This is a genomic window from Methylobacillus flagellatus KT, from assembly GCF_000013705.1.
In the GTDB taxonomy this organism is placed as follows: domain Bacteria; phylum Pseudomonadota; class Gammaproteobacteria; order Burkholderiales; family Methylophilaceae; genus Methylobacillus; species Methylobacillus flagellatus.
Window position 1 is genome coordinate 1770674 of record NC_007947.1, and the last position, 57671, is coordinate 1828344.

A 57671-nucleotide genomic window follows, 5' to 3' on the forward strand; every position below is an offset into this window, starting at 1 on the left:
TCATGTGCAAGCAACGCCTGCAAGTGCACGCCGGCTTGGCGGCTGACATCTTCGGCCTGCACCAGACCATGCTTGCGCTGGATATGGCTGTCAGGAAAGCGGCTCAGCAGTGTGAGGTAAAGTACCGTCGTCGCCCAGGCAGGATTCTGCCATTTATCCATTGCCTGTATATACGCTGTCATGCCGACTCCAAATACATCCTCGAACCCATGGGCGTACTGCCAGGCAATACGGTCCCGCCCTGCAGAGGCCTGCATCGCTTCCAGCAAGGTAATTTTCGGTGCTGCGCGCACATCATGTTCTGCAGCCTCGCCCAGGCCGCCCGGAGAGGCCCGGACGATAGCCTTGAATGCGAGCTCGGCATCATGGACATCCAGCTGCGCCAACACCTGCAACAACCGTTGATGCAACGAACCCTTGGCATCAGATAGTGCTGCATGGACCAAGGGGGCACACAACAACACGATGCCAAGATTGGTGTTGCAGCTCACGACTTGCCAAGTCGCTTCCACCGAGGCAAGGATACGCCCGCCGACCGACAATCCCGGCTGCGCAATCACGCCAGCAACGGCATCGGCGCTACGAATGAATTCCTGCACCACCATGCCATGACCGTCGGCGAAGATATGAACATTACCAGGCTTGAGGCTGGTCAGCTCCGCCATGCACGCCGCACGGAACCTATCGGCGATCCGCCTGTTGCTCATGAAACAATCGTCAACGCAGGTTGTGTATGGATGCAGGAGAGGAAGTCATCAACCAGGAGTTGGCCGATATTCACACCAGTAGCGCCTTGCAAGCCTTTCCATGCCGGAATACTGTTCACCTCCAGCACATATAGCTTGCCGTCGCCATCGCGGATGATATCAACACCGCAATAGTCCACATTGACTGCTCGAGCGGCAGCTTCTGCCAGCAGGGCCAACTCGCCATCGGCCGCCACCGCCTCGCAACGGCCGCCCTGGGCCACGTTATTCACCCACTGGCTGCCATGACGAATCATGGCGGCCACCGCCTTCCCCCGGATGACGAACACCCGGTGGTCATGCCAGGCACCCTCGCCGCTATCCACATAGGCCTGCAAGTAATACAGGCCATCCACATATTGCGCCATGGGGATAGGAAAGGCAGTTTCATGCGTCAGCTTACGTATGCCCTGCCCTTGCGAGCCGAACAAAGGCTTGAGTACCAATTGACGGCCTGCCATGGTTTCCCTGAGGTAGATTTCCTGCGCTTGGTAACGCGACTCGCACACCCAGGTTTGCGGCGTCGGCACTTGGTTCAGGTGCAACAGGAAACTGGTCATGGCCTTGTCGACGGTGCGCTCGACCGCATGGCCGTCGTTATAGACCACCACGCCCAGTAACTTGAGTGCATGCAGGATGTCGAGCCGCGCGATCACGCGCTGCAATGTCCCACCTGGCACGCCACGCACGAACACGCCTTTTGGCAGGGCATCCTCAAACCCCGGGATCAGGACTGCCGGCTGATTAGCACCGAAGCCAAGATTGAACACACAATCCTTGAGAGAGACAAATACCGCCTCGTAACCACGCGCTGCAAACGCCTCCTTGAGGCGCTTGCCATGCCAGCCAGGATCATCGGTAAAAACCGGAATGCGGTGGTTCACTATGCGCTATAGCCGAACGACTGATCCAACAAGGTGGCATCCAACTTGCCTCCTATAAAGCTCTTGCCTGACTCCACTGCAGTCACGGTAACTGCAGCCGGGCTGAACAGCATGGGGTCTATCTTGTAGAAGTCCATGTTGACCGCCTTGAATACCTCGGCAAATGGACGGCCATAATCACGGGAAGCGCTGCTTGGCAATTCTTTCGCCAGCTTGGCTGCCGCTTCGTCGCTACCCTTGACGAAAATATGCGCATGACCGCCGAATAGGATGGCATCATTGGTACGCCCCATGCCGATGAGAAAATCCGGCGCAGGTGGAGGCAAAGGCGCGCTTGCGGCGCCATCGACCACATGCTCCAGCGGGAAATGCAGGGTATGGATCTTGTGCAAGGCCACTTCCAGTACGCGCGCCACGATCTGTACAGTACCGGCCAGACTACGAGTTGGAGTCAGGATGAAAGTCAGGTTTTCTGGGTTCACACCGGTATCGCGGGCAACCTTCTCAATCACCTCCTGCGGCGGCACCTTGTCGCTTTCGAGCACCAGCACTGCAGCATCAGCGCTATCCTTGTAACCAAGCTCTTTATAAAGCTCCTCGCGCCCGGCCAGTGCACGGCCAGGACCTGAGCCCAGGGAAAAGAACTTCTCATGGGAAAGACTCCAACCGGCATACTGGCTGCCCAAGCAGGAAAGCACCGGGTTATTGGAATGTACGGACAATGTCCATGGCCAATGCGGGAAAGTGCTGGAGGAATGCAGGTTGACATGGCCCAGGCCACCCATGCAGATTTCAGCAATCAGGCGCCCGGCCTCCAGACCGCCCTCGGCCTTGATGCCGGCGTCAATGATCGTGGCACCGCTGGGCAGCTTTTCCACCAGCAGGCGCAAGGCCTTGGCATTGTCGACCAAATGCTTGACCAATGGATTGGTGAGTTGATTGACACTAGGCCACAGGGTCACATCAAGTTTGCTTTCACTCATTTTTGTTCACTTTCGGGTTGAATGATGGATATATCGATAACTTAAAAATCAAACCTGCATGCTCAGCATGCACTAAATTTCAACAGCTGCAGGAGCCTGTCGCTGCAGCTCGGCAATGGCCTGCAACCGATGCTGCGCCAACGCCTCTGCCACACTAGCATCCGCAGCTTCGGCATATACGCTGCAGACAGGATCACCTGCTACAATCCGGCTTCCTGCGGCAGGCAGGTCGGAAGCCCATGCGGGCCAGTCAAGGTTGCAAGGCACAGTAAAATCCTCTCTGGCATAGCAAACTGCCTGCGCTTGCGACACAGGCTCCACATCAACATCATGCAGCCTGCCCTGGCAGGCATCTAGGTGAATTGCCAACAAGCCAGGGTGGGTGCGATACGCTGCGGCACTCGCCGTCAGTCGCGGATTGAGCTCAAGCACGAAAGTTCGCCCGTCTGGCGTCAGCACGGCATCCACGCTATTGAGGCCCCTGAGCTTCAATGTCTGGGTCAATGCCAATGCTGCCTTGCGCAATACTTCGCAGCAATCTGCAGGCAACCCTACGTTACTGACCAATCCGCCATAGCGAAACGGCATCTTGGCAGATGCCGCTACTTTCTGCATGTTGTAGCCAATCACCCTGACATTGGCACCGTCGGCCGCGAATAGCAAGGAAACCGGCACCCCCGCCAACTCTTGCTGGAAATACTCTCCAGGGCCGGCGCTCCTGTCCGCACGGCGAACATGCGTGCCCCCAGATCCACCCTCGCGCTTCAACAGCCACCCGCACTTGGTGCTGGGTGAGCGTTTAGACGTCGGCGGATGCGGGATATCCAGCTCGGCCAACAAGCTAAAAAAACCGGGCACACTCTTGGCCCGGGCAACGACATCGGCAGCATTTCCTATCAACGGCATACGGGCCGAGACCATCCCCAGCAGTGCAGGATCAGCCTCGAAGCCACTACCGTACAAAAACCCGGCGCACTCGTGTTCGCGGCAGATAGCGGACAAGGCCGCTTCAAAGGCACCGCGCTCGAAACCGCATTCCGCATACGGTAACCTGAGCGCTTGGCTTGCCAGCGTGCTGGTATCTTCATCAGCAAACGCATCTAACGCCAATACTTCATAGCCTGCCGCACAGGCCATCTCCACATAGGGCCTGGCACAAACCGCCGCAATGACAAGCTTGCGAGCCAAGCCAGCTTACTTGATGCTGTTGCGTGCTGTCTCGAATGCAGCAAGGAAATCAAGATAAACCTTTTTCTCTGTTGCTTCGAGCATCTGCTTGAGCAGGTTATGCTGGGTGGTGTACTTGACATTGCCGATCGCCAGAGCGCCAATACCGAATGCATTGGTGCCGGGAATGGCGACGCCGTCCGCAAACACGTCGACGCCTTCGGCACCTGTAGGCGGCACGGCATTAACATCGGCCACCACCTTCAGGGTTGGCGAACCTGCCATCTGCGCCAGGCTGATGACCTGAATCCCGGCAGCAGCGGCACACAACGCAATATCGGTACGCTGCAGGATTTGCTGCTTCAGCGCATCATTGCTGCCATCCGTGTAACCGATCTTGATACCGTATCGCTGGTTGTAGGACGCCGCCTTTTCCTCAACGTCAGCCACGGCACGGTGCGCTACCAGCTCGACTTCCGCACCATACTTGGCTGCAATCACGGCAGTACACCCACCTACCGGACCGGTTGCACCGAACACGCTCACCTTGCGACCGCTAAGATCCCCGCCGAAATTCTTGATCAAATGCTGTTCCACCTTGGCCATCATGGCAGCCGCCGTAGTGAAGGCGCCCGACGGGTCAGCGAATACCGAAACCTCGAAGGGAGGCACCATGGCTTTACGCGCCGTTTCCAGCATATCCATCGCAACATCAATATCACGACCACCGATGAAGATGCTTTCCCGCTTAACCCCGCTGGGGCTACGAGAAAAAATCGCGTCCTGCACCAGCCCGGTCACTTCCTTCAGTTCAACATTGGTATATGGGACAATCTTGTCGAAACCCGCATCAAATGCCATGTTGACATCAAATGGGCTGGCATTCTTGGCAGCCGTGATCAAATGCAATATCGATACTTTTTCCATTATTCCACCTAAATTTATAAAGAATTAATTCCTGTTGACCATGCCTAAATTGCCGCGACGATTGCGGGCAAGTCATTGACGACACCGCCTTCATTGCGTCCTTCACACACCATGAATTCAAGCGCCGGATAATGCGCAAACACTTCTTGCAGATGCGATGCTACTGCCCGGGCTTCACTCTCATCCGGAAAAACTGCAAAGCCGGTAGGTCCCCAGGAGCTTTGTCCGAAACAGGCAACCCCGGCAGCTTCCAACCATTCCAGCACTTCCGTCACCCGAGGGCTGGCATAGCGACCACCTTGGGCAGGGGCAAAATGATCGCCAGTATGCTCCTGCAGCGCACGAATTGCCGCCCCAAATGTAGTTAGGTCATGCTCGGCCAGGGCAGGCAAAGCCTGCATCAGCACATGCCGGCAAAGAGTAGCTGCAGTATGGGAAGGGAACTTGGGAAGGCTGCGGAATGCATCTATTTCTGCATCGCCGTGAACGCCTGTCTGGGTATGATCAAAAATCAGGATGATGCGCCAATTGCCTGGAAATTCAGCCCGCGCGATCACGGGAGGCACCACGGTGTGTTCACCACGCCCGCCATCAATCACCACGCCACCGGTAGCGAACGTCCCGATCCCAATACCCGAGCGGGCGCCCCGCTCCGTCAACAATGCAATATCACGTATTGTCAGGCCAAGATTGAAGAGCTGGTTCAGAGCAACACCGACTGCCAATGCCATTTGCGTGCCCGACCCCAAGCCAGCATGTTCAGGAATGGCCCTCACCAGCCGCATATCCATTCCGCCCTGCAAGCCAAGAGACTCACTCAGCCTGGTCGCCACACGCACGGCGCGGGCCGCTCCCGGACCTTCAGCAGAAAAAACCTGCGCGGGCCACGCATGCAACTCTGTCGCTGGTTGACTCAGGGAAACCCCGATACTGCCAAAACGACGGCCCAGATCCCCGTTCAGGTCAAAGAATCCCATATGCAACCGTGCCGTGGTAACAACACTGACGCCTTGCTTTTTGATGATGATTTCCTTCAGCTTGCGAAAACCGGCACTTTTGGTGCCTACAATCTGCTATTGTAGCCCAGCAGTCCTCGGTTTAAAAAGCCTGGATTAAGAATTTTACCATTGCACCCGGGCATATCGTATGGAACCTTACTTAATATTGAATCAATCTAGGCACATGCCTGTTTTCAGGCACAATCCAGGAGTATAATTCCTGCCAGCGAGCCTACAGGCTTGCACCGGCCAATCGGTTTCACCGGTTTGCAATATACCTGACCAAGGTATACACCTTAAGAAACTAACCAGTTTTCGGATGGAGAACATGACGCAATCGACCCAATTTCCGGCGGATTTGCTGGAAGCAGTGCCCTATCCTGCTGACGGGCTATTGAGCGACGACCTGACGCTCGCGCGGGATGCAAATGGTAACTTATCCTTGCAATCGCCGCAGTGCCCCCAAAGCAAGGCTTTCTTTGAACGACCTCGCAGCAATACCACTCCCGCCATCCATGGAAAGGCAGCCACCCTGGAGGATGCCATCGCGAAGGCGAGCAGCCTGCTCCAGTCCGCAAAACATCCCTTGATGGCCGGCCTGGCAACAGACGTCTACGGCATGCGCGCGGTCATGAATCTCGCCGAAACTTCCGGCGCCACGATCGATCACATGAACTCCAAAAGTTCGATGAAGAACATTCTGGTCATGCAGAATTCCGGCTGGTTCGTGACCACATTGAGCGAAGTGAAGAACCGCGTTGACCTGCTGGTCGTAATCGGTACCGATATCGTCAGCTACTTCCCGCGTTTTTTTGAGCGCGTGATCTGGAACAAGGAGGCGATGTTCACTGAGAACACCGCTGACCGCGAAATCGTCTACCTGGGCGGCCGCGATCTGAATACCGCGCCAGGCGTTTCGCCAAACGGCAAGCAACCGGACGTGCTGCCTTGCGATCTTGACCGTGTGCCTGAAGTGCTCGCCGCACTGCGCGCGATTGTAGCCGGCAAGTCGCTCAAGGCGGACAATGTCGCCGGTATTGCACGCGAATCGCTGGAAAAATTGGCTGAGCGCCTCAAGGCCGCCAAGTACAGCGTACTCGCCTGGACTGGCAGCGCGCTGGATTTTCCGCATGCCGAGCTTTCCATCCAGAACATCGTCGGTGTCGTGCAGGAACTGAACAAGACCACGCGCAGCGCCGGCCTGCCGCTGAGCGGCAACGACGGCGACGTTACTGCCTATAACGTCAGTACATGGATTAGCGGCTACCCGTTCCGCAACTCTTACCGCCGCGGCTATCCCGATTACGATCCTTATCACTACGACACTTCTCGCCTGCTGGCCGAAGGCGAAACCGATGTGCTGGTCTGGATCAGCAGCTTTAAACCGGAGCGTTTGCCACCCCATAGCAATGTCCCCACCATCGTCATCGGCCATCCTGCCATGCAATTTGAACATGCTCCTGATGTCTTCATTCCGATTGCGATTCCCGGCCTCGAAGCCAATGGGGCGCAATTCCGCAGCGACAGCTCGGTAACATTGCCATTGCGTAAACTGCGCGACACCAACCTGCCCACTCTCGCCGATGTGCTCTCTGCCATAGAGTCAGCACTCAAGGCCGATTAAGCAAGTCAAGGAACTAGAAACATGCTGATTAAACTGACAGGTGGCCGGGTCTATGATCCTGCGCACCAAATTGACGGCAAAGTCATGGACATCTACATCCGAGACGGCCGCATCATCGACCGTCCCGGCGATCACGACACCATCGACCAGGAATACGACCTACGCGGCAAGGTAGTCATGGCGGGCGCAATCGACATGCATACCCATATCGGCGGCGGTAAGGTCAATATTGCCCGCCTAATGCTGCCTGAGGATCACCGCGGCTCCGCCACCACACATACGGCAGCTTGCCGTGCCGGTTGTGGCCATGCGGCCCCCTCTACATTGAACACCGGCTATCGCTACGCAGAAATGGGTTACACCGCAGGCTTCGAGCCAGCGCTTTCCCCGGTCAATGCGCGCCAGTCTCACCTAGAAATGTGCGATATCCCCATTCTGGATAAGGGTGGCTACGCCATGCTGGGCAGCGACGACTATTTCCTGCGCATGCTGGCAGCAAAGAAGGATCAGAATGCGATTAACGACTACGTTGCCTGGATACTTCATGCCACACAGGCCATCGGCATCAAGGTGGTCAATCCCGGCGGCATCAACGCCTTCAAGTTCAACCAGCGTGCATTGAATCTGGATGAACAGAACGTGCATTACCAGGTAACACCACGCGAAGTGCTGCAGGCCCTGACGCGCGCCGTCTACGAACTGGGCATTGCCCACCCGCTGCATGTGCACGGCAACAACCTCGGCGTACCCGGCAACGTCGAAACCACGCTCAAGACCATGGGCGCCGTGGAAGGCTACCCAGTCCACCTTACTCATATCCAGTTCCACAGCTACGGCACCGAGGGCGACCGCAAGTTCTCCTCGGGCGCAGCAGCAGTTGCTGAGGCATTGAATAAGCACAAGAACGTCTCCGCCGACGTCGGGCAGATCCTGTTCGGCCAGACCGTCACCGCTTCCGGCGACACCATGCGCCAGTATGCCAACGCCGGTCACGCACACCCGAACAAGGCCGTACTCATGGATATCGAATGCGACTCCGGTTGCGGCGTCGTACCGTTCAAGTACAAGGACAAGAACTTCGTCAACGCATTGCAATGGGCGATCGGCCTGGAAATCTTCCTGCTGACGGAAGACCCATGGCGCATCTTCCTTACCACCGATCACCCGAACGGCGCACCTTTCACCAGCTATCCGCACCTGATCCGCCTGCTGATGGACAAGAGTTTCCGCAACGACATGTTCGCCAAGCTTAACCTGGATGCCCAGGCCATGAGCACGCTGACCTCGATCGATCGCGAATACAGCCTTTATGAAATCGCCATCATGACGCGCGCCGGCGCGGCCAAACTGGTCGGTCTGCACGACCGCGGCCATCTCGGCGCTGGCGGCGCCGCCGACATTACGGTCTACACCGACAATCCGGATCGCGAAGCCATGTTCTCCAAGCCTGACTATGTGTTCAAGGATGGCGAACTAGTGGTCAAGGATGGCCAGGTAGTTAAAGTCACCTGGGGCAGTACGCATACGGTCAAGCCGGATTTCGATCGCAGCATTGAAAAGGATCTCAAGCAATATTTCGACCGCTATCACACCATGAACATGGAAAATTACAAGGTCAACGCCGCCGAGCTTGAAGACGGCGGCCGCGGCAAGGTCATTGTTCAGGAAGCCAAGGGTCGCAGGGAGAAGACAGCATAATGATTATCAACGGCGTAACCATAGACGACACCTTTGCCGAAGCCTTCGGCATGCGCGGCACCCGTGTCATCATCACCGCGCAGAATCTGCGCTGGGCCTACAACGCAGCGCGCGCCATGACCGGCTTCGCTACCTCGGTGATTGCCTGCGGCGTGGAAGCGGGCATCGAGCGTGAGCTCACCCCGGAAGAAACACCGGATGGCCGCCCGGGTGTCTCCATCCTCATGTTTGCCATGAGCAGCGCGGTATTGATCAAGCAACTCGAAACCCGTATGGGCCAATGTGTGCTGACCTGTCCCACTGCGGCAGCATTCTCGGGCATTGACGAAGGCTATCCAGAGATCACCAGGATCAACCTCGGCAAGAACCTGCGCTTTTTTGGCGACGGCTTCCAGATTTCCAAGGTATTCAATGGCAAGCGCTACTGGCGCGTACCGGTCATGGACGGCGAGTTCCTCACTGAGGAAACCACAGGCATGATCCGCTCTGTCGGCGGCGGCAATTTCCTGATTCTGGCGGAATCCCAGCCGCAGGCGCTCGCCGCATGCGAAGCCGCAATCGATGCCATGAGCAAAATTCCCAATGTCATCATGCCGTTCCCAGGTGGCGTCGTGCGTTCCGGCTCCAAGGTCGGCTCCAAGTACAAGGCATTGATCGCGTCGACCAACGATGCCTTCTGCCCCACACTCAAGGGCATCACCAAGACCGAGCTTTCGCCCGAGATCGAATCGGTGATGGAAATCGTGATCGACGGCCTTACCGACCCCGACATTCGTGTTGCCATGCGCGCAGGCATCGCCGCCGCATGCGAGCTCGGCGCCAAGAATGGCATCAAGCGCATTTCCGCCGGCAACTACGGAGGCAAACTCGGACCCTATCACTTCAAACTAAGGGAGATCATGGCATGAGCGCTTTGACCTTCACTCTCAACACAACATTACAGCAACGGGTCGACCTGTCCCCGCTCATCCCTGACAACCTGGCAGGCAAGAGCCTGACAGACATCGGTGCCATCCTGCTGGATAGCGGCCGCGAGAAATTACGCGCGGACAGCTTGTTCGATATTTCGGGCGACGATGCCGCAGACATCGTTTTCAACAACGCCAATGGCAAGCTGGACTTCATCGGCAGCCAGATGAAATCAGGCCGCATCACTGTCAACGGTGGTGCCGGTTCCTATCTCGGCCTGCAGATGCGTAACGGCCACATTGTGCTCAACGGTGATGCCGACGCATTCCTTGCCAGTGGCCTGGCGGGTGGGCTGATCGAGGTCAAGGGCAATGTCGGCGACTTTCTCGCCGCAGCACTACCCGGCGACCGCAAGGGCATGAAGGGCGGCATGGTACTCATCAGCGGCAATGTCGGCGAGCGCGCAGGCGACCAGATGCGTCGCGGCATCATCCTCATCGAGGGCAATGCCGGCGCATATCTCGCCTCGCGTATGCTGGCTGGCACCATCGGCGTACTAGGCAGTGTCGGCGAATACGTAGGCTACGGCATGCGCCGCGGCACCCTGCTGCTGAAGCAGGAACCCAAGCTGCATGCCACCTTGCAGGACTGCGGCACCCACACCCTGCCCTACCTCAGCCTGATGTTCAAATCGTTCCGCGACCTGCCGAGCAAGTTTGCCACGCTCAACCAGAACCGCGTGCAACGCTATGCCGGCGACATCGCCAACGACGGCAAGGGCGAAATCCTGGTCTTCAACCAGTAACCAACTCAGCTACATCACCAAAGCCCGTGCCATCCACTGGCCGGGCTTTTTCATGCCAGAACATCAACAATTGTCAATCTGCTTTGTCATGAACCCAGTGGCATCTAAGCTGCTCAAATCATCGCTGCCCGGCCATCCAGCAGGGCAGCCATATGCTTGAAGACAACATATAAAAAAGGAACACCATGAAAACCAATATCACCATCACCACCTTGATCGCAACTCTGGCCATGAGCGGCTGTGCCAACATGTCAGGAACCCAGAAAGGCGCTGCCATCGGTGCGGGCGCGGGTGCTGTCGTCGGCGCCATTGCCGGCAAAGGTAAAGGTGCCGCCATCGGCGCTGCAGTAGGCGCAGGTGCAGGCGCCCTTGCCGGTAACGTCTGGTCCAAGCGCATGGAAGAGCAGAAACGCCAGATGGAAGAAGCCACCAAGGATACCGGTGTCGAAGTCAGCCAGACCGAAGACAACCAACTCAAGCTGAGCATTCCCAGCGACATCTCCTTCGCTTCCGGCAAGGCCGATATCGAACCCAACTTCCGGGTCGTGCTGGACAACTTCGCCACTACCCTGAAGAACAACCCCAACACCCTGGTCACCATCATCGGCCACACTGACAATACTGGCTCTGACGCCATCAACAATCCACTGTCCGTGAACCGCGCGGCTAACACCCGTGACTACCTCATCGCGCGCGGTATCGCCGCCAGCCGCTTCACCATCGACGGCCGCGGCTCCCGCGAACCGCTGGTCAGCAACGACACGCCAGCCAACCGTGCCAAGAACCGCCGCGTGGAGATTTTTGTCGCGGAGCCTGCGCCCGCACAGTAAGCTTGCCTCGCCTGACTTTATTGGCATACATCCGATGAAAGCCCCGTATATTCAACCTAATATGCGGGGTTATTTCATGGATAAAGCCCTTTTTTGTTGGGACTGACCTGCACAACATGCTTTCAAAGCATGCCCCGCCAATGACTGTAATAACCAAGGCCAGAAGTGAGAATGGGTTCAAGAACGAAGTTCTTAGCTTAATTCCAGAGTCAAAAAATGTAATTCGCGTTAGAACTATTCCAGAAGAATTAGATGATGGATATGTATTAAAGCCAATGGGGCTTGAGAGCCTGCCTGATAGAGCTAACCCCTGAGGTTATCTCAGAGAGAAAGCGGAGGGCTTTAGCTGCAGCGCAGAAGACCAATCCTAGCCTAGACGAAAGGACAAGCACATAAAATTGTAGTTGGAGCAGCAATTGCCACTGCCGCAGCTGGTGCAAACCCTATCTCATTCTGCGTCGCTGAAATAGTGGCTTCAATTCAGATTGGAATGATGACTGGCATCACTTCCGTCTTTGGGCTTGATCTATTAAAAGCAAATTGAGCTTTTTGATTACATCTGCTATTTGCGCAGGAGGGTCTACATTCATCGGTAGAACCATAGTCATTAACGTATGAACGTTCCTCCCTGGCGTCGGAACTATTGCCGGTGGCGTTATTTCTGCCGCAACCTCAAGAGCGGTAACAGTTGGCCTTGGGGAGACATACATAGCTGTCCTCGCAGAAATTTTCTCTGACAATACAAGTTGACGTAGCGCACAGTATCAACAAACCTGCCCCAGGTGGCAGGTTGACATTCTAGACACCACAACTACCCGTATTTCTGCTGCAACCCCGGAATCTCGCTCGCTGGCACCGTGGCAATCACGGTAACAAACTCCCCAAATGCCTTGTCGAGGATTTCGCCATTCATTTTGGCGATTTCCCGCATGAACATATCCAGTTGCTTGTAATCAAGCTCGATGCGGATCTTCTGCATTTCGACAAAAGGTCCGGTTTCCGCAGCATCAAGCGCCATTTTCGCCGTGCCGCCATAAGCGCGGACAAGGCCGCCGGTGCCGAGGTTGATGCCGCCGTAATAACGAATCACGCCGACGCAGACATTGATAAGGTCTCGGCCTTCGAGGAATTGCAGCACCGGCTTGCCCGCCGTACCAGATGGTTCGCCCGCATCGCTGAAGCGCTGCACAATGCCTTGGGGGGTCTTGAGGCGGAATGCATAGGCGAGATGATGCGCGCTCTGGTGAGCTGCTGCCAGGCGACGCAATGCCATGCTGACGGCACGCTCATCCGCACAATATTCCGCGATTGCAACAAAACGGGATTTGTTGATGGTCTGTTCTGCCTGACCTGGCTGTACGATAATCTGCAAACTATCCGACCTTTACCACTGAGCACTTGATTTCACGGGCTACTTGCGGCGCTTACCCCCGAGAATGGAGCCCAGCACTCCGCGCAATACCTGCCGCCCCAATTCAGAGCCAATTGCACGCGCAGCGCTTTTGGCAGCAGTTTCCAGTACACCTTGACGGCTGGTCGACTTCTTGCCCTTGCCTTGCGCTCCTGCACCGCCGCCGAACAAGTCCCCCCAATCAAAACTGTTGTCGTCGGCTTCATCTTGCTCGACAGGCACTTCTGTTGCCCGGCCCTTGAGGATTTCATAGGCCGATTCCCGGTCTATGCTGTTTTCATAATGTCCATAGATGACGGAATTTTTGATCAGCTGCTCGCGCTCGGCAGCGCTGACCGGACCGATACGACTCCCAGGTGGACAGATGGATGCGCGTTCCACGGGTGCTGGGCGGCCCTGCTCATCGAGGAATGACACCAAGGCCTCCCCTACGGCAAGTTCCGTGATGACCTCACCGACATTGACTGCAGGGTTAGCACGGAAAGTTTCGGCCGCCGCCTTGACTGCTTTCTGATCTCGTGGCGTAAATGCACGCAGTGCGTGCTGCACGCGGTTGCCCAATTGGCCGAGCACGACATCGGGAATATCGAGCGGGTTCTGGCTAACGAAATATACGCCCACACCTTTGGAGCGAATCAATCTCACGACCTGCTCGATCTTGTCGAGCAGGGACTTCGGCGCGTCATTGAACAGCAGGTGCGCCTCATCAAAGAAGAATGCCAGCTTTGGCTTGTCCAGATCCCCGACTTCCGGCAGTTTCTCGAACAGTTCGGACAACAGCCACAGCAGCAAGGTCGCATAGACTCTCGGGGAGTGATAAAGAGTATCGGCTGCCAGCACATTCACCACACCCCAGCCCTTTTGATCGGTCTGCATCATATCGTCCAGATTCAAGGCCGGCTCACCGAAAAGCTGGTCGGCCCCCTCATGCTCGAGCTGCAGCAAGGCGCGCTGGATCGCTCCTACGCTGGCGCTGGAGATGTTGCCATACTGAGCGCTATATTGAGTGGAATTTTCGGCAGCGTGCTGAATCATCGCACGCAGATCCTTGAGATCAAGCAGCAGCCAACCATGGTCATCGGCAATCTTGAACACGGCGGTCAATACGCCAGATTGCACATCATTGAGGTTGAGCATGCGCCCGAGCAACAATGGCCCCATCTCGGCGATAGTTGTCCTGATCGGGTGGCCCTGCTTGCCAAAGACATCCCAGAAGGTGACGGGACAAGCAGCAAAACTAAAATCGGTCAGGCCCAGCTGGGCAACGCGCGCATCGATCCTGGCATTGCCGCCGCCAACCTGACTGATGCCGGCCAGGTCGCCTTTGACATCGGCCATGAATACTGGCACACCCATACGCGAAAAGCTTTCAGCAATGCTCTGCAGCGTGACTGTCTTTCCTGTTCCCGTGGCGCCAGCGACCAATCCATGACGATTGGCCATTTTGGGGAGTAGATAAAGGAAATCCGCGCTTTTGGCTAAAGGAGTCGGTGTCATACAACCTCGAAAATTGCGCTATTGAACCAGAGGCTCAACAATACCAGAAATACCCAGCGACAACGCATTGCAGCCCATCACTCCGGCGCGCTGTAACCAATCTTGAGCTCAGCCTCCACTGCCTTGCGGGGGTAATGCGGCGCCAACAACTCAATGAAAGCATAAGCATACCCACGCAGGTAAGCGTCGCGCCGCAAGCCGATATAAGTTGTGCTGGGCGGGAATAGATCGCTCACATCCAGCATGGCCAAGTGGCTATCACGCTGTGGGTCATAGGCCATGTTGGCAACCAGGCCCACACCAAGCCCGAGATTGACGTAGGTCTTGATCACATCCGCATCGATTGCGGTCAGTACCACGTTGGGGTTCAGGCCGGCCTTCTCGAAAACCTTGCTGACCAACGAGCCGCCGGTAAAAGCAAAATCATACGTGATCAAGGGATAGCGCGTGATTTTCTCCAGTGTGATGGGTTGCTCCGCCAACAAGGGGTGGCCTTGCGGCATTACGATGCAACGGTTCCATTGGTAGCAAGGCAGGCAAAGCAGATCGGAATAACTGCTGATGGACTCCGTCGCAATCCCGATATCCGCTTCGCCTTTCTGCACCTGCTCGGCCACCTGAGTGGGATTGCCCTGATGGATGGTCAGCTTGACCTTGGGGTAGCGCTGCATGAACTCTTTTACCGCCGCAGGCAAACGGTAACGCGCCTGGGTATGGGTAGTGGCAATGGTCAGGGTACCCGAGTCCTCATGAGAAAACTCGTCGCCGACACGCTTGATGTTGTCCATCTCGATCATGACGCGCTCGGCCAACTGCAGTATAATCTTGCCCGGCTCAGTGACACCGATCAGCCTCTTGCCATTGCGCTTGAATATCTGCAGGTTGAGCTCGTCCTCAAGCAGCTGGATCTGCTTGCTTACACCCGGCTGCGAAGTGTGCAAGGCATCAGCCGCAAGAGATACACTCAAGCCCTGACGGGCGACCTCACGGATATACCGCAATTGATGTATTTTCATGTGTTATCCCCAGCCTTGGTTTTATAACAAAATCACATATGCATAGAATAACATAACTATTAAAAATATTAATTAACCTGTTATAATGCAAGGCTTTTTCTGGCATGGTTTTTTAACTGGACAACCAGACGTCCCAGATAAAAACAACAATCAACTCATGGACATAGGATACATTCTCTCCGGCTTTGCCGTAGGTTTTCTTGTAGGCATTACCGGAGTGGGAGGCGGCTCATTGATGACGCCTCTACTGGTATTCCTGTTTGGTTTCAAGCCAGTGGTCGCAGTTGGAACCGATTTGCTGTTTGCTGCACTAACCAAGACAGGTGGCGTATGGGTGCACCACGGCACGCATAAGTCTGTCGACTGGAAGGTCGTCGGCCTGTTGTCGGCTGGCAGCCTGCCGGTATCGGTGGTCACTATTTACGTCATCAAGCACCTGATGGCGATAGGCAAGGAAATCAGCGGGCTGATCACTTATGCCCTAGGCATCGCATTGATCCTGACGGCATGCGCCCTGTTGGTTCGCAGCATCCTGATGCGCAACAAGGTGCGGGAAGTTGAGCAAGGGATCATCAGCACCGGGCGCTTCACCGGCTCAACCCAGGTGACGGCCACCATCTTGACTGGCGCCGTGCTGGGGGCATTGGTAACGTTATCTTCAGTAGGGGCAGGAGCACTGGGCACGATTGCGATCCTTCTCCTCTACCCGAAGATGAGCACCTTGAAAGTCGTGGGCACCGATCTTGCCCATGCCATCCCGTTGACTGCGATTGCAGGCATCGGGCATTGGACATTGGGTCACGTGGATTTTGCATTGCTAGGCAGCCTGTTGATCGGCTCGTTGCCCGGTATCTGGATTGGCAGTCATTTGAGTGCCAAAATTCCGGAAAAAGTGTTACGCCCGATCCTGGCAGTGATCCTGTTGCTGATCGGTTTGAAATTTGTTCTAGCATAAAGTGAGCTCATGTATATATACGACGAAATTGACCAGGCCATCGTAGACGAGCGTGTCAAACAGTACCGTGACCAGACTCGCCGCTTTCTTGCGGGAGAGCTGAGTGACGAGGAATTCCGTCCGCTGCGTCTGCAAAATGGCCTGTACATCCAGCGTCATGCCCCAATGCTACGCATTGCAGTCCCTTACGGCATGCTGTCTTCCAGACAGCTGCGCAAGCTGGGCGACATTGCCAAGCGCTATGACCGCGGCTATGGCCACTTCAGCACCAGGCAGAACTTGCAATTGAACTGGCCCCAGCTGGAGGATGTGCCCGACATCCTGGCAGAGCTCGCCACTGTGCAGATGCATGCCATCCAGACTTCCGGCAATTGCATCCGCAACATCACCACTGACCAGTTTGCCGGCGTAGCGCCTGACGAAGTGGTCGATCCGCGCGCCATTGCGGAAATCGCCCGCCAATGGAGTACCTTCCACCCTGAATTCGCTTTGCTGCCGCGCAAGTTCAAGATTGCAGTATCGGGCACCAAGCAGGATCGCGCCCTGATCCAGACACACGATATCGGTCTGGAGTTCTATCGCGACCAGGAAGACAAGATCGCCGTTCGCGTCTGGGTCGGCGGCGGTCTTGGCCGTACCCCCATTCTCGGTTCCGTCATACGCGAGCATCTGGAATGGCAGCACGTACTGACCTATTGTGAAGCCATTATTCGCGTCTACAACCTCCATGGTCGCCGCGACAACGCCTACAAGGCGCGTATCAAAATTCTGGTCAAGGCACTGGGTATCGAGGAATTCCGCCGCCAGGTGGAAGAGGAGTGGCAGTACCTCAAGGACAGCCCGAATACCATCACCGAGGCTGAGCTCGCCCGTGTGAGCAAGTATTTCACGCAGATGCCCTATGAAACGCTGTCGGATCATGATGCCGGCTTTGATAGCGCAATTGCGAGCAACCCGGCGTTCGCTGCCTGGGTCAAGCGCAACACCCATCCACACAAGCAGCCCGGCTACCGCGCCGTCACCCTGTCGCTCAAGTCGCATGGCCGCCCGCCCGGCGACATCACCTCTGAACAAATGCATATCGTCGCGGATCTGGCCGATGAATACAGCTTCGGCGAAGTGCGGCCTTCGCACGAGCAGAACCTGATCCTGGCCGACGTCAAGCTGTCAGACCTGTACTCCCTGTGGGAGAAAGCACGGGCGGCAGGTCTGGCCACCCCCAACATCGGGTTGCTGACTGACATCATCTGCTGCCCTGGCGGGGACTTCTGCGCACTGGCCAATGCCAAGAGCATCCCGATCGCAGAGGCCATCCAGATGCAATTTGACGACCTGGACTATCTCTACGATATCGGCGAAATTGAACTGAATATCTCTGGTTGCATGAATGCCTGCGGCCACCACCATGTGGGTCATATCGGTATTCTTGGCGTCGACAAGGATGGTTCCGAATGGTACCAGGTCACGCTGGGCGGCAAGCAAGGAAACGATGCAAGCATCGGCACCGTGCTCGGTCCATCGTTCGCTGCCGAAGAAATGCCTGGTGTCATCCAGAAGCTCATCGATGTCTACGTGCGCGAGCGTACCCCGGAAGAGCGCTTCATCGACACGGTACGGCGCATCGGCGTTGCCCCGTTCAAGACCCATGTTTACGGCGAGAAGAAAAAGGAAGTCGCACATGCCTGATCATCGCTCCAACCTCATCCTGAACAACGCTATCGTCGAGGACGAATGGACGCTGGTCACCATGCCAGCGGGCGAAGAAGTGGTCAAGAAACAAGCCGGCAAGGTCGTGCTGTTCAAACTCACTGGCGAAACCAGCTACACTCCCGAGCAAATCGCCAATACCGTCATTCCAGCGAGCGGGAAGATTCTCGTGCCGTTGGCGGTATGGCGCGAACGCAAAGCCGAGTTGACAGCCCGGCATGCTGCGGGCGAGCTGGGTGTATGGCTTGCCACCCACGAACTGCTGGAAGACTTGATCGCTTCCGTGGAAGACATCAACAGCTTCCCCCTCATTGCCGTGCATGTGGAACGCTTTGCCGACGGACGCATTTTCTCGATCGGCAACCTGTTGCGCACGCGCTACCACTACAAGAACACCCTGCGGGCGTTTGGTGACGTCCTGCGTGACCAACTGTTCTTCCTCAAGCGCTGCGGATTCAACAGCTACCTGATCCGTGCCGACCGCTCGGCGGAAGACGCCCTGGCCAGCCTGCAGGACTTCAGCCAGCCATACCAGGGCGCCGTCGACGAGCAATTGCCTGTTTGGCGCCGCGTGAACCGGCAACCCGTTGCACAATAATCCGTACGCGGGCCGGCGACCACGACCAGTCGGCCAGCTTTGCATGTTGTAGTTTTGCTTTAGGAATCCTAACTGGAGATGTGAGCTGACAGACAGCAACAGTTTCAGCACAAAATCGATATGACGACCTTGAATCAACACACCCTTTCCCATCTTGACTGGCTGGAGGCCGAAGCCATCCACATCCTGCGCGAAGTGGCAGGCCAATGCTCCAATCCGGTATTACTGTTTTCCGGCGGCAAGGATTCCCTGTGCATGCTGCGCCTGGCGGAAAAAGCCTTCCGCCCAGGTCGCTTCCCCTTTCCGCTCATGCATATCGACACCGGACACAACTATCAGGAAGTCATCAATTTCCGCGACCAGCGCGCCGCAGAACTGGGTGAGCGCCTGATCGTGCGTTCGGTGGAAGACTCCATCAAGCGCGGCAGCGTGGTATTGAAATCGCCGGATGAACCCCGCAACAAGCACCAGTCCGTCACCCTGCTGGAGGCAATCGAGGAGTTTGGCTTCGACTGCTGCATCGGCGGCGCGCGGCGCGACGAGGAAAAAGCCAGGGCCAAGGAACGTATCATGAGCTTCCGTGACGAGTTCGGCCAATGGGATCCCAAGAACCAGCGTCCGGAATTGTGGAACCTCTACAATGCCCGCACGCACAAGGGTGAAAACATCCGCGCCTTCCCGATTTCCAATTGGACAGAAATGGATGTCTGGCAATATATCGAGCGAGAAAAGCTGGAACTGCCCAGCATCTATTTTGCTCACAAGCGCGATATCGTGATGCGCAACGGCGCCATTGTGCCCGTCAACGTGCCATTAAGTAGTGGTGAAGTCATCAACCAGCCCAAGCCCGGCGAGGAAATCATCAATATGCAGGTCCGTTTCCGCACCGTTGGCGACATCACCTGCACTGCGCCTGTGCCCAGCGACGCAGATTCCGTAAGCAAGATCGTGCTGGAAACCGCCACCACCACCATCACTGAGCGCGGCGCGACTCGCCTGGACGATCAGACGTCGGATGCCTCGATGGAGCAACGCAAGAAGGAAGGCTACTTTTAAGCCGTTACACAATGCAGATAAACGGCCTGATGCATCAGCCGCCCAACCAACCAGCTGAACAGCGACAAGTTTAAAGAGTATTGAAGATGTCAAAACTAGAAAACCTACCTGCGCACAACGACAGTCTGTTGCGCTTCATGACCTGTGGTAGCGTGGATGACGGCAAGAGCACACTCATTGGCCGCCTGTTGTACGACACCAAGACTATTCTGGCAGACACCCTGACCCAGATCGAGCGCACATCGCAGAAGCGTGGCATGGAATCAGTTGATCTCTCCCTGCTGACCGACGGCCTGCAGGCAGAGCGCGAACAAGGAATCACCATCGATGTGGCCTACCGCTATTTCAGCACCGGCACCCGCAAATACATCATTGCCGACGCGCCGGGCCACGAGCAGTACACGCGCAACATGGTCACGGCCGCCTCCACCGCCAACCTTGCCATCATCCTGATCGACGCACGCAAAGGTGTGCTGACCCAGACCCGCCGCCACTCCTACCTGGCGCAACTGGTGGGCATTCCGCACATCGTGGTCGCGATCAACAAAATGGACCTGGTAGATTATTCTCAGGCCGAATTCGAGCGCATCCGCGCCACTTATCTCGAATTCGCAGAACAGATCGGCCTGCAGCGCAATGGCCGCGATATCCACTTCGTACCCATGTCCGCGCTCAACGGCGACATGATCGTCGATCGCGGCACGGCCATGCCCTGGTACCAAGGCCCGACCGTGCTCGAGTTGCTGGAGTCGGCACCGCCCGCGCATTCCGAACGCACGGAATCCTTCCGCTTCCCGGTGCAATTCGTTTGCCGCCCGCATGCTTCTGATAATCCGGAGCTGCATGACTTCCGCGGCTTCATGGGGCGTATCGAGTCTGGCAATATCGCCGTGGGCGACGAGGTGATCGTGCTGCCTTCCGGCCTGAGCTCACGCGTAAAGGCCATCCAGCTGGGCGACGTGGCATTGCCGCATGCCATCACCGAGCAGTCCGTCACCATCCTGCTTGAGGACGAGATCGATATTTCCCGCGGCGACATGATTGTGAAGAAAACCGATGTCCCGGCACCAGTCAAGCAGCTGAACGCCATGGTGTGCTGGTTGTCCGAGACCCCACTCTCCCCCGCCCGCACCTATATCATTCGCCATACGACGCGCGAATCCAAGGCCAAGGTGGCCAGCATCGCTTACAAGATCGATGTCAACACTACAGAACAGCTGGCAGCCGAAGGCAGCCTGAACATGAATGATATCGCCAGCATCAGCTTTAAGCTCGCGCAGCCCTTGATGGTTGACCCTTATGCAGTCAACCGTGCCACCGGTTCCTTCATTATTATCGATGAGTCTACCAACAACACGGTGGGCGCGGGAATGGTACAGGCCTGATTTCTATTGGTAAAACCAAACAGCCTTATTATTAAAATCAATAAATACCGTATTTGATATCGCTTATAATTCCAGCATTATATTAAGTAATGCTAATACCCACAGAGGAATATAAATGGCATACGTAGTAACCGAGAACTGCATCCAGTGCAAATATACCGATTGCGTCGATGTTTGCCCGGTGGATTGTTTTGTTGAAGGCCCTAATTTCCTGGCGATCAATCCGGACGAGTGCATAGATTGCACCCTGTGCGTCGCGGAATGTCCTGCCGAAGCCATCTTCTCCGAGGATGATGTACCTGAAGACCAGCAGGAATTCATCGAACTGAACGCGCGCCTCGCGCAGATATGGCCATCCATTACCGCCCGCAAGGCGCCTTTGCCTGATGCCGATGCCAACAATGGCGTCCCCGGCAAACGCAGCTTGCTGATTGAATAGCATAGAACCCTGCTCCCGCAATAAAAAAGCCCACTGACGCGTGGGCTTTTTTATTGGATGGTATTTGGATGAAGCGCTTCAAACCTGAGTCAAGTTGCGGATCGGAACCTCAGGATTCACATCGGCTTCATAGTCTACGCCCTCCACACCAAAGCCAAACAGGCGCAAGAAGTCTGACTTGTATCCTTTGAAATCAGTCAGCTCATACAGGTTTTCATCTGTCACCTGATCCCACAAGGCTGCGACTTCCGCCTGGATGTCAGGCGCCAGCTCTTTATAATCCGCACGCAGGCGGCCTTCCTCATCCATGATAGGGTGGTCGTTATAAAGGCTGTCACGGTACAAGCCATCGACCTGTTCAATGCAACCTTCATGCGTGCCTGCCTTCTTCATCACCTTGAACAACAGGGAGAGATAGAGAGGCATCATCGGAATCGCCGAGCTGGCCTGCGTAACCAATGCCTTGAGCACGGCCACACGGGCATCGCCGCCTCTGGCAGCTAGCTGTTCGCGAATCTTCAGCACACGCTGATCCAGGTCCTTCTTGGCCGCGCCTATGGTGCCGTTCCAGTAGATATCGTGCGTGATCTTCTCGCCGAGGTAGGTAAAAGCTGTGGTCTTGGCGCCATCCGCCAACACGCCTGCCTGGTCTAGCGCTTCTATCCACATCTGCCAATCCTCGCCCCCCATCACAGCGACGGTATTGGCGATTTCCTCTTCCGTGGCAGGCTCGATCACGTTTTCCTTTATCACTTCCTTATCGGTATCCAGTCCGCGCTGGCGCAGGGTCTTGCCTATGGGTTTAAGTGTGGAGTTGTAAACCTGGCCGGTCTTAGGGTGGGTACGGCGTGGTGCGGCCAGGCTGTAAACCACTAGGTCGACTTGGCCAAGGTCGCGCTTGATGATATCGATGGTTTGCTGTTTCACGGCATCGGAGAACGCATCGCCATTGACGCTACTGGCATACAGCCCTTCAGCTTCCGCAAACTTGTGGAACGCCGCGGAGTTGTACCAACCTGCCGTGCCTGGCTTGTTACCCTCCCCCGGCCGCTCCAGGAATACGCCGACGGTGGCAGCACCGCTCGCAAATGCGGCACTAATACGTGCAGCCAGCCCATAGCCAGTGGAAGCCCCAATCACCAAGACGCGTTTGGGGCCGTGGAAAGGACCTTGCGCCTTGACATAATCGATTTGCTGTTTGACATTGACTTCGCAGCCTGTCGGGTGTGCCGTGACACAAATAAAACCGCGCACGCGGGGTTTGATTACCATGGGAACCTCTCGAAATTTCGGCAGCCGTGCTGCCTGATTGAATGCAGTTCAGGCCAGGATGGCCGATCAAGCTCGGTATTATAAAGGGCCGGCGCCTTTATTGCTCGGGCAATCCTTCATCGGCATGCGCACTCGTGAACAACCTGGTTCGCCTGGTAGCAAGCCAGCCTAGAAGCAAATAGCCCAGCATCGCCAAGGCCAGGCCGGCCGGGTGATGCCACACCAGGGGAGCCACCAATCCGGCGGAAAGCGTCGACAGCAACATTTGCATGAACACCTGCCCGGACGCTGCCGTACCGCGGATGCGGGGGTGGCAGTCCAATGCGCTGATCGAAAGTAGTGGCATTGCAAGCGCAAGCCCAATATTGAACAAGGCGACAGGCAAGATATTCAGCGCTGCATGGATAAAAGGCAATAAGCTGACAGCAAGATTCAGCACCGCCATTGTGGACATCCACCCATAGGCAAAGCGCAATATGTGCTGTGCGCCATACTTGCCCGCAGCGCGCTTGGCCAGCCATGACCCGAGCACCGTGCCGCACACCGTGGGAATGAACATCCAGGCGAATTGCTGTGAGCTTAAGCCAAGGTGCTGAATGAGGAATACCGGGCTGGCCAGCACATAGAGGAAGAATGCCGAGAAATTTGCCCCGATCGCCAATACCAACAGGCTGAACTCACGGTGGCTGAAAACCACCTGGTAATTACGGCATACATTTGCCACCGACAATGACACACGCCTTTCCTTCGGCATGGTTTCAGGCAGGTACCTCGCCGCCGCAAGTGCGATCAATAGCGCATACAGCGCAAGGAAGGCGAAGATCGCCTGCCAGTGGATACCGAGCAGCCAGCCGCCGATGATGGGTGCCACTGCAGGAGCGATGCCGAATAGCATCTGCACCGTTGCCATGGCGCGCTGCGCCTCCACCCCTTGGAACAGGTCGCGTACCATCGCACGCGCCACCACGTTACCGGCGCCAGCAGAAAGCCCCTGCAGAATCCTCATGGCCCATAACGTCTCGACATTGGGCGCCAGCATGCCGCCAATCGAGGCAAAGATAAAAATGACCAGCCCCCAGCGTATGGTCGTGAGGCGCCCTATCGCATCGCTGATAGCGCCATGGAACAACGTCATCAACGCATAAGGCAGCAGATACAGGGTTAGACTGTGCTGGATTTCCACGGTGGAAGCGCCAAGGTCACGCTCCATCATCGGAAAAGCCGGCAAATAGGTGTCAATCGCAAACGGCGCCAGCGCCGTCAAGCCTGCAAGCACATAGACCAGAAAGATGGAATGGCGCATGTTCTCCGTCGAGCCTTGCCAGGACTCGCCCGGCAAAAATCTCAAGGATATCGTCTAACGGTAAATATGGCTACGATTGTAGGGGTAATCCATCACGCCTTGCGCATCGGGCTTGCCTGCCACGATCTGGAACAATGCCAGCCAGTTATGATCGAATGCAAACGCCGACCCGGCCATGTAGATGCGCCATATCCGGTATTTGCGTTCCCCGATCATGGACAAGGCCTGCTCGCTGTGCTGCTCCAGTCGCTCCACCCACTCCCACAGCGTCTTGCCGTAGTGGGGGCGCAAGTTCTCCGCGTCCAACGGCTCCAGGCCGGACATGGAAAGCTCCGCCAGCACATTGGAAACATGTGTCAACTCGCCACCGGGAAAGACATACTCATCAATGAACTCGGAAATGCCGCTCCCCAACCCGCTGCTCTTCACTGCCACCGAGGTAATACCATGGTTCATGACTAGCCCCCCGGTATTCAACAAACTGTAAATCTTATCGAAATACACGCGCAAGTTCTTGCGGCCAACATGCTCGAACATGCCGACGCTGGCAATCTTGTCGAACGTCTGATGCGCAGGCAGGTCACGATAATCCATGAGCCTGACCTCCAACCTATCCTGCCAGCCGCGCTCCTCTATCATGCGTTGCACATGGGCATGCTGGTTGTCGGACAAGGTAATGCCTAGCGCCTTGACGCCATAATGCTCGACTGCATGCGCGACCAGGCCGCCCCAACCACAACCAATATCCAGAAAAGTTTCACCCGGCTTCAGCATGAGCTTGCGACAAATATGGTCGAGCTTCTTTTCCTGCGCCAGGTCCAGGTTTTCGTTACCATCAGCGAAATAAGCACAAGAATAGACTCGGCGGCGATCCAGCCACAGCCCATAAAAATCGTTGGAAACATCATAGTGGTAATTGATATTGCGGCGATCCTGGCTGCGGGTATGGCGCCACCACCGCCAGTCCTTGCGCGTTTCGGCATCGTTGCGCGCATCGACGCCGCAATAGGCCTGCCCCAAAGACAAGATATCTTGTGCTTTTCCCTGCAAATCCATCCAGCCCTCGACATAGGCACGCGCCAGTCCACCCAATGTCGGCTTGGCCAGCACGGCCAGAACCTTGGCATCATTCACCAGAATAGCCACCTTGGCATCCGCATCCCCTGCAATCCGTTCACCGTTCCAACTCACAGATACGGGCAACCCGGCTACACTCTTCTGGATCTGGTTTTGCAGCAGCGCACTGAACATCCATTACCTCCATGATAAGCATTCGATTTTTTATAAGCCATCCCGTATTTCGCCATCAGGGCAATCAGAGATGGCTCCCCATTTGGCTTGACCAATGTAAACGGAACGGCGCTTTGTTACAATAAGTCACTTACCTTACATCGGCCTCGGCCGATCCATCAATACGGAGCAAAGCATGCAACTGGACTTGGCAAACATCAACGCAGAATGGGGACACGACGCACAAAAGCTAGTGGAATGGGCGCTCGGCCTGAACAAGAAAGCCATCGTCACGACCAACTTCCGCCCTTTCGAAGCTGTCATCCTGCACATGGTCACCCAAGTCCAGCCCGATACGCCCGTCATCTGGATGGACAGCGGCTACAACACCGAAGCAACCTACCGCTTTGCCGACGAAGTCACGCGCCAGCTCAACCTCAACCTGAGCATCTACCTCCCCAAGCGCTCCCGCGCGCATAGGGAGGCCGTGGACGGACCTGTCCCGGCACTTGATGACCCGCGCCACGCCGCATTTACAGAAGAAGTCAAACTGGAACCCTTTGCACGTGCCCTGCGTGAAACCGCGCCTGAAATCTGGTTCACCGCCCTGCGCGCCACCGATACCGCCGTACGCGCCCAGATGGACCCGGTCAGCATTAACCCGGACGGCTTGATCAAGGTAGCGCCCTTGCTGCATTGGAGTTCAAAAGACTTGTACCAGTACCTGACCGCCCACAACTTGCCAAACAATTTCGACTACTTCGATCCAACTAAGGGCGAGGAAAACCGCGAGTGCGGCTTGCATTTGTCACACTAAGCCTCTAGTGCTGAAATAGACAAGGGAGCTTTCGCTCCCCTTTTGCCTTGGCTAGGGCAATGCGTGAAATTCTTCCACCAGTTCACGATTCTCGCCCTCGATCAACTTGCGGGAGTTCTTGTCGTTGCGGAACAAGATAGGCTGCGCTTGCAGATAGGGATTTTGCGCGTTGGCGATGGCTTCGTCGATCAAATGCCGGTGCGGTGACTTAGTGCACACCGGGTCGGCCGCCTCGGCGTCTCCTGAGAGCAGGAAGGCCTGGCAGCGGCAGCCGCCGAGGTCCTTCTCTTTTTCAGGGCAGCTGCGGCAGGGTTCTTTCATCCAGTCGTCGCCACGGTATTGATTGAAGGCGGGTGACTCTTCCCATGCCCATTTCAAGCCATTAGCCTTGACGTTGGGAAAGCTCATATTGGGCAACACCCGCGCCGAGTGGCATGGCAGCACGTCGCCATTGGCGGTGACAATCATGAACACCTCGCCCCAGCCGTTCATGCATTTCTTGGGACGGTTGGAGAAATAATCGGGGACCACGAAGAATATCTTCATTTTGTTGCCGACTTTTTCACGGAAAGCATTGGTGATGGCCTCGGCCTCGTCAATCTGCTCCTTGGTTGGCATGAGCTGGCTGCGGTTGACCAGGGACCAGCCATAGTACTGGGTATTCGCCAGTTCGACGAAATCCGCCCCCAGCGCTTCCGCCATCTCGAGGATTTCCTTGACGTGCTTGATGTTGAAACGGTGGATCACGACGTTGAGCACCATGGGATAGCCGTGCTCCTTGATCATGGCCGCCACTTTTTTCTTCAGCTCGAAGGTGCGGGTGCCGGTAATGAAGTTGTTGATTTCCTCGGTGATGTCGTGCATGGAAAGCTGGATATGGTCCAGCCCGCCGGCCTTGAAGGCGCTGATGCGCTTTTCGGTGAGGCCTACGCCGGAGGTAATGAGGTTGGTGTAATACCCAAGGCTGCTGGCCTCGGCAACAATGTCCTCAATATCGTCCCGCAAGAGCGGCTCACCGCCGGAAATGCCCAGTTGCAACGCGCCGAGCTTGCGCGCATCGCGCAAGACTTGTATCCATTGCTCGGTGCTCAGCTCGTTCTTGGTGTGCTTATCATAATCGGTGGGGTTGTAGCAGAAGGCGCAATGCAAGGGGCAGCGGTACGTCACCTCGGCCAACAGCCACAAGGGCTGGGTGTTGGTCTTGGAGGCGGCAACGCCGTTGTTTTGTTGAATCGGTGTACTCATGTTTTTTGCTCCTTCCGCAATGCGCCTGCCACAGGCCGCCAATTGAGCGTTAATTAAGCACGTTTTTCCAGCCAGGCCTTTTCCACCGCCAGGTCCAGCATGGCGATCACGTCGGACTCAATGTCCCCCACGTCAGGAAAAGCGGCCCGCACATCGGCCACGATATCAGCGACGCTGCGCCGGCCATCCACACGCTTGATGACTTCGCCCGCCCCGCCGTTGAGTTTGATCATGCCCTCAGGAAACAGCAGCACGTAGCATTGTTGGGCCTCTTCCCACTGGAATCGGTAATGACGTGCGATGGCATAGACATCGCCCGCGGAGACGACACGGGCGTGATGGACCTTATCGTGGCTGTCTGAGATAGTCGACATGTTGTTCTACCTTGATGTTGGTTGAGGCAAGCATAATGGCATCGGCAATGACCCACAGCACATCCAGCTTGAATTGCAGAATATCCAGTGCCTTTTCTTGCAATTCACGGCTCTGGCTGAAGTAATCCAGGGTCACGGCGAGCCCTTGCTCGACATCGCGCCTGGCTTCGGTCAGGCGCTTCTTGAAATAGGTCAGGCCCTCTTCCTTAACCCAGGGATACATGCTGGGCCAGGAGCTGATGCGCTGTTGATGGATGTGCGGCGCAAACAGTTCGGTCAGAGAGGAACAGACGGCCTCCTGCCAAGGGCGCTGCTTGGCGAAATTGACATAGGCATCCACTGCGAACCTGACACCGGGCGCGACAAACTTGAGGGACGTCACGTCCTCGCGACTCAGGCCGACTGCCTGGCCGAGCTGTATCCACGCCTCGATGCCACCGACGTTATTTGCATCCCCGTCATGGTCAATGATGCGTTGGATCCATCCCTTACGGATTTCCTTGTCCGGGCAGTTGGACAGAATGGCCGCATCCTTTTGCGGGATGCTGATCTGGTAATAAAAGCGGTTGGCGACCCAGCACTGCAATTGCTCGCGGGTGAGCTTGCCTTCATACATCATCACGTGGAACGGGTGGTAGATATGGTATCCCCTACCCTTGTCGCGCAGCTTCTGCTCGAACTCTTCGCGTGTCCAGGGAATATTATCTGTCAGTGGTGCATTCATCTCGCTCGCTCCTAGAGAATAATGTCCATGCCGTCGTAGGCGACCTCGATACCGCGCCTGGTCAATTCAACACGTTCGGCAGAATCTTCCCGCAGTATGGGGTTGGTGTTATTGATATGGATCAGCACGCGCCGCGCACCGGGATAGCCATCCAGCACCTCCATCATGCCGCCGGGGCCGGACTGCGGGTTATGGCCGATGTCGCGAGCCTTCTTGCTCATGAGGCCCATGTCGAGCATCTCGGTATCCGTCCAGAACGTACCATCCACCATGATGCAGTCTGCCTGCTCCATCAGAGCGGGCAGGTGGGGCTCGATCTCGCCCAGCCCGGGTGCATAGAATGCCTTCTTGCCGTTATTGAGGTCTTCGATCAGCACGCCGATGGTATCGCCCGGATGGGGATCGTGACGGTGCGGGGAATACGGCGGCGCAGCACTTTTCAGGGCAACGGCGGTAAAGCGTAAGCCAGGCGCGTGCTCAACGCTGAAACTGTGTTTCCCGTCAATTGGGATGTCGTGGCGGTTCACGCCGCAATAATGATCGAGAATGTTGAGCAAGGGGTTGCCGGTGGTCAGGTCCTGGTACACCATGTCGGTACAGTAAATCTCGCGCTTGACCTGGCCCTCGCGTAGCATCAGGAGACCCGTCGTATGGTCGATTTGTGCATCGATCAGCACGATGCCCACGATCCCGCTATCGCGGATCGCGCGGCCGGGTTGCAATGGGGCAAATTCCTGAATTTGCTGCAGAATGTCGGGGGAAGTGTTGAACAGCACCCAGTTGATGCCGTCGGCACTGACGCAGATGGATGACTGCGTGCGTTTTTTTGCCTTGATCGTGCCTTTGCGTAGGCCGTCACAATTCGGGCAGTTGCAGTTCCATTGCGGGAAACCGCCGCCTGCTGCCGACCCTAGAACATGAATATGCATATCAGCCTTTTGTAGAATTCGATTTTTGCTGATGAATTGCCGGGAACCTCGGTTCCCGGCGATCACGTCACTTACAATCGCTTAGCGATTGCAAACGTACATAGTGACTTCAAAACCGAAACGCATTTCAGTGACTTCTGGCTTGGTCCACATCATACTTCTCCTTTAAATTGAATTGATTTGATATCGCTGCCGCCCGGCAAACAAGCCTGACAGCAACGTGAGTGCATTGTGCAATGAGGAAGTCGGGTGAAACAGTGCGAAAACACCGAAAGTCATCTCATGATTATCATGAGTTGACCGAGCAGAACCAAGCCGCGATCAAGGCTGGAAGTAATCAGGCCTCTTGCGAGGCCTGATCATGGAGGATGATTACGTACGCGTTTTCAATATCTGTTCAAGCACTTCGAGGAAGCGCGCATTTTCCGCATGCAAGCCGATGCTCACGCGCAGGTAGTCCGGCATGTCATATGCCGCGACCGGTCGCACGATCACGCCGCGCTTGAGAAGCTGCTGATAAACCTCCGCAGCCTGGGCCACATGGAAGCTCACGAAGTTACCGTATGAGGGAATATAGCTTAAACCCAGCCGCGCCAGTCCTTCGGTAAGCTGCTGCATACCGGCCTGGTTCAGCGCATAGCTGCGCTCGACAAACTCGTCATCTTCCAATGCGGCCACTGCCGCCGCCTGGGCAACGCTATTAACATTGAACGGCTGGCGTACCCGGTTCATCAAATCCGCAACCCCGGGCGAGGTGACGCCAAAGCCGACGCGCAGGCCTGCCAAGCCGTATGCCTTGGACAAGGTCCTGGAAATCAGCAGGTTATCGAACTCGGCAAGCCAGGAAAACGCCTCGGACTTGAGCTCTGCGGCAAGATACTCGTCATACGCTTCATCCAGCACCACCAACACCTGCCGGGGCACCTTGGCAAGGAAGTCGCGCAAGGCCGGCTTGCTAAGCAAGGTGCCAGTCGGGTTATTGGGATTGGCAATGAAGACGATACGAGTCTTGTCCGTAATGGCCGCCAGCATGGCATCCAGGTCATGGCCGAAATCCCGGGCTGGCACGCTGATGCCGCTCGCCCCCGTGGCTTGGGTCACCAAAGCATAGACGGCGAACGCATGCTGGGCGTATACCGCTTCAGTCCCCGGTGTCAGGAACGCACGGGCGGCAAGCTCAAGAATATCATTCGAGCCATTGCCGAATACCAGTTGATCCGGTTGCAGCTTGAATTTGCGGCACACGCAGTCGCGCAAGGCAAAGCTATTGCCATCAGGATAGCGGGCGATATCCTCCAGTGCATCCTGCATGGCTGCATAGGCCTTGGGACTGACACCCAACGGATTTTCATTGGAGGCCAGCTTGATGATGACCCCCGGCTTGAGCCCCATTTCCCGGGCAAGCTCGGTAATCGGCTTCCCTGGCTGGTAAGGCGCAATCGCGCGAATGTTGGACGGCGCAAAGTCATACAGCCTGGTCACAGTAGGTTTCCTTTTAACACGACATTGAATCTGGAATCTGGCCCTCAAGCATAGCTCGTGGAGCGCCTGCTCTCGCGCTTGGCGTCATACATGGCATGATCCGCGCGCCTGATGACGTCTACCGCGGAGGCATCCCGGTACGGAAAGACGCAGATACCGATGCTGGCGGATAGGTCGCGGATCGGCGGCAAACCATCCAGGATGATGGGCGCGAGGAACTGCCGCTTCAGTTTTTCAGCCAGGACCTCCGCAGCTTCCGCGCTACCAATATCCCGCGCCAGCACGAAGAATTCGTCGCCACCCAGCCTTGCCAGGGTATCAGCTTCGCGCATGGTGTACTTCAGGCGCGTCGCCACTTCCTTCAACACAATGTCGCCTATGAGGTGGCCATAGGTATCGTTGATCGGCTTGAATCTATCCAGGTCGATGAACAAACCGGCACATATCTGGTTGTTGCGGACGGAGAAGTTGATCGCCTGTTCGATGCGGTCAAGCAGCAACTCACGATTAGGCAGCCCGGTCAGGCGATCATGCAGCGCCCGCTCCTGCTGACGCTGGCGCTCATTGTCCAGGTCCTTCTCGCGCAAGAACAGCTCCCGGCTTTGCTTCTCGGACACATAGCTTGCAAAGCCGCCCACCACATTCGCGGAAAGGATGAACACGTCATAAATGAGCACCTGAAGTAACGGCAACGGCCTCAGGAACAGAAACATCACGTTGAACACCAGGAACAGCAAAATGCCAACCAGAGTCGAATAAAAAAACCGCAGTCCCGAGAAGGTGTAAGTCCAGAACACCATGACCACTAGGCCGGTGTAATAAAAATTGATGGCCGCCACCGGCATGTAGCTTACCTGGGCCAACAAACCCAGGCCGCTGAACAGGGCGACCACCCCCAGGAACAACTGGTTGTATTTGAGGAAATGCCGGTAGAAGGAAAGCCAGAACACTGCGAAAAACAGCATCACGACCATAGCACGGATGTACCAGACGTGGACAAAGGCATCCGGCTTGACGAACAATGGATCGAGCAAGCCATAGAGCATCATCATGACGGCTCCGACCACCAAGGCCAAGCGCGAATGCCTGCGCAAGCTGGAAATGGCATGCAGCTGATACAGCGCTTCCAGGCGCTCGTTCTCGAAGCTCAGTGTCCATTTGCGTAGCGAAGCAGACCATAACAAGTTCTGGCTAATCGGCATACTTCCCTTTCAATGACAGCTTACAAAACCCGGCACACTATTTCTTCGCTTGCAGGATCACCTGGGCAATACCTTATGCCAGGCATTTGCCAGCGCGACTAGATCATATAACAGCAACAGGATAAGAACCCAAGATTTTGAACATGGAGGCACGTTGCTCAAGCTCATGCAGGGCCCTTGCGACAGCGGGATCCTGATAATGTCCTTTGATATCAACAAAGAACACATAATCCCATATCCCAAGCTTGGAAGGCCGCGAGCCCAGCTCCGTCATATCCACGCCATGCTCGGCAAGGGGCGTCAGCAGCCCTACAATGGCGCCCGGCACATTTTTCGTGGCCAGCAGCAGCGAGGTCTTGTCCTGGCCTGAGGGGGCTGCCTCATGCTTGCCAAGCACCAGGAAACGTGTCACGTTCTTCGGATCGTCTTCAATGTTCTCGGCCAGGATATCCAGGCCGAAGATATCAGCGGCGCGCCTGCCAGCAATGGCCACGGCAAATGCATCCTGTGCGGCCAGCTCCGCTGCCTGGGCATTGCTGCCAGTACTCACGCGCTCAACACCGCCCAGATTGAGGTTGAGCCACTCATGGCACTGTCCCAAAGATTGGGCGTGGGAATAGATACGCCGGATTTCCCCGTCGGCATGCCTGCGACGAAGCAAGCAATGATGGATAGGTAGAGCAACCTCACCACAGATATGCAGACTGGTGGTCGTGAGCAAATCCAGTGTGCGGCCAACCGCACCCTCGGTGGAGTTTTCCACAGGCACCACGGCATAATCCGCATTGCCGGATTCGACCATGCGGAACACCTCATCAATCGACATACAGGGCTTGGGATTATTCAGGCCACCGAACTGCTTGATGGCAGCCTCTTCACTATATGTGCCTTGCGGTCCCAGAAAAGCTACTGAAAGCTCGCGCTCCAACGCACGGCAATTGGACATCACGCTACGAAAAATCGCGGTCACTGCCTCTGCAGACAACGGACCGGTATTCTTTTCCAATAGTCGGCGTAATACCTGGGCTTCGCGCTCGGGACGATAAATCGGCCCCTCGCCCTTGAGCTCACCGATCTCCCTTGCCAAGGCAGCCCGGGCATTGATTAGCTCGAGCAATTGCTCGTCGATCGCATCGATCTGGTCGCGGCAACCTTTCAGAATATCACTCATGCGACCCCTCTCTTAACCGTGAGCGCGCTCGAAATCCTGCATGAAGGCAACCAATGCCTGCACTCCCGCCAAAGGCATGGCATTGTAAATGGACGCACGCATGCCACCGAGCAATCGATGGCCCTTGAGCTGCAGCAAGCCACGTGCTTGTGCCTGCTTGAGAAACTCGGCATCAAGCGTGCTATCCTTGAGCGTGAACGGAATGTTCATGCGCGAGCGGTTCTCCAGAGCAATCGGCGAGTTGTAGAAATCGGTGCTATCGAGATAGTCGTACAGTAATTCAGATTTCTCGATATTGAGTTTTTCGATGGCCGCCAAGCCGCCTTTGGCTTTGAGCCACTTGAAGACGAGGCCGGCAATATAGATACTGTAGGTGGGCGGCGTGTTGTACATCGACTCATTATCTGCATGTACTTTGTAATTGAACATGGTCGGCGTGCCAGGCAAGGTTTCGCCGATGAGGTCCTCACGAACGATGACGATGGTCAGTCCGGCGGGGCCGATGTTCTTCTGCGCGCCAGCATAGATGAGGCCATACTGGCTCACATCCACAGGACGGGAAAGGATGTGCGAGGACATATCCACCACCAGGGGCACCTCTCCCACCTGCGGTGTCCAGAACATTTCCAGCCCACCTATCGTTTCATTCGACGTGTAATGCAGAAAGGCAGCATCGGGATTCAACTTCCATTGCGATTGCTGCGGCACCTGCCGGTATTGCTGCGGGGCAGCGGAAGCCACGATGTTGACCTCACAGTACCGGGAAGCCTCTTCTATTGCTTTCTGCGCCCAGATACCAGTATCCAGATAATCCGCCGTTTTCTTGCCGCGCAGTAAGTTCATGGGAATCATGGAAAACTGCGCATGCGCACCACCCTGCAGGAACAGCACCTTGTAATTGGCGGGGATCCCCATCAGCTCGCGCAAATCGGCTTCAGCCTCTTGTGCAATCGTGATGAACTCCTTGCCACGATGGCTCATTTCCATCACGGACATGCCGGAACCATGCCAGTCCAGCATCTCTTCGCTGGCTTGCTGCAATACTTCCTTCGGAAGCACTGCAGGCCCGGCAGAAAAATTATAGATTTGCGTCATCGATACTTACCTGGCCTTATTCATCGACAGCTTCGTTGTCATCATCTGTCTCTACAACCTTTTCCAACCCAGAAAGCTTTTCACCTTCGCCCAGATTGATCAAGGTCACGCCTTGAGTAGCACGGCCAAGCTCGCGGATTTCCTTTACGCGGGTACGAATCAGCACGCCGCCAGTCGTGATCAACATGATCTCGTCATCATCGCCCACCAGGCGCGCACCAACCACGATGCCATTACGCTCGCTGGTCGCAATCGCTTTCACGCCCTGCGTACCGCGCCCGGAGTGACGGAAATCGGCCAGGACGGTACGCTTGCCATAGCCATTTTCAGTAGCAACCAGCACGGTTTGCTTATCGTTATCCGCGATCAGCAAGGAAATCACCTGCTGTTTGCCCTGTAACTTCATGCCGCGGACGCCGCGCGCAGCACGGCCCATTGGCCGCACATCCTCTTCATCGAACCAAACGGCCTTGCCCCCATTGGATACAAGGACAATATCGTTCACGCCATTGGTGACTTCAGCCCCGATGAGGTAATCGCCGTCATCCAGGTTCAACGCAATGATGCCGGAGCGGCGCGGATTGGAGAATTCGGTCAATGCAGTCTTCTTTACCGTCCCCTTGGCAGTTGCCATGAAGACAAAGTGGTTCTCGTCGAACTCCTTGACAGGCAGGATAGCATTGATCTTCTCGCCGTCTTCCAGCGGGAACAGGTTGACGATAGGCTTGCCGCGGCTAACGCGGCTGCCTTGCGGCACTTCGTAAACCTTGAGCCAGTACACGCGGCCGCGGCTGGAGAAGCACAGGATGTAGTCGTGCGTATTGGCCACGAACATCTTGTCGATGAAGTCATCTTCCTTGGTGGCGGCTGCCTGCTTGCCACGACCACCGCGGCGCTGGGCACGATATTCCTCCAGAGGCTGCGACTTCACATAGCCGGTATGCGAGAGTGTCACCACAACATCCTGTGGCGTAATCAAGTCTTCCAGCGACAAATCTTGTGCGTTATGCACGATTTCACTGCGGCGCTTGTCGCCAAACTGGTTGAGGATGGCGGTCAGTTCCTCCACAATGATTTGCGTCACGCGTTCCGACCGGGCGAGGATATCAAGCAGGTCGGCAATGACATCCATGATCTCCTTGTACTCATTGACGATCTTGTCCTGCTCCAGGCCGGTCAGGCGCTGCAGGCGCATTTGCAGGATTTCCTGAGCCTGCACATCAGAAAGCTTGTAGCCATCCGGAGTCAACCCGAAATTGACGGCCAACCCCTCCGGCCGCGACGCTTCCATGGCAGCACGCTTGAGCATTTCCTCCACCACAGGCGACTTCCAGGTGCGCGCCATCAGCTCGCGCTTGGCTTCCGGCGGTGTCGGTGCAGCCTTAATCAACGCAATCATTTCGTCGACATTCGCCAATGCAACAGCCAAGCCTTCGAGCACATGGCCGCGCTCGCGCGCCTTGCGTAATTCGTAAACGGTACGGCGCGTTACCACTTCGCGGCGGTGGCGCAAGAACGCTTCCAGCATCTGCTTGAGGTTGAGCAGGCGCGGCTGGCCATCCAGCAAGGCCACCATATTCATGCCGAAGGTGTCTTGCAGCTGGGTCTGCTTGTAGAGGTTGTTGAGCACCACCTCGGGGACTTCGCCGCGCTTGAGCTCAATGACGACCCGCATACCCGACTTGTCGGACTCGTCGCGCAAGTCAGAAATGCCTTCGATTTTCTTCTCGTTGACGAGTTCGGCTATTTTCTCGACAAATGTCTTCTTGTTAACCTGGTATGGCAGCTCGTCCACGATCAACGCCTGACGGTTGCCCTTTTCCAGGTCTTCGACATGCGTGCGGCCGCGCATAACGACGCGTCCTCGACCTGTGCGGTAGCCCTCTCTCACGCCAACCGTGCCGTAAATGATGCCTGCAGTCGGGAAATCAGGGGCAGGGATGATCTCGATCAGCTCATCCACGGTTGTTTCCGGATTCTTGAGCAGCGCCAGGCAGGCCGCAATGACTTCATTGAGGTTATGAGGCGGAATATTGGTTGCCATGCCCACTGCAATACCGGAACTGCCGTTGATAAGCAGGTTCGGAATGCGCGCAGGCATGATCAGCGGCTCATGCTCGGAACCATCGTAGTTAGGACCGAAATCCACAGTTTCCTTGTCGATATCCGCCAGCAACTCATGCGCGATGCGCGCCATGCGGATTTCGGTGTACCGCATCGCAGCGGCATTATCACCGTCCACAGAACCAAAGTTGCCCTGACCATCCACCAGCATGTAGCGTAGGGAGAAATCCTGCGCCATACGCACAATGGTGTCGTACACCGCAGTATCGCCATGAGGGTGATATTTACCAATGACATCGCCGACAATACGGGCGGATTTCTTGTATGGCCTGTTCCAGTCATTGTTGAGCTCATGCATTGCAAAGAGGACTCGACGGTGCACAGGCTTAAGGCCGTCTCGCACATCCGGCAGTGCACGCCCTACGATGACGCTCATGGCGTAATCGAGATAGGAGCGACGCATCTCGTCTTCGAGGCTGATAGGGAGGGTTTCTTTGGCGAACTGATCCATTATTTTGCTATCGGCTTTAAGATGGCTTAAAGCCATGGATTCTAGCACGATAAGCCCAGCAAAGCATGCCGGGATTTAGTGCTTGAGCTGGCAAAAGATTGCCGCATTGACGCCGTCGGCAGGCATGAGCCAAGATTGACATCAACCTCGGCAATTGCAAGAATTGCATAGGAATTTACCCGAAGTTGCTTTAGGCTAATGGGTTTCTGAAACTAAACTTAACGATAAAAGGAGAAAGTACATGGCCGTTTTAGTTGGCAAGCCAGCACCTGACTTCACTGCTGCTGCAGTACTGGGTGACAATTCGATCAAAGAGGACTTCAACCTTTACGAGCATATCAAGGGCAAGCCCGCCGTCATCTTCTTTTACCCACTTGATTTCACCTTTGTCTGCCCTTCCGAACTGATTGCCTTCGACCATCGCCTGGAAGAGTTCAAGGCGCGTGGCATTGAGGTAATCGGCGTTTCCATCGACTCGCATTTCACCCATCTGGCATGGAAGAACACCCCGGTCGACAAGGGCGGTATCGGCAAGGTCGGCTATCCCTTGGTAGCAGACATCCGTCACGAGATCGCCAAGGCTTATGATGTGGAGTCCGATGGCGGTGTCGCCTACCGCGGTTCCTTCCTGATCAACAAGGAAGGGATTATTGTGCATCAGGTCGTCAATGACCTGCCTCTGGGCCGCGACATTGACGAAATGCTGCGCATGGTCGACGCGCTGCAGTTTTTTGAAGCCCATGGTGAAGTCTGCCCAGCAGGATGGAAAAAAGGCAAGGCTGGCATGAGCGCTTCCCCTGAAGGCGTTGCCAAGTATCTGGCAGAAAATGCGGCTTCCCTCTAAGTCGTCAAGCTAATGCGCTAGCAATAAAAAACGGGACATGAAGTCCCGTTTTTTTATTGCTTCCAGCACCAGGCATAATGCTTATTAGTGCGCCTGATGCCTGTGAGTGGCAATGCAATGAGCATCTGGCCGACCACGCATTACCTGCATGGTCACTCCTCCATCAGGGCCAGACACCCTAGTCGTCCCGGGCCACAATACACCATTGCTGGTGCTATCCTTTCGGTCGACTCGTGCACTTGCCCAGTACGTGCAGGATCATGCTTTTACTCGTTGAACTTCTTGCGTGCCTCGGCAATGGCATTCTTGATAGCTTCCCAAGCCTCGTCACTGCCTTTCTTGAGTTCTTTCCAGGCTTCCCCTGCCGATGCCTGGATTTCACTCAGCTTTACCTTGGCCTCTTCGCGTTTTTCCTTCAACGCGGCAATTTGCTCTTCGTATTTGGCGCGCAACTCTACATCGGCCTTGCGCACCTTGGCTTCCAGCACGTCAATATCTGCACTCCACTCATCGAGCTGTGCTTTCAATTTTGCAACGTATTCATCTTTCAAACTCATATTTTTCTCCTTATCATCAAGTCCATACGATATTCATTATGACAGGATTACGCGACAATAGTGCCCTTGTTTTAATCCTGATGACCAAGCCAGGCAAGGTCGGCCTTGATGTCATCGATGTGTTCCAGTCCAACAGCAATGCGCACCAACCCATCCCCGATTCCCGCCGCTGCCCGGGCTTCCGCACTGACACGGCTATGGGTTGTCGTTGCCGGATGCGTAATCGTGCTTTTCGCATCACCAAGGTTCGCGGTAATGGAAAGCATTCTGGTGGCATCGATCAAATGCCAGGCCGCAGGCTGGCCACCTTTGACGTCGAATGACACGATGGCGCCGCCGCTCTTCTGTTGCTTCTGCGCCAGCGCATATTGTGGGTGGGACGGCAGACCCGGGTAATACACGCGTTCGACACGCGGCTGCTGCTCCAGCCATTGAGCCAATGCCAAAGCATTGCGCGCATGCGCCTCCATGCGCAAATGCAACGTCTCTAACCCCTTGAGGAACACCCAGGCGTTGAATGCACTCATGGTGGGGCCAGCCGTGCGTAGAAAGCCGTACACCGGTTCCAGCACATCTTTGCGGCCCAATACCGCACCGCCCAGGCAACGACCCTGTCCGTCGATATACTTGGTGGCAGAATGCACCACGATATCTGCCCCGAGCGCCAGCGGCTTCTGTAATGCAGGTGTGCAAAAGCAGTTATCCACTGCAAGCAACGCTCCGGCCTGGTGCGCAATCTCGGCCACTACTGCAATATCGCAGATTTCGGTGAGCGGATTGGAAGGTGTCTCCAGGAAGAACAGCTTGGTATTGGGCTTGACCGCCGCTGTCCATGCTTCCGGGTCAGAAAGCTGGACGAAAGTGGTCTCCAGCCCCCAGCGCTTGAGGATATTGCTGAACAATTGTACCGACGTGCCGAAGATGCTGCGCGAGGCAACGACATGATCGCCAGCGGAACACACGCCCATGACGCATGCCAGAATGGCAGACATGCCGGAAGAAGTGGCCACGCAAAACTCCGCCCCTTCCAATGCCGCCAGCTTGTTCTGGAACATGCTGACGGTAGGATTGGTAAACCGCGAATAGATATTGCCCGGCTCCTGGCCGCCAAAACGTGCAGCTGCCTGCGCAGCATTTTCGAATACGAAACTGGATGTCAGGAACATGGCCTCGGAATTTTCCCCGAATGGGGTGTGCTCACTACCCGCACGCACACCCAGTGTTTCTGCATGCCATTCATGCTGACTCATACATCTTACCTTCCCGCCCGCTCTCGGGCTCAATGACAAAAAGGACGGGCATAAAAAAACCCGCTGTAGCGCTTGGGCTAAAACGGGTCTTTATCAATATCAACTCGCTTTAGCAGTATTTATATTGCGCCCGCAAGCTGAGTGCTACTTCTCCTCAAATCGGCGCATGGATTGATATTAGTCCCGCCATGGGCCGGCGTCAACTATACCAGCTCCTCCTCTTCGGTCCCGACAAGATTGAGATCAAGCTGGGTAATCGAATTGGCCGGACGCTTTTGCGCAGCCCCGTCGCCCCGTACCGATTCTGCACACGCCAGATAGGCTTCGTCGATATCACCGGTAATGTACTTGCCGTCAAAACAAGAGCAATCAAATACCTTGATGTCAGGGTTGCTCTTCTGCACGGCAGTGATCAACGCATCTAGGTCCTGGTAGATCAAGGCGTCTGCGCCGATTTCCGCACAGATTTCCTCATCAGTGCGACCTGTGGCCAATAGTTCACTGCGCGAAGGCATGTCAATGCCATACACATTGGGATAACGCACTGGGGGCGCAGCGGAGGCGAAAAAAACCTTGCTCGCTCCGGCATCGCGCGCCATCTGCACGATCTGCCGGGAGGTGGTACCTCGTACGATAGAGTCATCCACCAGCAGCACGTTCTTGTCCTTGAACTCCATGCCGATGGGATTGAGTTTCTGGCGTACCGACTTCTTGCGCAAGGCCTGCCCCGGCATGATGAAGGTGCGACCAATATAGCGGTTCTTGATGAAGCCTTCACGATAAGTGAGGTTAAGCTTATTCGCCAGCTCTAGTGCGCTCGGGCGGCTGGTATCCGGGATCGGAATCACGACGTCGATCTTCAAGTGCTTCCACTCGCGTGCGATCTTGTCAGCAAGGCTTTCGCCCATATGTAGGCGAGTCTGATAGACGGAAACGTTGTCGATCACAGAGTCAGGACGAGCCAGGTAGACATACTCGAAAATACAAGGAGACAGTTGCGGTGACTCGGCACATTGGCGCGAGAAGAAATTACCATCCAGATCGATGAAGATCGCCTCCCCTGGCGCTACATCGCGCACTAAAGTAAAGCCCAGCACATCCAGCGCCACGCTTTCAGAAGCCACGATGTATTCGGTGCCCTGCTCAGATTCGTTCTTGCCGATGACCAGCGGACGGATGCCATACGGATCGCGGAATGCCAGTAAACCGAAATTCGCAATCATGGCCACTACGGCATACGCGCCGCGGCAGCGCTTGTGCACCCCAGCCACCGCCTCGAAAATCATGTCGGTGTTAAGAACCGCGTTGTGTGATGAGGTCTCGATTTCATGGGCGAGCACGTTCAGCAACACTTCGGAATCGGAGTTGGTATTGATGTGGCGCAGATCCTGCCTGAACATTTCCTGCTTGAGCTGTGCAGAATTGGTCAAATTTCCGTTATGACCCAGCACAATGCCAAATGGGGAGTTCACATAGAAAGGCTGGGCTTCAGCGGCGGATGAGGAACCCGCAGTAGGATAGCGAACATGGGCAATCCCCGCATTTCCAATCAGGCTGCGCATATGCCGGGTGCGGAATACATCCTGCACCAGGCCATTGTTTTTATGCATGAAAAAGGTATTGCCATCGCAAGTCACAATACCTGCAGCATCCTGGCCACGATGCTGCAGAACCAGCAGTCCATCGTAAAGCAGCTGGTTGACTGGGTTTTTACCGACTACACCGATAATTCCACACATGAGCTATATGCCTTAGAAACGAAAATCCGGGAATGACTAGACAAGCCATTGGCTTCAATCTAGTCGTATTTAATATGTTTTGCAATATCCTGCGGGAGCCACGGCAAAATACCCAACACCATGGCCTCCAGTGGCGCACTGAACATGGCGTTACGCCATCGTGGATCCTGTGGCAGCGAGGTCAGCCCGGCCAGTAGCACAAGTGTCAGCACAATCAGCAAACCGCGGACACAACCGAAGAGGACACCCAGGCAGCGATCAAGCGCACTCAACCCTATGGCCTTGAATACCTGAGCAATCGCTATCGCCAGCAAGCTACATACCAATAATGCAGACAAAAACAAAATCAAGAAAGCTGCAAGAAACTTCAATTCTTCCGCCGGGATGGAGTCAGGCAGCATCATCGACACCTCCACGGTATACAGCCTGGCCACCACGAATGCAATGACCCAGGCTGCCAGCGCCAGCACCTCGCGCACAAAGCCGCGCATCATGCTGAGCAGGACAGAAGCGCCCATAATCACCATCACTGCATAATCAAAACCAGTCATTATTATTTATTGGTGATGATCATCCCGGACAAACCAGCCGCCTTGACTTTCCCCAATGCCTGCTCGGCAGCTTCTCGGCTGGCAAAAGGCCCGACGCGCAGACGAGTCTTATCGCCGCTGGCCGTAGCAATGATTTCCGTATACGATTTCAAGCCCTGGCTTGATAACTTGTCCTGCAAACTCTTGACGTTGATCGGGTCGGAAAATACGCCAATCTGCACCAGAAAGCTGCCTGCCGTGGTGGGTTTGGCATCCGCGGGCCGTTGTTTGACGGGCTCGGCTTTTGGAGCAGCGGGCTTGACTTCAGGCTTGGCAGTTTCCTTCTTTACGGATTCTTGACTCGGGGGCTGCACAGGTGCGGCCTCCAAGTCAGGCTCTGCTTCCGGCAGTTCCGGCGCAGACAATATAGGCTCGGAAACAATCTCCTCTACAGGTTCACCCTGAGGAGCTACCTTGGAGGCGAATTCAGGTCCGTCCTGGCTAGGAATATTGATTGCAATTTCATTGGGTGGGATCTTGCCATGACGGTCATCTAGCACCATTGGCAGGATGGTGACCATCAGCAGCACCAGCGCAATGGCCCCTACCAACCGCCTGCGTGCGCGTTTCTTGAACTGAAGTTCCTGATCACTTGACTGGTCAGATGCCATCAAAATCCCTACTATCCTTGTTGAGTCAGTGCGCCGCCACCCCTGTAGAACCGGATATGGCAAGCTCGCGCATGATGTCGGCTACAGTGAAGAACGAGCCAAAGACAATGATTCTATCATTTTCACCTGCATCATTACAGGCTTGCCGATAGGCAGCAATGACATCGGCATGCATGGATACCTGGCGGGAGGATGCTTGGGCAACGGAGTCCCGAAGTTGCGAGGCCTCCGCTCCACGGCCATGAGCCACCTTGGCGATATACCAAGCGTCGACATGAGGCGCCGTTGCCTGCACCACGCCCTTAATATCCTTGTCGGCCAGCATGGAAAACACCGCCAATGTGCGTCCCACAACCGGATGCTGTACCAGGTTGGATGCCAGCGCCCAGGCAGCATGCGGATTATGGGCCACATCCAGGATCACCTGTGGTTGATGGCGGCACAGTTGGAAACGACCATTGAGCGCAACACGCTGCAATCCTTGCTGAATGTGCTCCAGCGTCACTGGCAGTATCCCCAGCAGAGCATCAACGGCATTGATGACACAAGCTGCGTTATTGAGCTGAAATTCGCCCGCCAAGGCTGGCAAGGGCAACAGGTACTCATGCGTTGAAGAGCGGTAGCGCCAATCAGTCCCTTGCGGCTGAAAGCTGAACTCCCTACCGATCAAGCGCAGGTCCGCGCCGATGTCGGTTGCGTAGGCCTGGAGCGACAACGGCGGCTGGTCATCGCCACATATTGCCGGAATGCCGCGGCGGAACACTCCGGCCTTTTCCCGCCCGATGCATTCACGGTCATTCCCGAGAAAATCCATATGATCCAGATCCACGCTGGTCACAATGCTGCATACTGGAGAAAATACATTGACGGCATCCAGGCGCCCACCCAGGCCGACCTCTAGAATCGCCATATCGACGTTGGCCTCCACCATGCTCCAGACAGCAGCGAGAGTGCCAAATTCGAAATAGGTCAAGGTAGTTTCATGACGTGCCTGCTCTATTGCCTCAAACGCCTTGACCAGCACCTCATCTTCAACCTCGATTCCGCCGATGCGCACACGCTCGTTATAACGCACGAAATGCGGAGACGTATAGCAGCCGACCCTGTAGCCTGCTGCCTGATAAATGCTTTCCAACATGGCACAGGTGGATCCTTTGCCGTTGGTGCCGGCGACGATCAAGATCGGGAATTGCGGATCCAGGCACAGGCGCTGACGGACCAGCTCAACACGTTCCAGGCTCATTTCGATCGAGGCTGGATGCAACACCTCGATGTAGGCAAGCCACCCTGCTAGGTCACGCGCGCCAGGAAGATAGGAGGTCACAGATGATAGCGTGATTTATGCTGCGCCTGCCGGAACGCGCATGAAGCTCGTCATCAAGGTTGCCAGTTTGTCGCGCATTTCACGTCGATCCACAATCATGTCGATTGCCCCATGCTCCAGCAGGAACTCGGAGCGCTGAAACCCTTCCGGCAGAGTCTCGCGGACAGTCTGTTCAATGACGCGCGGACCGGCGAAGCCAATCAAGGCCTGCGGCTCAGCAATGATGACGTCGCCAAGCATGGCAAAACTGGCTGATACCCCCCCCATGGTCGGGTCGGTCAATACCGATATATAGGGCAAGCCAGCCTTGCTCAGCCTGGTCAGCGCGGCACTGGTCTTGGCCATTTGCATCAAGGAAAACATCCCTTCCTGCATCCGCGCGCCACCACTGGCTGATACACAAATGAATGGGGTATTGTTGTCTATCGCCGCCTGCACTCCCCGCACGAAACGCTCTCCGACGACAGAGCCCATGGACCCGCCCATGAACTTGAATTCGAATGCCGCAGCGACCACGCCCACCGCCTTGATACTGCCTTGCATGACGATCAGTGCATCGGTTTCCCCCACCTCCGCCTGGGTGGTTTTCAGGCGGTCAATGTAACGTTTGCTGTCCTTGAACTTAAGGGGATCCACTGGCTGCACTTCCATGCCGATTTCCGAACGACCTTCCGCATCCAGAAGGAAATTCAGCCTGGTGCGCGCAGAAATGCGGTTGTGATAAGAGCACTTGGGACACACCTCAGAATTGCTTTCCAAGTCAGTCCGGTATAACACGGATTCACAGGAGGGGCATTTGCTCCACAATCCCTCCGGCACGGTCTTGCGGCTATTGCCTGCAGGCCGATTGATCTTGGGAGGCAGAAGTTTTTGCAACCAGCTCATGGGTTTATATCCTTTAATTCAGAAATGGCACAGGTAGCCACGGCGGCCCACTCTGCACGCTTTTGTATTTGCTCGTCAGATATCCAGTTTATGCGCATGTTTTAAGTCTTGGCATCGTCAATTGCCGTACGCATGCTCTGCGTCAATGCCGCTACATTACTCAGCAATGCGTCTTCGCTGGAGTTTTCAATTTCCTGAATCATGCGACTTCCGATCACCACGGCATCCGCTATCTCAGCCACTGCCTTTGCCGTGGCCGCATCCCTCACGCCAAAACCGACGCCTACAGGTAGATCTGTGCGGCTGCGTATCGCCTTCACCCTGGTACCGACCTCGGCAATATCAATATTCTGAGAGCCGGTGACACCTTTGAGTGAAACATAATAGACAAAACCTGCTGCCTGATGCACGATCATATCGACACGGCTACTGTCCGACGTAGGCGACAGCAGGAATATGGGATCCAGCTGCTGCGATTTCAGCAGCTGCACAAAATCCTGGCATTCCTCTGGTGGGTAATCGACTGTCAGCACACCATCCACACCTGCTGCACAGGCACGCTCGGCAAACTTTGCTTGCCCCATCGCTTCTATAGGGTTGGCATATCCCATCAGCACAACAGGAGTCCTGTCATCGACACGGCGGAATTCACGCACCATCTCCAGCACGTTGATCAAGCCAACCTTGTGGGCCAGGGCACGCTCGGTGGCGCACTGAATTACCGGGCCGTCCGCCATGGGATCGGAAAATGGCACACCCAGCTCGATAATGTCTGAGCCGGCTTGCACCAGTGCATGCATCAACGCTACGGTATGCTTGGGATGGGGATCACCTGCCGTGATATACGGGATCAGGGCTTTCTTGCCTTGCGACTTGAGCGTCGCAAATGTTGCTTGGATACGAGACATGTGAAAAACCAGCTTACAGGGTGATGCCAGCCAGGCTGGCGACGGTATTGATATCCTTGTCGCCGCGTCCGGACAAGTTGACCAGCAACGCTTGGTCAGGCGACATGGTCTCGGCGAGCTTCATCGCATACGCCAATGCATGGCTGGACTCCAGCGCCGGAATGATGCCTTCGGTACGACACAGGGTATGGAATGCTTCCATGGCCTCGTCATCCGTGACCGCCACGTATTCGGCACGCTTGATATCCTTGAGCCATGCATGCTCAGGGCCAACGCCAGGATAGTCCAGCCCGGCAGAAATGGAATGTGTTTCAATGATCTGCCCGTTCTCGTCCTGCATTAAGTAAGTGCGGTTGCCGTGCAGAACGCCGGCAGGACTGTTGGCTGTCAAAGGCGCGGCATGCCTGCCGGTGTCGATGCCATGCCCTGCTGCTTCGACACCGATCAGGCGCACGCCTTCTACGTCGATATAAGGGTAGAAAATACCCATGGCATTGGAGCCACCGCCGACACAGGCGATCACTGCATCGGGCTGACGGCCGATCAACTCCTGCATCTGCTGCTTGGCTTCTGTGCCAATCACTGCCTGGAAATCGCGCACCATCATCGGGTAAGGGTGCGGCCCAGCCACCGTACCGATGATGTAGAAAGTATTCGATATATTGGTGACCCAGTCCCGCATTGCTTCATTGAGCGCGTCCTTGAGCGTCTTGGAACCGCTCTCCACCGGCACCACTGTGGCGCCCAGCAACTTCATGCGGAATACATTCGGTGCCTGACGCTTGACATCCTCGGCGCCCATATACACCACGCACTCCAGACCAAGACGGGCAGCAATCGTGGCAGTCGCCACGCCATGCTGGCCCGCGCCGGTCTCGGCGATCACGCGCGGCTTGCCCATGCGCTTGGCAAGCAATGCCTGACCAATCGTATTGTTCACCTTGTGCGCGCCTGTATGATTCAAATCTTCACGCTTGAGATAAATCCTAGCACCACCTGCTTTCTGCGTGAGGCGCTCGGCATAATATACCGGGCTGGGACGCCCGACAAAATGCTTTAAGTCATAAGCAAACTCGGCAAGGAAGTCAGGGTCGTGGCGATAGCGTTCATACATGACACGCAACTCTTCCAACGCCTCGACCAACGTCTCGGCTACAAAAATACCGCCATAAGGACCAAAATGGCCACGCTTATCCGGCATATCATAAAGCTGCATTCTGTACTCCTCGCATGAATGCGGCAATTTTGCCCGCATCCTTGATTCCTTTGGTTTGTTCGACTCCGCCACTGACGTCTACCGCGTAAGGCCTTACCTGACGGATGGCCTCTGCCACGTTGTCAGGATTCAGTCCGCCCGCAAGCACAACGGGCAAGGGCAATTGAGGCGGGACCAGGTCCCAGTCAAACACCTGCCCGGTACCGCCTGCCATGCCCGGTAAATAGGCGTCCAGCAATAGCGCACGGGCATCATGGTATTGAGTAGCGTATTGTAGCAAATTTGTATCCTTGCGGACGCGAATAGCCTTCATATAGGACATGCCGTAAAGCCGACAAGCTTCCGGGGATTCATCGCCATGAAACTGCAAAACATCGAGCCTGATCTCGGCAAGCACCGCCTCCACTTCACTTGGTGCCGCATCGACAAACAAGCCGACAATACTGATGAAAGGCGGCAGTGCCGCTGCGATTTCCCTTGCACGCTGTAATTCGATATTCCTGGGGCTAGATCGATAGAATACCTCCGATGGCGTCACAACCGTTCTTCGCAGCAGCCAGTGCATCCTCGACGCGGGTGATTCCGCAAATTTTGACTCGCGTTCTCAAGCTAGAATAAACCACCTGCCATTGAAAGGCGCTAGGGTACCTGAAAGCCGGTTCCCTGTCACAAAAATCCTGGCTGCTCTCAGGCAATGCCAATCTGCAACTTGCGTTCAGTGCCAGGCAACCCCCAGCAGCCGTCATAACCGACACCAGTCAGGTAAAGGCCGTCGGGAGAAAAGGTAGGCGGGGAACAGCGGCGGTCTCGCTTTTCCAACAGCTCGGCGATAAACACTGGCGGATATTTTCCCTTGCCGATATACACCAGTGCGCCCACCATATTACGCACTTGATGGTGCAGGAAGGCAGAGGCGCAAAAGTCAAATATCATGCTGCTGCCAAACGCGCTGACCGAGGCATGATGCATGGTTTTGACTGGCGACTTTGCCTGGCATTCCGCAGCGCGAAATGCACTGAAGTCATGTTGCCCCAGCAAATAAGCCATGGCTTCCTGCATGGCCTGCAGGTCAAGCGGCTGATGAAACCAGCCGGCCTTGCCCGCCATGACTGCAGGAGCTACTGGCTGATTGATAAGCCAGTATTGATAACTGCGCTGATAGGCATCAAACCGCGCATGGAAACGTGGATCCACTTCTTTTGCCCACAAGACGCGCACCCCTCTCGGCAGCTTTGTGTTCACACCACGCACCCAGGCCGTTTGCGATCGCACAGCCTCTGTGTCGAAGTGCACGACCTGAGACAAAGCGTGCACCCCGGTATCCGTACGTCCTGCAGCCGAAACACGCACTTGGTGGCCGGCCAGCTGCGAAAGTGCTGACTCCAGAGCATCTTGCACTGCAAGCCGGTTGGGCTGGCTTTGCCAGCCGCAAAATCCGGCACCGTCATATTCGATACCTAATGCGAGCCTCATTCGCCCTTACCTTGCTTCAAGATATCTATCCATACGCCATTTTACCCTTGCCGGTAATGATCGTTGTGATCAGCAATCAACAAAAAAGCCGGGCAATGCCCGGCTTCTACAAGCTTGACCGTATCAGGAGAGGCTATCCAGAATGGATTTGGCCCTCTGCTGCTGCCGTGGGCCCCCTTCCTTCAGGATTTCCTCGAGCAATTCACGCGCGCCTTCGTTATCCCCCATGTCCATGTAGGCCGTCACCAGGTCCAGCTTGGTGTCCACATCAGCTGGCTCTTCCGATCCTTCGCCAGACACCAGTTTTTCCGCTTCCGCCGTGTCACCTGCCACATCTAGGCTGATTCCCGAAAGATCGATATCGGCAGCAGGGACGGGCTCGCTTTCATCAAGCTCAATATCAAAATCAGGGAAGGTGATCTCTGCATCCTGGTCCGTAGTCGCGTCTACACGATTGTCGCCAAGATCATCAGTCTCCAGATCTATGTCGGCAAAATCGAGGGGCTGTGCTGCATCAGGTTGTGTTTTTTCGATCGCTGATGCGGAAGCAGTTTCGGGAGCCTCCAGCGCATCATCAACGGGCTGCAAAGACTCCAGACCGGCACTTTGTGCAGCCTCTTCCGGGTGTGGCTCCTCATCGAAACTGATTTCCGGCAGATCGAAATCGATATCGGGCATATCGCCCCCCTGAGCAACCGGTTCTTCTACTGCAGGTTGCTCAGCAGCAGGATTGGGGAGTTCGATTTCAGGCAATGCAATCTCGGGCAAACCAAGGTCAACATCCGGAGTGTGGAATGGAGCGGATTCCGATGATGACTGCTCGGCCGCCTCATCACCCCCTGGAATAGCGTACGCAGGCACGGCATCCGCAGCCTCGTTCTTTTCGCTGCCAGGCAATTCCGGCAAGTCGAAATCGGGAATTGCTGCATCAAGCTCCGCGATATCCAGCTGCAGACTATTCTTGGCCGGCGGCTCCGGCAGATCGAGCGTGAAATCCATGCTATTGCCTGCATATGAATCCGGAGCATCCACATCTGGCTGCTGGAGGCTTTCCCTATCCTCGGCACTCAGGTCAAAATCAAGCGAGGGGAAATCGTGTGCTTGCTCCTGGTCATGATTCGCTTCAGCGAAAGATGCTTCATCAGGAGCAGGGTCTTGCGCGCCTTTCTCGTCCGGCAGGCTGCCAGTGACAGCAATAGTGGCACCTGCAAGGGCAGCACTGGTGAACGCCGCCTGCTGGCTCGTCCCTGTCGTTTCCTTGCCAGGCTCTGCATCCTTTACATCTTGCACGGGCGAGGATGCAGGCTTATCGGCCACGCTGCCTTCTGCATACAGGGGATTATCCGGCTCCAGCTTGCGGCCCATTTCAGCCACTTTATTCCAGATGGGATCAGATGCACCCAACGTGGTATAGATCTCACCGGCAACTGTTTCGAATGCCGAGGTATCGTTGCGTGCGACATAAATCTCGAGCAACTTGAGATGGAGTTCATGACGTTGCGGCTCCTTGACAATGGCATCTTTGAGGATTTCTTCTGCCTGGGCATCGCGCCCATATGCCATATACACTTCTGCCTCAGCAATGGGGTCAACGTCATGTGTGTCAATCATGCCCCCGGTATTCTGGGAGAAGTCATTGAGGAAAGAGGTATCTCCTGTATTGATGGTAGCGCCGGCGGTATTGCCAAACACCGTATTAGGCTTGAGCCCTCCTGCAGTCTGGATACCTTTTTCGAAGCTATCCAGCTCGCGCTTGCGCTTGTTTCGCATATACAGCCATCCACCCAGCAACAGGACAATACCCCCAGCAGCCAGGGCAAGCGGCAACGGATCTTCTCCAACCAGCTCTTCAAACAAGCTGGGCTCCTCCACTACTGGTTCAACCGGTGCTGGCTGAGACGCTGGTTTCACTGGTTCAGCAACATCGCCCGTTGATGCGGTATCCGTTGCGGGCTCATCTGTTTCAGATGCTTGCGCTGCTGTTGGTGCAGCATCTGACTCAGCCTGCACCTGCGGTTCGGCATCACCTTCTGGTAGCAGGGTTGATTCTTCTGGATTGGCTGAGGACACATCGGCATTCTGCAAGTTGGCCAGAGCCTGGTTTTTGATAGCCAGCAGCTTCTGCATATCAGCAATTTGCTTCTCGAGCATTGCAACGCGCTCGGCCGCCTCCTTCAGGCTCTTGTCCTTGGCTGTGAGCTCTTCCTGCATTGCATGCAATTGCGCCTGGCTGGCATTATCGCTGGAAAGCCTGACGACATCCCGTGAAGCATCCGCTGGAGGCGCAGCCTGATCCGTTGCAGGCGTCGAAATGCGCCCGGATGCCGACTGTTGTGGGCCACCATCTACCGACAGCGTCGATTCGGCCGCCAAGTCTGCCAAGCGGTTACGATAAGCATTCCAGTCCGACGTATGCACCCTGACTTCCCGTCTTGCCTCAGCAGGGGCAATCTGTTGCAGCTCAGCGGGGCTAGGTACCCGCATGATCTGCCCCACCTTGAGACGGTTCATGTTCTTGCCGATAAAGGCTTCCTCGTTGGCGCGATACAGCCCGACCAGCATCTGGTCCAGGCTTACACCCGGCACCTGATGCTCACGTGCGATTGCGCTCAAGGTATCACCGGTCGAAGTGGTATAGGTCTGTGGCGAAGCGTCTTGAAGTTGGGTCGCCTGTTCTGGAACTTCTGGGACAGCTGCTGCCTGGGTCTGAATTGGAGCTGGAATAGACTGGGGGGCTGTATTGGCAGGCGGAGGATTCTGTTGTGGTGCCGCAGCAGGGGCCGGTAGTGTGGTGGGAGCCGCATCCGGAGGAAGCTGTACACCGTTATACACTTGCGCTTGATTGTTGTAGCCCGGAGGGTCAAGTAATACGGTATATTCGCGCAGCAAGCGCCCTGTTGCCCAATCGACCTGAATCAACATATCCAGGAAAGGGTCGCTGATCGCCTGAGATGTCGTAAGCTTGAGCACTGGCGTCCCGTCCGCACGCTTGCTGACATCGACCTTGATGGCATTGTGGATTGCAGTACGTTCGACACCTTGGACATTGTAGGCTTCCTCTGGCGCAATACCTGCAGTCAATGTCGCCAGCTCGTCCGGCGTCGTGGATAACAGCTCAATTTCGGCAGAAAGCGGCTCACCAAGTCCAGATGTCACAGTCAAGCGTCCCAAGCCTGCGGCCTCGCTCGCCATTGGCGCAAAGGCCAACAAAACCGCAAGTGCGACCCCCTTTAGTTTGGACTTATGCACTATTCCACCCTTATCAACTTTTAAATAGCATTATTAAGCTAACATCAATTAGTTACGGTTTCAAGCTAATACATAACTTTACATCACCACTTCTGGCCTAGGTATCTTTGGGAGACGAAGCGCTACCTGAATCAGGTATGCCAGCGTGCCATCATGCCTCTACCAGAATACGCAGCATGCGGCGCAAAGGCTCCGCAGCGCCCCATAGTAGCTGGTCGCCCACGGTAAATGCTGAAAGGTAGTCGCCGCCCATACCCATCTTGCGCAGCCGTCCAACCGGCGTCTGCAAGGTGCCGGTCACGGCGGCTGGGCTCAAGCGCTTGATGGTCGCATCGCGCTCATTGGGCACCACCTCGGCCCATGGATGGGCCTCTGCGAGCATGTTGGCAATCTCATCTAGCGGCACATCTTGCTTCAGCTTGATTGTCAGTGCCTGGGAATGACAACGCATCGCGCCAATCCGTACACAGAGTCCATCGATCACAATCGGGTTGGCCTCAAGTCCCAGTATCTTGTTGGTTTCGGCCATGCCCTTCCATTCTTCCTTGCTCTGGCCATTGCCGAGGTCTTTATCTATCCAAGGGATCAGGCTGCCGGCAAGCGGAACGCCGAAATGGTCCACCGGCAGCTCACTACTACGCAGAGTCTCTGCCACCTTGCGGTCTATATCCAGAATGGCGGAGGATGGGTCCTCCAACTCGGATGCGACTCCGGCATGCACCACACCCATCTGCTTGATGAGTTCGCGCATATTCTGCGCACCAGCGCCAGAGGCGGCCTGATAGGTCATGGCGGTCACCCATTCAACCAGATCCGCCTTGAATAAGCCGCTCAAGGCCATCAGCATCAGGGAGACGGTACAGTTGCCACCGATCCAGTTGCGACCGCCCATCGACAGTGCATGCTTGATGACGTCCTGGTTGACGGGATCGAGGATGACCACCGCATCCTTTTCCATACGCAGGGTAGAAGCAGCATCGATCCAATGTCCTTGCCAGCCTGCTGAACGCAGTCTGGGGAAGATATCGCTGGTATAGTCGCCTCCCTGACAAGAGACGATAATGTCCATGGCCTTGAGTTCGTCAAGCGACTTCGCATCCTTGAGCGGAGGCGTGTCACGGCCAATCGCAGGCCCGGCAGCGCCAGTCTGTGATGTGGTAAAGAATAGGGGCTCAATATCCCTGAAGTCGCCCTCCGTGACCATGCGCTGCATGAGTACGGAACCCACCATGCCCCGCCAGCCGACAAACCCTACTTTGAACATTATCTCTTCCTGATTCAGTGGCCTTTACAGGCCTATCGTTGTGCCTAATGTTACGGATTATAGCGCTGCTACAACCGCATCCCCCATTTCACTGCACTTGACCTTGCTCGTCCCTTCAGTCCAGATATCTGCTGTGCGGTACCCCTGCTCCAAGGCTTTCTTGACTGCATTTTCCACGCGGCTGGCGTTGGCTTCATCATTGAAGGTATAGCGCAACATCATGGCCGCAGAGAGGATAGTGGCTAGAGGGTTGGCAACATCCTGGCCAGCAATGTCCGGCGCAGAACCGTGGCTGGGCTCGTACATGCCTTTATTGCCCTGATCCAGAGACGCGGAAGGCAACATGCCAATGGAACCAGTCAGCATCGAGGCCTCATCCGAGAGGATGTCGCCGAAAATGTTGCCTGTGACCATCACATCAAACTGCTTGGGCGCACGGATCAGCTGCATGGCGGCATTATCAACATACATATGGCTGAGTTCGACATCGGGGTACTCCTTTGCCACCTCGATCATCACCTGGCGCCAGAGCTCGGTAGTTTCCAACACATTGGCCTTGTCTACAGAACAGACCTTCTTGTTGCGTTTCTGCGCGATGCCGAATGCCACATGGGCGATGCGGCGGATTTCGGATTCGTTGTAACGCATCGTATTGACCCCTTCGCGTTCTCCGTTATCCAGCGTGGAAATGCCGCGAGGCTGCCCAAAATAGATGTCGCCGGTCAGCTCACGTACGATCATGATATCCAAGCCGGACACCACTTCAGGCTTCAGTGTGGATGCCGACGCTAATTCGGGATACAACAAGGCGGGACGCAAATTGGCGAACAGGTTGAGTTCCTTGCGGATGCGCAGCAGGCCGCGCTCAGGGCGCTTGTCGCGTGGCAGGGTATCGTATTTCCAGTCTCCTACCGCACCGAGCAGCACGGCATCGGCCTCCTTGGCCAGCTTGAGCGTAGCGTCGGGCAACGGGTCGCCTGCTGCTTCATAACCTGCGCCACCGATAGGTGCTTCCTGCAACTCGAGGTCAAGATCAAGCGCCTTCAGTACCTTGACGGCCTGCGCCACAATTTCAGGGCCGATGCCATCGCCCGGCAATACCGCGATCTTCATAAATGATGTTCCCAGAGATTGAATTGATTTAAACAAGGGCAACCTGTGTGGCGGCCTATGCCACCACACAGGTTATGATTCATTGAACAGCCAGGGCTGGGCGGCCTTGTGCCTGGCCTCGAACGCCTTGATCTCGTCCACATGCTGCAAGGTCAGGCCAATGTCATCAAGGCCATTCAGCAGGCAATGCTTGCGGAACGGGTCGATCTCGAAAGCATAATGCCTGCCTCCCGGGGTCTGCACAATCTGCGACTGCAGGTCTACCAACAGATGGTAGCCTTCATTGGCCTCGACTTCTTTGAACAGGCTATCGACTATTTCCGCATCAAGGACAATCGGCAGGATGCCATTCTTGAAACAGTTGTTGAAGAAGATATCGGCAAAACTCGGCGCGATAATGGCACGAAAACCGTAATCGAGTAGCGCCCAGGGCGCATGCTCACGACTGGAGCCGCAGCCAAAATTCTCCCTGGTCAGCAGGATGCTGGCGCCTTGGTAGCGCGGGAAGTTGAGCGGGAAATCAGGATTCAGCGGCCGCTTGCTGTTATCCTTGCCTGGCTCTCCCTGGTCCAGATAGCGCCATTCATCGAAGGCGTTGGGGCCGAAACCAGCGCGCTTGATCGACTTCAGAAACTGCTTGGGGATAATGGCGTCGGTATCGACATTGGCGCGATCCAGTGGAGCCACCAAACCATTTAATTGAGTAAATGCCTGCATATTGATCCGATAAACAATTCGTTAATTGGTTGATTTCTGTATGGCTTGACCAGCCTTCTCGATATCCTTACCCATGCCGTTGATAGTATTACAACCCACCAGAGACAAAGTCAGCAGCGATATAGTGGCTGCCATGAACCATCGCTTGATATCCATGCTCAATTCAGCAATTGACGCACATCGATAAAATGCCCTGCCACTGCTGCCGCCGCCGCCATCCCTGGGCTGACGAGATGCGTGCGGCCACCCGCGCCCTGCCGCCCTTCGAAGTTGCGGTTTGAAGTGGAGGCACAACGCTCGCCCGGCTCCAGACGGTCGGCATTCATCGCCAGACACATGGAGCAGCCGGGCTCACGCCACTCGAAGCCAGCTTCCTTGAAAATCTTGTCCAGACCTTCCTGTTCCGCCTGCGCCTTCACCAGACCGGAGCCAGGCACCACCATCGCCAACTTGACATTGGGCGCGACATGTTTTCCCTTGGCGACGGCAGCGGCGGCACGCAAATCCTCAATGCGGGAATTCGTACAGGAACCGATGAATACCTTGTCGATCGGGATGTCGGAGATCGGCGTATTGGGTTGCAAGCCCATGTACTGCAAGGCACGCTCCATGCCACTGCGCTTGGTAGGATCACTTTCCTTGCTGGGGTCGGGCACGATGCTATTGATAGCGGTCACCATTTCAGGAGAAGTGCCCCAAGTGACCTGCGGCTCGATATCTTCGGCCTTGATCTCCACCACGGCGTCAAACTTCGCGCCTTCGTCACTGTGCAAGGTGCGCCAGTAAGCAACCGCTGCGTCCCATTGCTCAGGCTTGGGAGCATATGGCCGGCCCTTGACATAATTGATCGTGACGTCATCGACGGCCACCATGCCGGCACGGGCACCCGCCTCGATCGCCATATTGCACAATGTCATGCGTCCTTCCATGCTCAAGCTGCGAATCGCCGAGCCTGCAAACTCAATGGCATAGCCGGTGCCACCCGCCGTGCCGATCTTGCCAATAATCGCCAAAGCGACATCCTTGGCAGTAACGCCGGGACCCAGCTGCCCTTCTACACGTATCTGCATGGCCTTGGATTTCTTCTGGACCAGGCATTGCGTCGCCATCACGTGTTCGACTTCTGAGGTGCCGATGCCGTGCGCCAGCGCACCAAACGCACCGTGAGTGCTGGTATGGGAGTCGCCACAGACTACCGTCATGCCCGGCAAGGTCGCACCCTGTTCAGGGCCCATCACATGAACAATACCTTGGCGCACATCGCCCATCCTGAATTCAGTCACGCCAAAATCGCGACAGTTCTGATCCAAGGTTTCCACCTGCAAGCGCGAGATTGGATCGGCAATGCCATGACTGCGGTCGGTGGTGGGCACATTATGATCCGGCACTGCCAGCACGGAATTGACGCGCCATAGCTTGCGTCCCGCCATTTTCAGGCCTTCGAAGGCCTGAGGGCTGGTCACCTCATGCACCAGATGACGGTCGATATAAATCAAAGCGGCGCCGTTTTCCTCGCGCACCACGTGGGAATCAAACAATTTGTCGTAAAGTGTTTTGGCTGACATACGATCTTTCTAAATCCTGCTGATACGATCCGTTTAACGTGACCAGGCTGTTGATGGTTGAATCCGGTCGCTTAATCGCGGAAGTTGCCGAACTGCAATGGGAAATCCGTGATGGATTTCCTGACAAAGGCAATCACTTCCTGCAACACATCGCGCTTGGCGCCGGTCACACGCACTTCATCCCCCTGAATGCTGGCCTGCACCTTGAGTCCGCTATCCTTGAGCAGCCTAACAATTTTCTTCGCCAGTTCGGCATCAATGCCGGCCTTGATCTTGAGCACCTGTTTGACCTTGTTGCCAGAAATCTTCTGCACGTCCTGGTGATCCAGGCGCTTGGCGCTGTCCGCCTCCTTCTTTTCCATCGCAGGCAGGAGGATGGCCTTGATCTGGTCAAGCTGAAAATCCGAATCGCCATGCAGGGTGATCAAGCCATCCTTTTCATTCAACTCAATGCTCGCGCTGGTGCCCTTGAAATCATAGCGGTTGGCAATCTGGCGGCCAGCCACATCCACTGCATTCTTCAATGCGACCATATCGACTTCAGAAGAAATATCAAATGAAGGCATCGTTATCCATCCTATCCACATTCAACACTGCATGCCGGTCATGCCCGGCGTAAGGCAGCGATTAAAATTCCCACCACGATTATTCGAAATGACAGACGTAATCTAACGTTTCCGTCACTTCGATATCGAAACTGGAGTTGCCCGGTACCGTAAATTTCTCGCCCGCACCATATGCCTTCCAGTCACTTTCGCCACTCAGGCGCACCTTGCAGGCGCCGCTGTTGATTTCCATCAACTCTGGAGAACCCGTATTGAAAGTCAACGCACCAGGGAAAATCACACCTACGGTGGCACGGGTACCGTTCGGGAACAGCACTGTGTGGCTGACACACTTGCCATCAAAGTACACATTGGCTTTTTTCTTGACACTCACATTGTCGAACTGGGCCACAACGCTTCTCCTAAAATGTAATGATTATTTTTTGTTGCGCAGATTAGCTGCAATACGCAGGCGCAAGGCATTCAGCTTGATGAACCCACCCGCATCGCGGTGATCATAGGCACCGGCATCGTCCTCGAAGGTCGCGATATTCGGGTCAAACAGCGAATCTGTCCCTGAATCACGGCCCGTCACGATCACATTGCCCTTGTACAGCTTGAGCTTGACCCAGCCATTGACGGTCTGCTGCGTATGGTCGATCAATGCCTGCAAGGCCAGGCGTTCAGGGCTCCACCAGTAACCGTTGTAGATCATGCTTGCATAGCGCGGCATCAGGTCGTCCTTCAGGTGGGCCACTTCGCGATCC

The 57671-nt window shown here is 55.7% G+C and carries 54 protein-coding genes and 1 pseudogene (2 of these 55 running past the window's edge); 13 read left to right on the plus strand and 42 right to left on the minus strand.

Annotated features, from left to right (window positions below; all coding sequences use genetic code 11):
• The 6 genes from MFLA_RS08485 to MFLA_RS08510 all read right to left on the minus strand — a co-directional run.
• A protein-coding gene (locus MFLA_RS08485; protein WP_011479878.1) for a triphosphoribosyl-dephospho-CoA synthase crosses the window boundary here: on the minus strand, positions 1-707 show its 5' portion. It extends 139 nt beyond the left edge of the window; only the first 707 of its 846 coding nucleotides appear in the window; its start codon is at positions 705-707; its stop codon lies off the left edge, out of view.
• Positions 704-1630 carry an ATP-grasp domain-containing protein gene (locus MFLA_RS08490; protein WP_011479879.1) on the minus strand — a complete coding sequence of 309 codons (927 nt, stop codon included), beginning with the start codon at positions 1628-1630 and terminating at the stop codon, positions 704-706. The genes MFLA_RS08485 and MFLA_RS08490 overlap by 4 nt, the downstream gene beginning before the upstream one ends.
• Complete coding sequence (gene mch / locus MFLA_RS08495) at positions 1630-2613, minus strand: methenyltetrahydromethanopterin cyclohydrolase (RefSeq protein ID WP_011479880.1); 984 nt, start codon at positions 2611-2613, stop codon at positions 1630-1632. Before mch ends, MFLA_RS08490 begins: the two co-directional genes overlap by 1 nt.
• 72 nt (positions 2614-2685) lie before the next feature.
• Entirely contained in the window at positions 2686-3801 is a 1116-nt protein-coding gene (locus MFLA_RS08500; RefSeq protein WP_048811653.1) for an ATP-grasp domain-containing protein, read from the minus strand.
• Between the two features lie 6 nt (positions 3802-3807).
• Complete coding sequence (locus tag MFLA_RS08505) at positions 3808-4707, minus strand: NAD(P)-dependent methylenetetrahydromethanopterin dehydrogenase (RefSeq protein ID WP_011479882.1); 900 nt, start codon at positions 4705-4707, stop codon at positions 3808-3810.
• 44 nt (positions 4708-4751) lie between these two features.
• Complete coding sequence (locus MFLA_RS08510; RefSeq protein WP_048811654.1) at positions 4752-5744, minus strand: beta-ribofuranosylaminobenzene 5'-phosphate synthase family protein; 993 nt, start codon at positions 5742-5744, stop codon at positions 4752-4754.
• A 289-nt stretch (positions 5745-6033) separates the two neighbouring features.
• Here MFLA_RS08510 and MFLA_RS08515 point away from each other — a divergent pair, with 289 nt between their 5' ends.
• The 5 genes from MFLA_RS08515 to MFLA_RS08535 all read left to right on the plus strand — a co-directional run bounded on the left by MFLA_RS08515 (position 6034) and on the right by MFLA_RS08535 (position 11571).
• Positions 6034-7329 (plus strand): formylmethanofuran dehydrogenase subunit B, encoded by a 1296-nt coding sequence (locus tag MFLA_RS08515; RefSeq protein WP_229407037.1) that lies wholly within the window; start codon positions 6034-6036, stop codon positions 7327-7329.
• Between the two features lie 21 nt (positions 7330-7350).
• On the plus strand, positions 7351-9027 hold the full coding sequence (locus MFLA_RS08520; RefSeq protein WP_011479885.1) for a formylmethanofuran dehydrogenase subunit A: 1677 nt from the start codon (positions 7351-7353) through the stop codon (positions 9025-9027).
• Complete coding sequence (gene fhcD, locus MFLA_RS08525) at positions 9027-9935, plus strand: formylmethanofuran--tetrahydromethanopterin N-formyltransferase (RefSeq protein WP_011479886.1); 909 nt, start codon at positions 9027-9029, stop codon at positions 9933-9935. Before MFLA_RS08520 ends, fhcD begins: the two co-directional genes overlap by 1 nt.
• A complete protein-coding gene (locus tag MFLA_RS08530) occupies positions 9932-10741 on the plus strand; it encodes a formylmethanofuran dehydrogenase subunit C (protein ID WP_011479887.1) in 810 nt (269 codons plus the stop codon). Before fhcD ends, MFLA_RS08530 begins: the two co-directional genes overlap by 4 nt.
• Positions 10742-10926: 185 nt before the next feature.
• Positions 10927-11571 carry an OmpA family protein gene (locus MFLA_RS08535; protein WP_011479888.1) on the plus strand — a complete coding sequence of 215 codons (645 nt, stop codon included), beginning with the start codon at positions 10927-10929 and terminating at the stop codon, positions 11569-11571.
• Positions 11572-12382: 811 nt separating this feature from the next.
• Here the strand turns inward: MFLA_RS08535 and MFLA_RS08540 are convergent.
• The 3 genes from MFLA_RS08540 to MFLA_RS08550 form a co-directional block, all read right to left on the minus strand.
• Complete coding sequence (locus tag MFLA_RS08540; protein ID WP_011479889.1) at positions 12383-12943, minus strand: IMPACT family protein; 561 nt, start codon at positions 12941-12943, stop codon at positions 12383-12385.
• Positions 12944-12982: 39 nt separating this feature from the next.
• Positions 12983-14479, minus strand: coding sequence for a helicase HerA-like domain-containing protein (locus MFLA_RS08545; RefSeq protein ID WP_011479890.1), 1497 nt, complete (start codon positions 14477-14479; stop codon positions 12983-12985).
• A 77-nt stretch (positions 14480-14556) separates the two neighbouring features.
• Positions 14557-15495 (minus strand): CysB family HTH-type transcriptional regulator, encoded by a 939-nt coding sequence (locus MFLA_RS08550; RefSeq protein ID WP_011479891.1) that lies wholly within the window; start codon positions 15493-15495, stop codon positions 14557-14559.
• A 157-nt stretch (positions 15496-15652) separates the two neighbouring features.
• On the opposite strand from MFLA_RS08550, the gene MFLA_RS08555 reads away from it, so the two are divergent.
• The 6 genes from MFLA_RS08555 (at position 15653) to fdxA (ending at position 21635) form a co-directional block, all read left to right on the plus strand.
• Positions 15653-16450, plus strand: coding sequence for a sulfite exporter TauE/SafE family protein (locus MFLA_RS08555; RefSeq protein ID WP_048811655.1), 798 nt, complete (start codon positions 15653-15655; stop codon positions 16448-16450).
• Positions 16451-16459: 9 nt separating this feature from the next.
• The gene (locus MFLA_RS08560; protein WP_011479893.1) at positions 16460-18136 is read left to right on the plus strand and encodes a nitrite/sulfite reductase; all 1677 of its coding nucleotides are present in this window, start codon (positions 16460-16462) and stop codon (positions 18134-18136) included.
• Positions 18129-18755: a DUF934 domain-containing protein gene (locus MFLA_RS08565; RefSeq protein ID WP_011479894.1), complete on the plus strand. Its 627-nt coding sequence runs from the start codon at positions 18129-18131 to the stop codon at positions 18753-18755. The genes MFLA_RS08560 and MFLA_RS08565 overlap by 8 nt, the downstream gene beginning before the upstream one ends.
• Before the next feature lie 120 nt (positions 18756-18875).
• Positions 18876-19811, plus strand: a complete 936-nt coding sequence (gene cysD / locus MFLA_RS08570; protein WP_011479895.1) for a sulfate adenylyltransferase subunit CysD — start codon at positions 18876-18878, stop codon at positions 19809-19811.
• 86 nt (positions 19812-19897) lie between these two features.
• On the plus strand, positions 19898-21196 hold the full coding sequence (gene cysN, locus MFLA_RS08575) for a sulfate adenylyltransferase subunit CysN (protein WP_011479896.1): 1299 nt from the start codon (positions 19898-19900) through the stop codon (positions 21194-21196).
• A gap of 115 nt (positions 21197-21311) precedes the next feature.
• Positions 21312-21635, plus strand: a complete 324-nt coding sequence (gene fdxA / locus MFLA_RS08580) for a ferredoxin FdxA (RefSeq protein ID WP_011479897.1) — start codon at positions 21312-21314, stop codon at positions 21633-21635.
• 78 nt (positions 21636-21713) lie between these two features.
• Here the strand turns inward: fdxA and fabV are convergent, their stop codons facing one another.
• The 3 genes from fabV to MFLA_RS08595 form a co-directional block, all read right to left on the minus strand.
• Positions 21714-22907, minus strand: coding sequence for an enoyl-ACP reductase FabV (fabV, locus tag MFLA_RS08585; protein WP_011479898.1), 1194 nt, complete (start codon positions 22905-22907; stop codon positions 21714-21716).
• Between the two features lie 97 nt (positions 22908-23004).
• Positions 23005-24210 (minus strand): multidrug effflux MFS transporter, encoded by a 1206-nt coding sequence (locus tag MFLA_RS08590; RefSeq protein ID WP_011479899.1) that lies wholly within the window; start codon positions 24208-24210, stop codon positions 23005-23007.
• 54 nt (positions 24211-24264) lie between these two features.
• Positions 24265-25461: a class I SAM-dependent methyltransferase gene (locus MFLA_RS08595; RefSeq protein ID WP_011479900.1), complete on the minus strand. Its 1197-nt coding sequence runs from the start codon at positions 25459-25461 to the stop codon at positions 24265-24267.
• A 175-nt stretch (positions 25462-25636) separates the two neighbouring features.
• Between MFLA_RS08595 and MFLA_RS08600 the strand changes: the two genes are divergently transcribed.
• The gene (locus MFLA_RS08600; protein WP_011479901.1) at positions 25637-26257 is read left to right on the plus strand and encodes a phosphoadenosine phosphosulfate reductase family protein; all 621 of its coding nucleotides are present in this window, start codon (positions 25637-25639) and stop codon (positions 26255-26257) included.
• Between the two features lie 51 nt (positions 26258-26308).
• Here the strand turns inward: MFLA_RS08600 and pqqE are convergent, their stop codons facing one another.
• The 10 genes from pqqE to gyrA form a co-directional block, all read right to left on the minus strand.
• Entirely contained in the window at positions 26309-27502 is a 1194-nt protein-coding gene (gene pqqE, locus MFLA_RS08605) for a pyrroloquinoline quinone biosynthesis protein PqqE (RefSeq protein WP_011479902.1), read from the minus strand.
• Between the two features lie 53 nt (positions 27503-27555).
• Positions 27556-27876, minus strand: coding sequence for a pyrroloquinoline quinone biosynthesis peptide chaperone PqqD (pqqD, locus tag MFLA_RS08610; protein WP_048811656.1), 321 nt, complete (start codon positions 27874-27876; stop codon positions 27556-27558).
• Positions 27848-28600: a pyrroloquinoline-quinone synthase PqqC gene (gene pqqC / locus MFLA_RS08615; RefSeq protein WP_011479904.1), complete on the minus strand. Its 753-nt coding sequence runs from the start codon at positions 28598-28600 to the stop codon at positions 27848-27850. The genes pqqD and pqqC overlap by 29 nt, the downstream gene beginning before the upstream one ends.
• Positions 28601-28611: 11 nt before the next feature.
• Positions 28612-29529, minus strand: a complete 918-nt coding sequence (gene pqqB / locus MFLA_RS08620) for a pyrroloquinoline quinone biosynthesis protein PqqB (protein WP_011479905.1) — start codon at positions 29527-29529, stop codon at positions 28612-28614.
• 81 nt (positions 29530-29610) lie between these two features.
• The gene (gene pqqA, locus MFLA_RS15000; protein ID WP_081774944.1) at positions 29611-29682 is read right to left on the minus strand and encodes a pyrroloquinoline quinone precursor peptide PqqA; all 72 of its coding nucleotides are present in this window, start codon (positions 29680-29682) and stop codon (positions 29611-29613) included.
• Positions 29683-29901: 219 nt separating this feature from the next.
• A complete protein-coding gene (hisC, locus tag MFLA_RS08625; protein ID WP_011479906.1) occupies positions 29902-31011 on the minus strand; it encodes a histidinol-phosphate transaminase in 1110 nt (369 codons plus the stop codon).
• 44 nt (positions 31012-31055) lie between these two features.
• Positions 31056-32213: a GGDEF domain-containing protein gene (locus tag MFLA_RS08630; RefSeq protein WP_011479907.1), complete on the minus strand. Its 1158-nt coding sequence runs from the start codon at positions 32211-32213 to the stop codon at positions 31056-31058.
• 103 nt (positions 32214-32316) lie between these two features.
• Entirely contained in the window at positions 32317-33384 is a 1068-nt protein-coding gene (pheA, locus tag MFLA_RS08635) for a prephenate dehydratase (protein ID WP_011479908.1), read from the minus strand.
• Positions 33385-33396: 12 nt separating this feature from the next.
• Complete coding sequence (gene serC, locus MFLA_RS08640) at positions 33397-34479, minus strand: 3-phosphoserine/phosphohydroxythreonine transaminase (RefSeq protein ID WP_011479909.1); 1083 nt, start codon at positions 34477-34479, stop codon at positions 33397-33399.
• A 16-nt stretch (positions 34480-34495) separates the two neighbouring features.
• On the minus strand, positions 34496-37054 hold the full coding sequence (gyrA, locus tag MFLA_RS08645; RefSeq protein ID WP_048811657.1) for a DNA gyrase subunit A: 2559 nt from the start codon (positions 37052-37054) through the stop codon (positions 34496-34498).
• Between the two features lie 241 nt (positions 37055-37295).
• On the opposite strand from gyrA, the gene MFLA_RS08650 reads away from it, so the two are divergent.
• Positions 37296-37898, plus strand: a complete 603-nt coding sequence (locus MFLA_RS08650) for a peroxiredoxin (RefSeq protein ID WP_011479911.1) — start codon at positions 37296-37298, stop codon at positions 37896-37898.
• 266 nt (positions 37899-38164) lie between these two features.
• Here the strand turns inward: MFLA_RS08650 and MFLA_RS08655 are convergent, their stop codons facing one another.
• The 20 genes and pseudogenes from MFLA_RS08655 to MFLA_RS08745 form a co-directional block, all read right to left on the minus strand.
• Positions 38165-38455 carry a hypothetical protein gene (locus MFLA_RS08655; RefSeq protein ID WP_011479912.1) on the minus strand — a complete coding sequence of 97 codons (291 nt, stop codon included), beginning with the start codon at positions 38453-38455 and terminating at the stop codon, positions 38165-38167.
• Between the two features lie 71 nt (positions 38456-38526).
• The gene (locus MFLA_RS08660; protein ID WP_011479913.1) at positions 38527-39705 is read right to left on the minus strand and encodes an O-succinylhomoserine sulfhydrylase; all 1179 of its coding nucleotides are present in this window, start codon (positions 39703-39705) and stop codon (positions 38527-38529) included.
• A gap of 203 nt (positions 39706-39908) precedes the next feature.
• Positions 39909-41444: an amidophosphoribosyltransferase gene (purF, locus tag MFLA_RS08665; RefSeq protein WP_011479914.1), complete on the minus strand. Its 1536-nt coding sequence runs from the start codon at positions 41442-41444 to the stop codon at positions 39909-39911.
• A gap of 59 nt (positions 41445-41503) precedes the next feature.
• Positions 41504-41995 carry a CvpA family protein gene (locus MFLA_RS08670; RefSeq protein ID WP_011479915.1) on the minus strand — a complete coding sequence of 164 codons (492 nt, stop codon included), beginning with the start codon at positions 41993-41995 and terminating at the stop codon, positions 41504-41506.
• 2 nt (positions 41996-41997) lie between these two features.
• Positions 41998-42645, minus strand: a complete 648-nt coding sequence (locus MFLA_RS08675; RefSeq protein WP_011479916.1) for an SPOR domain-containing protein — start codon at positions 42643-42645, stop codon at positions 41998-42000.
• Between the two features lie 25 nt (positions 42646-42670).
• Complete coding sequence (folC, locus tag MFLA_RS08680) at positions 42671-43969, minus strand: bifunctional tetrahydrofolate synthase/dihydrofolate synthase (protein ID WP_011479917.1); 1299 nt, start codon at positions 43967-43969, stop codon at positions 42671-42673.
• Positions 43970-43984: 15 nt separating this feature from the next.
• A complete protein-coding gene (gene accD / locus MFLA_RS08685) occupies positions 43985-44854 on the minus strand; it encodes an acetyl-CoA carboxylase, carboxyltransferase subunit beta (protein ID WP_011479918.1) in 870 nt (289 codons plus the stop codon).
• 101 nt (positions 44855-44955) lie between these two features.
• Entirely contained in the window at positions 44956-45762 is an 807-nt protein-coding gene (gene trpA, locus MFLA_RS08690; protein ID WP_011479919.1) for a tryptophan synthase subunit alpha, read from the minus strand.
• 13 nt (positions 45763-45775) lie between these two features.
• Entirely contained in the window at positions 45776-46978 is a 1203-nt protein-coding gene (gene trpB / locus MFLA_RS08695; protein WP_011479920.1) for a tryptophan synthase subunit beta, read from the minus strand.
• Positions 46965-47586, minus strand: a pseudogene (locus MFLA_RS08700) (phosphoribosylanthranilate isomerase). Before MFLA_RS08700 ends, trpB begins: the two are co-directional and overlap by 14 nt.
• A gap of 79 nt (positions 47587-47665) precedes the next feature.
• Positions 47666-48451 carry a tRNA pseudouridine(38-40) synthase TruA gene (gene truA / locus MFLA_RS08705; protein ID WP_011479922.1) on the minus strand — a complete coding sequence of 262 codons (786 nt, stop codon included), beginning with the start codon at positions 48449-48451 and terminating at the stop codon, positions 47666-47668.
• A gap of 123 nt (positions 48452-48574) precedes the next feature.
• A complete protein-coding gene (locus MFLA_RS08710; protein WP_011479923.1) occupies positions 48575-51700 on the minus strand; it encodes a FimV/HubP family polar landmark protein in 3126 nt (1041 codons plus the stop codon).
• 151 nt (positions 51701-51851) lie between these two features.
• Positions 51852-52964, minus strand: coding sequence for an aspartate-semialdehyde dehydrogenase (gene asd / locus MFLA_RS08715; protein WP_011479924.1), 1113 nt, complete (start codon positions 52962-52964; stop codon positions 51852-51854).
• A gap of 57 nt (positions 52965-53021) precedes the next feature.
• Complete coding sequence (leuB, locus tag MFLA_RS08720; protein ID WP_011479925.1) at positions 53022-54077, minus strand: 3-isopropylmalate dehydrogenase; 1056 nt, start codon at positions 54075-54077, stop codon at positions 53022-53024.
• A gap of 72 nt (positions 54078-54149) precedes the next feature.
• On the minus strand, positions 54150-54794 hold the full coding sequence (gene leuD, locus MFLA_RS08725) for a 3-isopropylmalate dehydratase small subunit (protein WP_011479926.1): 645 nt from the start codon (positions 54792-54794) through the stop codon (positions 54150-54152).
• Positions 54795-54815: 21 nt separating this feature from the next.
• Positions 54816-54950 (minus strand): entericidin A/B family lipoprotein, encoded by a 135-nt coding sequence (locus MFLA_RS15090; protein WP_407635283.1) that lies wholly within the window; start codon positions 54948-54950, stop codon positions 54816-54818.
• 2 nt (positions 54951-54952) lie between these two features.
• Positions 54953-56359 (minus strand): 3-isopropylmalate dehydratase large subunit, encoded by a 1407-nt coding sequence (gene leuC, locus MFLA_RS08730; RefSeq protein WP_011479927.1) that lies wholly within the window; start codon positions 56357-56359, stop codon positions 54953-54955.
• A gap of 71 nt (positions 56360-56430) precedes the next feature.
• Positions 56431-56925 (minus strand): YajQ family cyclic di-GMP-binding protein, encoded by a 495-nt coding sequence (locus tag MFLA_RS08735; RefSeq protein WP_011479928.1) that lies wholly within the window; start codon positions 56923-56925, stop codon positions 56431-56433.
• A gap of 79 nt (positions 56926-57004) precedes the next feature.
• Positions 57005-57316 (minus strand): pyrimidine/purine nucleoside phosphorylase, encoded by a 312-nt coding sequence (locus tag MFLA_RS08740; RefSeq protein ID WP_011479929.1) that lies wholly within the window; start codon positions 57314-57316, stop codon positions 57005-57007.
• Between the two features lie 24 nt (positions 57317-57340).
• Positions 57341-57671 carry the end of an argininosuccinate synthase gene (locus MFLA_RS08745; RefSeq protein WP_011479930.1) on the minus strand. 890 nt of this gene lie beyond the right edge of the window, so the window shows 331 of its 1221 coding nt (coding positions 891-1221); its start codon lies off the right edge, out of view — the gene reads right to left on this strand; the stop codon is at positions 57341-57343.

Bases quoted from the DNA above. Each gene is read 5' to 3' on its own strand.
- fabV (WP_011479898.1), bottom strand. From the start codon at position 22,907: ATGGTAATCAAACCCCGCGTGCGCGGTTTTATTTGTGTCACGGCACAC.
- MFLA_RS08505 (WP_011479882.1), bottom strand. From the start codon at position 4,707: ATGGAAAAAGTATCGATATTGCATTTGATCACGGCTGCCAAGAATGCC.
- MFLA_RS08550 (WP_011479891.1), bottom strand. From the start codon at position 15,495: ATGAAAATACATCAATTGCGGTATATCCGTGAGGTCGCCCGTCAGGGC.
- trpA (WP_011479919.1), bottom strand. From the start codon at position 45,762: ATGTCTCGTATCCAAGCAACATTTGCGACGCTCAAGTCGCAAGGCAAG.
- trpB (WP_011479920.1), bottom strand. From the start codon at position 46,978: ATGCAGCTTTATGATATGCCGGATAAGCGTGGCCATTTTGGTCCTTAT.
- MFLA_RS08670 (WP_011479915.1), bottom strand. From the start codon at position 41,995: ATGACTGGTTTTGATTATGCAGTGATGGTGATTATGGGCGCTTCTGTC.
- MFLA_RS08675 (WP_011479916.1), bottom strand. From the start codon at position 42,645: ATGGCATCTGACCAGTCAAGTGATCAGGAACTTCAGTTCAAGAAACGC.
- leuC (WP_011479927.1), bottom strand. From the start codon at position 56,359: ATGTCAGCCAAAACACTTTACGACAAATTGTTTGATTCCCACGTGGTG.
- accD (WP_011479918.1), bottom strand. From the start codon at position 44,854: ATGAGCTGGTTGCAAAAACTTCTGCCTCCCAAGATCAATCGGCCTGCA.
- truA (WP_011479922.1), bottom strand. From the start codon at position 48,451: ATGAGGCTCGCATTAGGTATCGAATATGACGGTGCCGGATTTTGCGGC.
- gyrA (WP_048811657.1), bottom strand. From the start codon at position 37,054: ATGGATCAGTTCGCCAAAGAAACCCTCCCTATCAGCCTCGAAGACGAG.
- purF (WP_011479914.1), bottom strand. From the start codon at position 41,444: ATGTGTGGAATTATCGGTGTAGTCGGTAAAAACCCAGTCAACCAGCTG.
- MFLA_RS08530 (WP_011479887.1), top strand. From the start codon at position 9,932: ATGAGCGCTTTGACCTTCACTCTCAACACAACATTACAGCAACGGGTC.
- asd (WP_011479924.1), bottom strand. From the start codon at position 52,964: ATGTTCAAAGTAGGGTTTGTCGGCTGGCGGGGCATGGTGGGTTCCGTA.
- pqqE (WP_011479902.1), bottom strand. From the start codon at position 27,502: ATGAGTACACCGATTCAACAAAACAACGGCGTTGCCGCCTCCAAGACC.
- leuB (WP_011479925.1), bottom strand. From the start codon at position 54,077: ATGAAGATCGCGGTATTGCCGGGCGATGGCATCGGCCCTGAAATTGTG.
- fdxA (WP_011479897.1), top strand. From the start codon at position 21,312: ATGGCATACGTAGTAACCGAGAACTGCATCCAGTGCAAATATACCGAT.
- MFLA_RS15090 (WP_407635283.1), bottom strand. From the start codon at position 54,950: ATGGATATCAAGCGATGGTTCATGGCAGCCACTATATCGCTGCTGACT.
- MFLA_RS08735 (WP_011479928.1), bottom strand. From the start codon at position 56,925: ATGCCTTCATTTGATATTTCTTCTGAAGTCGATATGGTCGCATTGAAG.
- MFLA_RS08600 (WP_011479901.1), top strand. From the start codon at position 25,637: ATGCAACTGGACTTGGCAAACATCAACGCAGAATGGGGACACGACGCA.
- cysN (WP_011479896.1), top strand. From the start codon at position 19,898: ATGTCAAAACTAGAAAACCTACCTGCGCACAACGACAGTCTGTTGCGC.
- MFLA_RS08660 (WP_011479913.1), bottom strand. From the start codon at position 39,705: ATGAGTCAGCATGAATGGCATGCAGAAACACTGGGTGTGCGTGCGGGT.
- MFLA_RS08590 (WP_011479899.1), bottom strand. From the start codon at position 24,210: ATGCGCCATTCCATCTTTCTGGTCTATGTGCTTGCAGGCTTGACGGCG.
- pqqD (WP_048811656.1), bottom strand. From the start codon at position 27,876: ATGTCGACTATCTCAGACAGCCACGATAAGGTCCATCACGCCCGTGTC.
- MFLA_RS08515 (WP_229407037.1), top strand. From the start codon at position 6,034: ATGACGCAATCGACCCAATTTCCGGCGGATTTGCTGGAAGCAGTGCCC.
- MFLA_RS08595 (WP_011479900.1), bottom strand. From the start codon at position 25,461: ATGTTCAGTGCGCTGCTGCAAAACCAGATCCAGAAGAGTGTAGCCGGG.
- MFLA_RS08520 (WP_011479885.1), top strand. From the start codon at position 7,351: ATGCTGATTAAACTGACAGGTGGCCGGGTCTATGATCCTGCGCACCAA.
- MFLA_RS08565 (WP_011479894.1), top strand. From the start codon at position 18,129: ATGCCTGATCATCGCTCCAACCTCATCCTGAACAACGCTATCGTCGAG.
- pheA (WP_011479908.1), bottom strand. From the start codon at position 33,384: ATGAGTGATATTCTGAAAGGTTGCCGCGACCAGATCGATGCGATCGAC.
- MFLA_RS08650 (WP_011479911.1), top strand. From the start codon at position 37,296: ATGGCCGTTTTAGTTGGCAAGCCAGCACCTGACTTCACTGCTGCTGCA.
- MFLA_RS08630 (WP_011479907.1), bottom strand. From the start codon at position 32,213: ATGCCGATTAGCCAGAACTTGTTATGGTCTGCTTCGCTACGCAAATGG.
- cysD (WP_011479895.1), top strand. From the start codon at position 18,876: ATGACGACCTTGAATCAACACACCCTTTCCCATCTTGACTGGCTGGAG.
- leuD (WP_011479926.1), bottom strand. From the start codon at position 54,794: ATGCAGGCATTTACTCAATTAAATGGTTTGGTGGCTCCACTGGATCGC.
- serC (WP_011479909.1), bottom strand. From the start codon at position 34,479: ATGACGCAAATCTATAATTTTTCTGCCGGGCCTGCAGTGCTTCCGAAG.
- MFLA_RS08655 (WP_011479912.1), bottom strand. From the start codon at position 38,455: ATGAGTTTGAAAGATGAATACGTTGCAAAATTGAAAGCACAGCTCGAT.
- MFLA_RS08535 (WP_011479888.1), top strand. From the start codon at position 10,927: ATGAAAACCAATATCACCATCACCACCTTGATCGCAACTCTGGCCATG.
- pqqC (WP_011479904.1), bottom strand. From the start codon at position 28,600: ATGAATGCACCACTGACAGATAATATTCCCTGGACACGCGAAGAGTTC.
- pqqB (WP_011479905.1), bottom strand. From the start codon at position 29,529: ATGCATATTCATGTTCTAGGGTCGGCAGCAGGCGGCGGTTTCCCGCAA.
- MFLA_RS08545 (WP_011479890.1), bottom strand. From the start codon at position 14,479: ATGACACCGACTCCTTTAGCCAAAAGCGCGGATTTCCTTTATCTACTC.
- MFLA_RS08555 (WP_048811655.1), top strand. From the start codon at position 15,653: ATGGACATAGGATACATTCTCTCCGGCTTTGCCGTAGGTTTTCTTGTA.
- fhcD (WP_011479886.1), top strand. From the start codon at position 9,027: ATGATTATCAACGGCGTAACCATAGACGACACCTTTGCCGAAGCCTTC.
- MFLA_RS08560 (WP_011479893.1), top strand. From the start codon at position 16,460: ATGTATATATACGACGAAATTGACCAGGCCATCGTAGACGAGCGTGTC.
- mch (WP_011479880.1), bottom strand. From the start codon at position 2,613: ATGAGTGAAAGCAAACTTGATGTGACCCTGTGGCCTAGTGTCAATCAA.